Annotated in this window: 43 protein-coding genes (2 of these 43 cut by a window edge); 16 read left to right on the top strand and 27 right to left on the bottom strand. The window is 74.0% G+C overall.

What is annotated here, in order from left to right:
- Window positions 1-2,466 carry the 5' portion of a nidogen-like domain-containing protein gene (locus ACQEVZ_RS56505; RefSeq protein ID WP_433384479.1) on the bottom strand. 1,266 nt of this gene lie to the left of the window's left edge, so 2,466 of the gene's 3,732 nt are visible here — the first part of the coding sequence; the start codon lies at window positions 2,464-2,466; its stop codon lies off the left edge, out of view.
- 278 nt (window positions 2,467-2,744) lie between these two features.
- Here ACQEVZ_RS56505 and ACQEVZ_RS56500 point away from each other — a divergent pair, with 278 nt between their 5' ends.
- Both ACQEVZ_RS56500 and ACQEVZ_RS56495 read left to right on the top strand, forming a co-directional pair.
- Window positions 2,745-3,866 carry a serine hydrolase domain-containing protein gene (locus tag ACQEVZ_RS56500; RefSeq protein ID WP_433384476.1) on the top strand — a complete coding sequence of 374 codons (1,122 nt, stop codon included), beginning with the start codon at window positions 2,745-2,747 and terminating at the stop codon, window positions 3,864-3,866.
- 211 nt (window positions 3,867-4,077) lie between these two features.
- Window positions 4,078-4,326, top strand: a complete 249-nt coding sequence (locus tag ACQEVZ_RS56495; protein ID WP_433384473.1) for a hypothetical protein — start codon at window positions 4,078-4,080, stop codon at window positions 4,324-4,326.
- Here the strand turns inward: ACQEVZ_RS56495 and ACQEVZ_RS56490 are convergent.
- Window positions 4,321-5,157: a helix-turn-helix transcriptional regulator gene (locus tag ACQEVZ_RS56490; RefSeq protein ID WP_433384470.1), complete on the bottom strand. Its 837-nt coding sequence runs from the start codon at window positions 5,155-5,157 to the stop codon at window positions 4,321-4,323. The genes ACQEVZ_RS56495 and ACQEVZ_RS56490 overlap by 6 nt on opposite strands.
- Window positions 5,158-5,206: 49 nt before the next feature.
- Here ACQEVZ_RS56490 and ACQEVZ_RS56485 point away from each other — a divergent pair, with 49 nt between their 5' ends.
- The gene (locus tag ACQEVZ_RS56485) at window positions 5,207-5,917 is read left to right on the top strand and encodes an alpha/beta fold hydrolase (protein ID WP_433384467.1); all 711 of its coding nucleotides are present in this window, start codon (window positions 5,207-5,209) and stop codon (window positions 5,915-5,917) included.
- A gap of 21 nt (window positions 5,918-5,938) precedes the next feature.
- On the opposite strand, the gene ACQEVZ_RS56480 is transcribed toward ACQEVZ_RS56485, so the two are convergent.
- The 11 genes from ACQEVZ_RS56480 to ACQEVZ_RS56430 all read right to left on the bottom strand — a co-directional run bounded on the left by ACQEVZ_RS56480 (window position 5,939) and on the right by ACQEVZ_RS56430 (window position 21,369).
- Window positions 5,939-7,579 (bottom strand): PucR family transcriptional regulator, encoded by a 1,641-nt coding sequence (locus ACQEVZ_RS56480; protein WP_433384464.1) that lies wholly within the window; start codon window positions 7,577-7,579, stop codon window positions 5,939-5,941.
- A gap of 10 nt (window positions 7,580-7,589) precedes the next feature.
- Complete coding sequence (gene menC, locus ACQEVZ_RS56475) at window positions 7,590-8,696, bottom strand: o-succinylbenzoate synthase (RefSeq protein ID WP_344502000.1); 1,107 nt, start codon at window positions 8,694-8,696, stop codon at window positions 7,590-7,592.
- Complete coding sequence (locus ACQEVZ_RS56470; protein ID WP_433384460.1) at window positions 8,693-9,628, bottom strand: GNAT family N-acetyltransferase; 936 nt, start codon at window positions 9,626-9,628, stop codon at window positions 8,693-8,695. The genes menC and ACQEVZ_RS56470 overlap by 4 nt, the downstream gene beginning before the upstream one ends.
- Entirely contained in the window at window positions 9,628-10,782 is a 1,155-nt protein-coding gene (locus ACQEVZ_RS56465) for a M20 family metallopeptidase (RefSeq protein WP_433384457.1), read from the bottom strand. Before ACQEVZ_RS56465 ends, ACQEVZ_RS56470 begins: the two co-directional genes overlap by 1 nt.
- On the bottom strand, window positions 10,772-14,143 hold the full coding sequence (locus tag ACQEVZ_RS56460; protein WP_433384454.1) for a serine hydrolase: 3,372 nt from the start codon (window positions 14,141-14,143) through the stop codon (window positions 10,772-10,774). The genes ACQEVZ_RS56465 and ACQEVZ_RS56460 overlap by 11 nt, the downstream gene beginning before the upstream one ends.
- Complete coding sequence (locus ACQEVZ_RS56455) at window positions 14,140-15,150, bottom strand: ABC transporter ATP-binding protein (RefSeq protein ID WP_433384451.1); 1,011 nt, start codon at window positions 15,148-15,150, stop codon at window positions 14,140-14,142. The genes ACQEVZ_RS56460 and ACQEVZ_RS56455 overlap by 4 nt, the downstream gene beginning before the upstream one ends.
- Window positions 15,147-16,988, bottom strand: coding sequence for a dipeptide/oligopeptide/nickel ABC transporter permease/ATP-binding protein (locus ACQEVZ_RS56450; protein WP_433384448.1), 1,842 nt, complete (start codon window positions 16,986-16,988; stop codon window positions 15,147-15,149). Before ACQEVZ_RS56450 ends, ACQEVZ_RS56455 begins: the two co-directional genes overlap by 4 nt.
- A gap of 3 nt (window positions 16,989-16,991) precedes the next feature.
- Window positions 16,992-17,978, bottom strand: coding sequence for an ABC transporter permease (locus ACQEVZ_RS56445; RefSeq protein ID WP_433384445.1), 987 nt, complete (start codon window positions 17,976-17,978; stop codon window positions 16,992-16,994).
- A 13-nt stretch (window positions 17,979-17,991) separates the two neighbouring features.
- Window positions 17,992-19,221: an ABC transporter substrate-binding protein gene (locus ACQEVZ_RS56440; protein WP_433384442.1), complete on the bottom strand. Its 1,230-nt coding sequence runs from the start codon at window positions 19,219-19,221 to the stop codon at window positions 17,992-17,994.
- 893 nt (window positions 19,222-20,114) lie between these two features.
- The gene (locus ACQEVZ_RS56435; protein ID WP_433384439.1) at window positions 20,115-20,858 is read right to left on the bottom strand and encodes a serine hydrolase domain-containing protein; all 744 of its coding nucleotides are present in this window, start codon (window positions 20,856-20,858) and stop codon (window positions 20,115-20,117) included.
- Between the two features lie 136 nt (window positions 20,859-20,994).
- Window positions 20,995-21,369, bottom strand: coding sequence for a VOC family protein (locus ACQEVZ_RS56430; RefSeq protein WP_433384436.1), 375 nt, complete (start codon window positions 21,367-21,369; stop codon window positions 20,995-20,997).
- Window positions 21,370-21,587: 218 nt separating this feature from the next.
- Here ACQEVZ_RS56430 and ACQEVZ_RS56425 point away from each other — a divergent pair, with 218 nt between their 5' ends.
- Window positions 21,588-22,397, top strand: coding sequence for an SDR family NAD(P)-dependent oxidoreductase (locus ACQEVZ_RS56425; protein WP_433384433.1), 810 nt, complete (start codon window positions 21,588-21,590; stop codon window positions 22,395-22,397).
- Between the two features lie 55 nt (window positions 22,398-22,452).
- On the opposite strand, the gene ACQEVZ_RS56420 is transcribed toward ACQEVZ_RS56425, so the two are convergent.
- From ACQEVZ_RS56420 to ACQEVZ_RS56410, 3 genes are all read right to left on the bottom strand, one after another.
- A complete protein-coding gene (locus ACQEVZ_RS56420) occupies window positions 22,453-23,769 on the bottom strand; it encodes a hypothetical protein (protein ID WP_433384430.1) in 1,317 nt (438 codons plus the stop codon).
- A 10-nt stretch (window positions 23,770-23,779) separates the two neighbouring features.
- A complete protein-coding gene (locus ACQEVZ_RS56415; RefSeq protein WP_433384427.1) occupies window positions 23,780-25,366 on the bottom strand; it encodes a hypothetical protein in 1,587 nt (528 codons plus the stop codon).
- Window positions 25,367-25,547: 181 nt separating this feature from the next.
- Window positions 25,548-27,272 (bottom strand): hypothetical protein, encoded by a 1,725-nt coding sequence (locus tag ACQEVZ_RS56410; RefSeq protein WP_433384424.1) that lies wholly within the window; start codon window positions 27,270-27,272, stop codon window positions 25,548-25,550.
- Between the two features lie 287 nt (window positions 27,273-27,559).
- Here ACQEVZ_RS56410 and ACQEVZ_RS56405 point away from each other — a divergent pair, with 287 nt between their 5' ends.
- The 9 genes from ACQEVZ_RS56405 (at window position 27,560) to ACQEVZ_RS56365 (ending at window position 38,415) form a co-directional block, all read left to right on the top strand.
- Entirely contained in the window at window positions 27,560-29,365 is a 1,806-nt protein-coding gene (locus ACQEVZ_RS56405) for an endonuclease/exonuclease/phosphatase family protein (protein WP_433384421.1), read from the top strand.
- Window positions 29,366-29,680: 315 nt separating this feature from the next.
- Window positions 29,681-30,478: an AfsA-related hotdog domain-containing protein gene (locus tag ACQEVZ_RS56400; RefSeq protein ID WP_433384418.1), complete on the top strand. Its 798-nt coding sequence runs from the start codon at window positions 29,681-29,683 to the stop codon at window positions 30,476-30,478.
- Window positions 30,475-31,536, top strand: a complete 1,062-nt coding sequence (locus ACQEVZ_RS56395; RefSeq protein WP_363411053.1) for a ketoacyl-ACP synthase III family protein — start codon at window positions 30,475-30,477, stop codon at window positions 31,534-31,536. The genes ACQEVZ_RS56400 and ACQEVZ_RS56395 overlap by 4 nt, the downstream gene beginning before the upstream one ends.
- Entirely contained in the window at window positions 31,533-32,129 is a 597-nt protein-coding gene (locus ACQEVZ_RS56390) for a methyltransferase family protein (protein WP_344502017.1), read from the top strand. The genes ACQEVZ_RS56395 and ACQEVZ_RS56390 overlap by 4 nt, the downstream gene beginning before the upstream one ends.
- A gap of 23 nt (window positions 32,130-32,152) precedes the next feature.
- Window positions 32,153-32,800 carry a nitroreductase family protein gene (locus ACQEVZ_RS56385; RefSeq protein WP_433384413.1) on the top strand — a complete coding sequence of 216 codons (648 nt, stop codon included), beginning with the start codon at window positions 32,153-32,155 and terminating at the stop codon, window positions 32,798-32,800.
- A complete protein-coding gene (locus ACQEVZ_RS56380) occupies window positions 32,797-35,436 on the top strand; it encodes a PEP/pyruvate-binding domain-containing protein (RefSeq protein WP_433384410.1) in 2,640 nt (879 codons plus the stop codon). Before ACQEVZ_RS56385 ends, ACQEVZ_RS56380 begins: the two co-directional genes overlap by 4 nt.
- Entirely contained in the window at window positions 35,433-36,581 is a 1,149-nt protein-coding gene (locus ACQEVZ_RS56375) for a cytochrome P450 (RefSeq protein ID WP_433384407.1), read from the top strand. The genes ACQEVZ_RS56380 and ACQEVZ_RS56375 overlap by 4 nt, the downstream gene beginning before the upstream one ends.
- Entirely contained in the window at window positions 36,578-37,426 is an 849-nt protein-coding gene (locus ACQEVZ_RS56370) for a hypothetical protein (RefSeq protein WP_354891112.1), read from the top strand. Before ACQEVZ_RS56375 ends, ACQEVZ_RS56370 begins: the two co-directional genes overlap by 4 nt.
- Window positions 37,423-38,415 (top strand): polyprenyl synthetase family protein, encoded by a 993-nt coding sequence (locus ACQEVZ_RS56365; protein ID WP_433384402.1) that lies wholly within the window; start codon window positions 37,423-37,425, stop codon window positions 38,413-38,415. The genes ACQEVZ_RS56370 and ACQEVZ_RS56365 overlap by 4 nt, the downstream gene beginning before the upstream one ends.
- 7 nt (window positions 38,416-38,422) lie before the next feature.
- Here ACQEVZ_RS56365 and ACQEVZ_RS56360 read toward each other — a convergent pair whose 3' ends face one another.
- From ACQEVZ_RS56360 to ACQEVZ_RS56340, 5 genes are all read right to left on the bottom strand, one after another.
- Window positions 38,423-39,910: an FG-GAP-like repeat-containing protein gene (locus ACQEVZ_RS56360; protein WP_433384399.1), complete on the bottom strand. Its 1,488-nt coding sequence runs from the start codon at window positions 39,908-39,910 to the stop codon at window positions 38,423-38,425.
- 116 nt (window positions 39,911-40,026) lie between these two features.
- Entirely contained in the window at window positions 40,027-40,773 is a 747-nt protein-coding gene (locus ACQEVZ_RS56355) for a Fic family protein (RefSeq protein ID WP_433384396.1), read from the bottom strand.
- Window positions 40,766-41,461 (bottom strand): hypothetical protein, encoded by a 696-nt coding sequence (locus ACQEVZ_RS56350; protein ID WP_344502025.1) that lies wholly within the window; start codon window positions 41,459-41,461, stop codon window positions 40,766-40,768. Before ACQEVZ_RS56350 ends, ACQEVZ_RS56355 begins: the two co-directional genes overlap by 8 nt.
- A gap of 44 nt (window positions 41,462-41,505) precedes the next feature.
- Window positions 41,506-42,270 (bottom strand): TetR/AcrR family transcriptional regulator C-terminal domain-containing protein, encoded by a 765-nt coding sequence (locus ACQEVZ_RS56345; protein ID WP_433384393.1) that lies wholly within the window; start codon window positions 42,268-42,270, stop codon window positions 41,506-41,508.
- Between the two features lie 70 nt (window positions 42,271-42,340).
- Complete coding sequence (locus ACQEVZ_RS56340) at window positions 42,341-44,482, bottom strand: M28 family peptidase (protein ID WP_433384390.1); 2,142 nt, start codon at window positions 44,480-44,482, stop codon at window positions 42,341-42,343.
- A gap of 183 nt (window positions 44,483-44,665) precedes the next feature.
- Here ACQEVZ_RS56340 and ACQEVZ_RS56335 point away from each other — a divergent pair, with 183 nt between their 5' ends.
- The gene (locus tag ACQEVZ_RS56335; protein ID WP_433386190.1) at window positions 44,666-45,025 is read left to right on the top strand and encodes an ArsR/SmtB family transcription factor; all 360 of its coding nucleotides are present in this window, start codon (window positions 44,666-44,668) and stop codon (window positions 45,023-45,025) included.
- 106 nt (window positions 45,026-45,131) lie between these two features.
- Here the strand turns inward: ACQEVZ_RS56335 and ACQEVZ_RS56330 are convergent, their stop codons facing one another.
- Window positions 45,132-45,638: a DUF1269 domain-containing protein gene (locus tag ACQEVZ_RS56330; protein WP_354891116.1), complete on the bottom strand. Its 507-nt coding sequence runs from the start codon at window positions 45,636-45,638 to the stop codon at window positions 45,132-45,134.
- A 192-nt stretch (window positions 45,639-45,830) separates the two neighbouring features.
- On the opposite strand from ACQEVZ_RS56330, the gene ACQEVZ_RS56325 reads away from it, so the two are divergent.
- Window positions 45,831-47,186, top strand: coding sequence for a diacylglycerol/lipid kinase family protein (locus ACQEVZ_RS56325; RefSeq protein WP_433384386.1), 1,356 nt, complete (start codon window positions 45,831-45,833; stop codon window positions 47,184-47,186).
- Window positions 47,183-47,962: a metallophosphoesterase family protein gene (locus ACQEVZ_RS56320; protein WP_433384383.1), complete on the top strand. Its 780-nt coding sequence runs from the start codon at window positions 47,183-47,185 to the stop codon at window positions 47,960-47,962. Before ACQEVZ_RS56325 ends, ACQEVZ_RS56320 begins: the two co-directional genes overlap by 4 nt.
- Here the strand turns inward: ACQEVZ_RS56320 and ACQEVZ_RS56315 are convergent, their stop codons facing one another.
- The 5 genes from ACQEVZ_RS56315 to kdpA form a co-directional block, all read right to left on the bottom strand.
- Window positions 47,963-50,722 (bottom strand): cation-translocating P-type ATPase, encoded by a 2,760-nt coding sequence (locus ACQEVZ_RS56315; RefSeq protein WP_433384380.1) that lies wholly within the window; start codon window positions 50,720-50,722, stop codon window positions 47,963-47,965. It lies immediately after the preceding gene.
- A gap of 107 nt (window positions 50,723-50,829) precedes the next feature.
- On the bottom strand, window positions 50,830-53,481 hold the full coding sequence (locus ACQEVZ_RS56310; RefSeq protein WP_433384377.1) for an ATP-binding protein: 2,652 nt from the start codon (window positions 53,479-53,481) through the stop codon (window positions 50,830-50,832).
- Between the two features lie 77 nt (window positions 53,482-53,558).
- Window positions 53,559-54,428: a potassium-transporting ATPase subunit C gene (locus tag ACQEVZ_RS56305; RefSeq protein WP_433384374.1), complete on the bottom strand. Its 870-nt coding sequence runs from the start codon at window positions 54,426-54,428 to the stop codon at window positions 53,559-53,561.
- Window positions 54,428-56,506: a potassium-transporting ATPase subunit KdpB gene (kdpB, locus tag ACQEVZ_RS56300; RefSeq protein WP_344502036.1), complete on the bottom strand. Its 2,079-nt coding sequence runs from the start codon at window positions 56,504-56,506 to the stop codon at window positions 54,428-54,430. Before kdpB ends, ACQEVZ_RS56305 begins: the two co-directional genes overlap by 1 nt.
- On the bottom strand, window positions 56,503-57,671 hold the 3' portion of the coding sequence (kdpA, locus tag ACQEVZ_RS56295) for a potassium-transporting ATPase subunit KdpA (RefSeq protein ID WP_433384370.1). Its footprint extends 493 nt past the window's final position; only the last 1,169 of its 1,662 coding nucleotides appear in the window; its start codon lies off the right edge, out of view; it ends in the stop codon at window positions 56,503-56,505. The genes kdpB and kdpA overlap by 4 nt, the downstream gene beginning before the upstream one ends.

Below are 57,671 nucleotides of genomic sequence, written 5' to 3'. Positions count from 1 at the left end.
GAGCGTGCCGTCGCGGGCGGTGAGGTCGTCGCGCGGGTTGCCGTCGGCGTCGCCGAGCACGCCGCGGACCTTCCCGTAGCGGGACTCGGCGAGGGTGACGAACATGTTGTCGCCGGTCCACCGCCCGGCGGCGAGTCTCGTGCCGTCGGGCCAGGTGACGACGGCGCCGCCGGCGGTGGTGAACGTGAGCGCCGCGCCGCCGGGCAGCGTGGTGCGCATGCCGGGGGTGAGCGGGACCGGTTGCCCGTCGAGGGTCGCGACGAGCGGGTCGAAGCGTTCGCCGGTCGCGGTGTCGCCGAACGCGATGACCGAGGTGCCGACGCGGGCGGCGACGGCCCGGTTGAGGCTGATCGCCGTGGTGCCGGGCCGGCGCACGAACCGGCCGTGGACCGCGAAGTCGTCCACTGTGGACTCGGCGAGGACGTAGTCGCCGGCGGCGTGGAAGCCGAACGAGCCGCCGTCGAAGCTCACCAGGTGCGGGTCGCCGTAGGAGCCGCCGGTGCCGCGGCCGCCGCCCTCGCCGGTGTCGCCGGTGGTGCCGCCGTCCCCGCCGGGCGGGGGTTCGGTGCCGCCGGGCGGGAGCCCGCCGTCGCCCGGGTCCGGGTCGTCGGGCTCGTCACAGGCGTCGCCGGCCCCGTCCCCGTCGGCGTCGGCCTGGGTGGGGTTCGCGACCGCCGGGCAGTTGTCGAGGGTGAAGGCGGCGCCGTTCCACGGCTGCGCGTCGGGGACGCCGTCGCCGTCCTTGTCGTTCGTCGGGTACAGCGCGGTGATGTCGCGCCGCTTCGGCTGGAGCAGGTCGTCCTTCAGCGGGACGGCGGCCTCGAAGAGGATCGGCCTTGCATAGGTACCGGCATAGGTGCCGGTGCCGGACGGCAGCGGCGTCGCCTCGAGGCGGCTGAGCGGGATCGTGGCGTTGGTCTCCAGCCAGGCGCCGGGGTCGCCGTCGCACAGGTCGATCGAGTCCTGCACGGTCATGGTGAGGTCGGCGACGAGCTCGACCTTCGTCCGGACGCCCTTGGCGTCGGCGGCCGGCACGAAGCGCAGGTCGCCGGTGAATGTGCGGTCGTCGCGGACGTAGCCGGACGGCAGCTGGACCCCGCCGACCGCGCCGGCGATGTTGCCCGGCACGTCGTAGGGCCAGCTGAAGTTGACGTCGACCCCGCGGCCGATCGGCGGGTAGTCCGACACCTGCTTGGTGGTCGGGGTGGCCGGCGCGGCGAGCTGCGGCGGGGTGCCGAGCGCGGCGACGAGCTGGTCGACGACCTTGTCGCGGGCGTCGATGGTCGGGGCGTTCCAGCGGAACTGGCGGATCGTGTCGGCGTCGGTGATCGTCTCGCGGGCCGTGGTCGGCACGCCGCCGAGCAGGTACTTGGTCCACAGGTCGCGCGACGTCGCGCCGATGACCGCGCCGAGGAACGGCAGCAGCGTCGCGCGCAGGTAGGCGACGGCCCGGTCGGCGTCGGCGGAGGTGGCGAAGGGCGTGCAGTACGCGGCCGGCCCGCCCCACTGGTTGAGGACGCCGGGCTCGGGCTCGGTGCGGATCTCCTCGCCGTCGAGCACCGACAGCTGGACGACCCGCTCCCGCCCGACGACCCGCGACGGGATGACCGTGGCGGTCGGGCCGCCCGGGTTCACGCCGACGATCCTGGCGGTCGCCGGCTCCAGGCCGAGGACGGACGGGTCGACGGCGACGGTGATCGGCTTGGCGAAGCGCAGCCCGTCGGGTGACAGGTCGACGATCGGCGCGCCGAACACGTCCTTGGCGCCGCTGTAGCCGAGCGGCGTGATGTGCAGGTCGGTCGGCCGGCTGACGGCGCCGCGGGGGACCACGACCCGCCAGCCGGGGCCGGTGAACACGCCGCCGTCGGGGCTCAGCCGCACCGGCGCCGCGAGCGCCTGCACGGTCAGGTCCGGCGCGGTCCCGGCGGCCTTGTCGACGCGGGCGACGCTCAGGCCGCCGAGCCGGCCGGCCTTCTTCGCGACCAGGGCGATCCCGCCGTCGGGCAGGCCGCGCAGGACGTAGCCGCCGTCGGCGCCGGTGGTGGCGGTCCGGCCGCCGTACGAGACGACCGCGGCGGCGACGGGCAGCTTCGTGACCGGGTCGACGACCCGGCCGGCGACCTGGCCGGCGGCGGTGGCCGCGATCCGCTGCCGCACCTGGGCGCGGGCCGTGCCGGTGCGGCCGCCCGACGGGTCCCAGGCGCGCACGTCGAGGCCGTTGGCGCGCTGCGGATGCAGCAGCACCTCGACGGCGAACTTCCCGTCCGGCCCGGCGAACGTGGTCGCCGGGAGGACCCCGCCGTCGACGCGGACGGCGCCGCGGGCGAAGGTCCGGCCGGCGACGACGACGCTGCCGCGGTCGGTGTCCGCCGGGACGGTGAGCTTGACGGCGTCCTGATGGGGCCCGCCGGGCCCGCCGTCCGGCGTACAGGCGCCCATGAGCGCCAGGACGGCGCAGAGCACCACCGTCCGGGTTCTCCGCTTTCGGTCCATCATCACCTCGCGGTCGTCGGTGGGGCACGCAGCGTGCCCGGGCACCGACAGCCTTCCAACACATCGCAACTGGTCGATGCGGACAGAAGCGGCAAGTCACCCTTCCCCGCGGCGGCCACGTGAACTGCCCGTGAACGCCCCGTCAACATCGACGCGTATCTGTCGACTAGTCGACCGTCCGGCCGATGAAACGTTCAGCCCGGGCCGGTATATCGGTTGGGGCGGGGCGCGGGCGGCGTTACGGTCGGCCCGTGACCGGCGTTCGGGGGTTCGTGCGGCAGGACCTGGCGGCCGTCCACGCCGCGTTCGAGCGGAACTTCGCCGACGGCGCCGAGGCGGGGGCGTCCTTCTGCGCCACCGTCGACGGTGAGATCGTCGCCGACCTGTGGGGCGGGCACGCCGACGCGGCCGGGGCCCGGCCCTGGGAGCGGGACACGATCGTCAACGTCTACTCGATCACCAAGACGATGGCGGCGCTGACGGCGCTGCTGGTCGCCGACCGGGGCGAGCTGGACTTCCACGCGCCGGTCGCCCGGTACTGGCCGCAGTTCGCGGCCGGCGGCAAGGGTGACGTCACCGTCGCGCAGGTGATGAGCCACTCCGCCGGGCTGTCCGGCTGGCGCGAGCCCCTCGCACCCGCGGACCTGTACGACTGGGAGAAGGTGACCGCCCTGCTGGCGGCGCAGGAGCCGTTCTGGCCGCCCGGCACCGCCTCCGGCTACCACGTTGTCACGCAGGGGTTCCTGATCGGCGAGATCGTCCGGCGGATCACCGGGCGGACGCTGGGCACCGTGTTCCGGCAGGAGCTCGCGGAGCCGCTCGGCGCTGACTTCCACATCGGGCTGCCGGAGTCCGAGGAGCCCCGGGTCGCCGACCTGGTCCCGCCGGACGAGGAGCCGTTCGCCGGCGGCCTGACCGAGCTGCAGGACAACGCGGCGCACAACCCGCGGCTGGACACGGCGGTGGCCGGCTCGCGGGCGTGGCGGGCCGCGGAGATCCCCGCCGGCGGCGGCACCGGCAACGCGCGGTCCGTCGCCCTGGTGCACACGGTCCTCGCCTGCGGCGGCGTCGCCCAGGGCCGCCGCCTCCTGTCCGAGGCGACCTGCCGCAGCGCCCTGGAGGTCCAGGTCGAGGGCACCGACCTCGTCCTCGGCATGCCGGTGCGCTTCGGGCTCGGCTTCGCGGTCGGCGGGCCGTTCATGCCCGGCCCGGACACGCTGTACTGGGGCGGCGCCGGCGGCTCCCTGGCCGTCATCGACCTCGGCGCCCGGGCGACCTACGCCTACGCCATGAACAGGATGGGCGGCCCGGGCGACCTGCGCGGCTTCGCCCCGGTCTCCGCCGCCTGGACCGCCCTCGCGGCATCGACCTGATTCCTGCCGAATGCGTGGCGTGCAAGCGGAAAAGGCGCATTCACCAGGGGGTCGAACGGCCTATTGCATACACGATTGTGAATTGCAATCTTACCGCCACGACTTTGAAGCGCATCGCTCGACGGCAGCGCGGACCCCACCAACTGCCTCGTCGACGGCAACCCGTGCTCCTACAGCGTGCTCACCGACACCGAGGCGCCGACCACGCCGCGTGGCGCTGTTCGTCTCCACCGAACGGGTCCCGACCGGCGCCACGATCCGGCTGCGCGCCACCCGCCCCTCCTACGGCGGGACGAGCGGGTTCGACTACCCGTACATGGTCCCGCCCCAGGTCTTCAGCGTCTTCGGCAACGTCCTGGGCACCGGCCGGGGCTGCGTCGCGGTGTCGGTCGAGATCACCGCCCCGCAGACCGCCGCCCCGCTCGCCACCGCCGAGACCCCCTGCCTCCAGCCGTCATAGCCGGCGGTCCCCGATCGCCGCACGGGTGCGGTCGTCCGCGGGCACCAGGATCCGCAGGCGCAGCCACGGCGCGTGGGCGGGGCGGCTCTGGGCCGACAGGAACGCGAGGTCGCCGAGCACCGGGTGCGGGATCCGCTTGCGGGACGGCTCCAGGACCCGCACGTCGTGCCCGGCCCACCAGTCCCGGAACGCCGGGCTGCGCGCGCTGAGCTCCTCGACCAGCGCCACGAAGGCGGGGTCGCCGGGGTGCCGGGCGTATTCGCTGCGGAAGTCGAGCAGGTTCGCGTGGGCGGTCCGCTGCCACGCCGGCGACCCGGTGTCCCAGGCCGGCGGGTCGAACAGCCACAGCAGCAGGTTGCGCCGGCCGCCCGCCGGGGGCGCGACCAGGCCCGACATGATGATCTCGGCGGCCCGGTTGTGCGCGACCACGTCGAACCGCGGGTCCAGCACGAACGCGACGTGCGGCAGCAGCGCGTCGACGAACGCGGCCGTCTCCTCGTCGACCGGACCGTCCCCGGGCTGCGGCGGGGCCACGGCGGCGAGCAGGAACAGGTGGTCGCGCTCCGACGGGGTGAGCGCGAGGGCGCGGCTCAGCGCGAGCAGCACCTGCGCGGACGGCGCGACGTCGCGGCCCTGCTCGAGCCACGTGTACCAGGACAGGCCCACGCCGGACAGCTGCGCGACCTCCTCGCGGCGCAGGCCGGGCGTGCGGCGGCGGCCCGGGCCGGGGTCCAGGCCGGCGTCCTGCGGGCGCCGCGCCGCGCGGCGGGTCCGGAGGAAGTCCGCCAGGGCGGCGCGACGGGCGGCGCTGGGTGTTGGTGCGGGTCCCACGATGGACCATCCTCTCCCGCCGCCCGCTCCGGGACCGAATCCTGGGCCGGTGACCGATGACGACGTGACCTACCTCGAGCTCGGCGCGGGCGCCGAGCCGTTCCTGCTCCTGCACGGCGGTGCCGGCCCGCGCTCGATGCTGCCCTTCGCCGGGCTGCTCGCCGCGTCCCGGGACGCGCGGGTGATCGTGCCGACGCACCCCGGCTTCGCGGGCACTCCCCGGCCCGCGGGCCTCACCACCGTCGCGGGGCTCGCCGCGCTGTACGCCGGCCTGCTCGACCGCCTGGACGTCCGGGCCGTGACGGTGCTCGGCAACTCGATCGGCGGCTGGGTCGCCGCCGAGCTGGCGCTGCTGCGCAGCCCGCGGGTCGGCCGGGTCGTGCTGGTGAACGCGGTCGGCCTCGACGTGCCGGAGCACCCGGTCACCGACGTGTCCGGCCTGACCCCGGCCGGGCTGGCCGCGCTGTCGTTCCACGACCCGGCGCGCTTCCCGCCGGACCCGGACCGCCCGAAGCCCGACCTGGCGGCGCTCGCCGCGTACACCCGGATGTCGATGACCGACCCGGGCCTGCGGGACCGGCTCGCCGCGGTCGACCTGCCGGTGCACGTGGTGTGGGGTGAGTCCGACGGCATCGCCCCGCCCGGCTACGGCCGCGCCTACGCCGAGGCCATCCCCGGCGCCCGGTTCACACTGCTGCCGGGCGCAGGGCACCTGCCGCAGCTGGAGGCCCCGGACCGCCTGCTCGCCGCCGTCGCCTGACCTGGCGCCGGCCTCGACGGGTCACTCGGTCGGGCGGGCGGCGAGGCGCAGCTCCAGCATCGCGGCGAAGCGGGCGTCGGGGTCGCGCAGGTCGAGCGGGCCGACCTCGGCCACCCGGCGCAGCCGGTACCGGAAGGTGTTCGGGTGCACGTACATGGCCGCGGCGGCGGCGACCGCGTCGCCGAAGGCGTCCAGCCAGGCCCGCAGCGTGTCGACGAGGTTGGTGTTGTGCTTGGCGTCGTAGGCGAGCAGGTTCGCCACCGCGCCGCTGGGCCGGTCGCCGCGGGCCGACACGACGTCGGCGAGGTCCAGCAGCAGCGCCTCCACGTGCACGTCGGCGAGCCGGGCGACCCGGCGCCCGGCGGTGTTGCCGGTGCGCAGGACCCGCAGCGCCCGGTCCGCCTCCGCCCTCGCCGCGGCGAGCCCCGCCAGGTCCTGCGCGACCGGGCCGATGCCGGCGACCGCGGGGGTGCGCTCGCCGACCCGGTCGAGGAAGTCGGTGGCGATGCGGACGGCACCGTCGGCGCGGCCGCGGGCGACCGGGACGAGCCCGTAGACGACGTCGCCGACGAGGGCCGCCGCCGAGCGCGGGTGCACCGCGCCGATGTGCATGGCGAGCGCGTCGGCCAGCCGCTGCCGCTCGGTGGCGAGGCCCGCGTCGGCGGTGACGCCGGACGGGTCGTCGGGGCGGGGGAGGAGCGCGAGCCCGAGCACGGCGACCGGCCGGTCGGCGAGCCCGAGGCGGGTCAGCGCGTCCAGCGCCCCCGGCCCGCCCTCCAGGGCGGTGCTGAGCAGGTCGGTGCGCAGCCGGCGCTCGACGTCGGCGCCGGCCCGGATGCGCAGCATGTGCAGCGCGACGACCCGGGCCGCGTCCCGCAGCGCCTGCATCCGGTCGAGGTTCGGGGGCCCCTGCACGGCCGCCCAGATCGAGCCGAGGATCTCGTCGCCGGCCCGGACCGCGACCGCGACCCGGGGCAGCAGGAAGAAGTCGTCGCCGCCGGGCTCGACGTAGACGGGTTGGTCGCTGCGGTACAGGTCGCGGAAGATGCCCCGGTCGGTGAGCTGGCGCGAGTACCGCTCGGGCACCTGCCGGCCGAGGATCGTCTCGATGCGGGACCGGTCGGCCTCGTCCTGCCGGCCCGAGTAGGCCAGGACGCGGGAGCTGCGGTCCTCGATGGTGACCGGCGCGTCGAGCAGCGCCGCGATCGCGTTGGCGAGCGCGAACAGGTCGCCGGCCAGCACCCCGCCGAGGGTCTGCGGCTCGGCGTCGCCGACGTCGCCCTCGGCCAGCAGCGAGCGCAGCAGCGCGGCGAGCTGCGCCCACGACGCGCCGCGGGTCAGCCCGAGCAGCGCCACCCCGGACTCCGCCGCGGCGGCGGCCAGGTCGGGGTCGGCCGGCACCGGCGCCCGCACGACCAGCGCGACGGCCTCCTGCCGGCCGAGCGTGCGCAGCAGCCGGGCGGTCTCCGCGGCGTCGCCGACGCCGACCCCGAGGACCAGCGCGTGCTGGGGGAGCACCGGCTCGTCGAGGGGGTCGTGGATGACCACGCCGCCGATCGCGGCGGCCTGCCGCGGGTGGAGGTCCGGGTCGCCGTGGACCAGCTCGAGCAGGGTCGCGCCGAGGTCGTCCAGGACGCGCCCGAGGCTGGCCTGTGGTCGCACACCAGGAATTCTAGATCCGGATCCAGGTCGTCTCGGTGGTGATCCCGGCGAGGACGTCCGGCAGCGGCTCGACGCCGAGCCCCGGCCCGGCCGGCACGGCCAGGTGGCCGTCGTCGAGCACGAACGGCGCCGTGACGTCGGTGCGGTAGTAGCGGCCGGAGGCGGACGTGTCGCCGGGCAGGGTGAAACCGGGCAGCGCGGCGAGCGCCACGTTCGCGGCCCGCCCGATGCCGGTCTCCAGCATCCCGCCGCACCAGACCGGCACGCCGTGCGCCACACAGACGTCGTGGATCCGGCGCGCCTCCAGGTAGCCGCCGACCCGGCCGGGCTTCACGTTCACGATCTCGCAGGCGCCGAGCGTGATCGCCGCGGCCGCGCTGCGGGCCGACGTGATCGACTCGTCGAGGCAGACCGGGGTGCGGATGAGCTTCGCCAGGGCGGCGTGGCCGAGCAGGTCCTCCTCGTCGAGGGGCTGCTCGATGAGCAGCAGGTCGAACGGGTCGAGCCGGCTCAGGTGCCGGGCGTCGGCGAGGGTGTAGGCGGTGTTGGCGTCGACCTGCAGCAGCAGCGCGTCGCCGAAGCGCTCGCGGACCGCCCGGACGGGCTCGACGTCCCAGCCGGGCTCGATCTTCAGCTTGATCCGCACGTACCCGTCGGCGACGTACCCGGCGACCGCGTCGAGCAGCTCGCCGATCGAGTCCATGATCCCGACGGAGACCCCGCACGGCACGCGGTCGTGGACCGCGCCGAGCTCCCGGGCGAAGGACCGGCCGGCGGCGCGCAGCTCCGCGTCGAGGACGGCCATCTCCAGGGCCGCCTTCGCCATCCGGTGTCCCTTGTACGGCGCGAGCACCGGCCCGACCGCGTTGGCGTCGAGCCGCGGGGCCGCCCCGAGCGCCGGCACGAGGAACCGGGTGAGCACGTCGATGGCGGCCTCGACGTACTCCGAGGAGTACAGCGGGTCGGCCATCGCCACGCACTCGCCCCAGCCCTCGGCGTCGGGGGTGACCGCCCGCAGCAGCAGCAGGTCCCGGTCGGTGCTGGTGCCGAAGGAGGTGCGGAAGGGCGCCACCAGCGGCATCTTGACGCGCCGCAGCTCGACCCCGGTGAGTTTCATGATGTCCCGTCGTTCCCTTCGGTGAGCACGTACCAGCCGGCCCGGTCGAAGCCGGTCACCCGCCGGTCGTTGGCCATGAGCGTGCCGAGCGTCTCGCGGACCGCGATCCGCCAGGCGTGGGCGGCGTCCGGATCGGTCCGCCGCAGCGTCTCGATGTCCGGCGGCACCGCCACCAGGATCGCCCGCCCGTCTGTGTCCTTGTCGAGGTCACCGGGTGCGGGGCGGCCGTCCGCGGAGCGTCCCAGGCCGACCACCGCGCCCCGGTGCAGTTCGTGTTCGACGGTACGGGTAGCCGGCCGCCCGCCGCACGCCGCCTCCACGGCCGGCGCGGCCAGGTCCCAGCTGACCAGCAGCCGGTCGCTGTCGTCGGCGCCGTTGAGCCCGTCGTTCATGCCGCCGTAGAAGTTGGTCAGGTACTCCGCCGGGGTCGCGGCCAGCTTCGCCAGGTTGAAGTAGGAGTTGCGGGCGACGAGGGGGTCGTAGGTCCACGAGATGGTCCGCAGCCCGCGGCGCACGGCCCAGCCGCGCTGGTGCGTCTTGAGCGCGAACCCGACCGCCCGCCGCCCGCCACCGGCCGCGACGCCGGTGATGTGGCTGTGCATGGTCGCGTGCGCCGGCGGGCCGAAGAACGCGACGCACGCGCCGACGAGCTCGTCCCCGTCGTACGCGCCGGCGACGTAGTTGTCGGCCTTGCTGAACGCCCGCAGCAGCACGGCGGTGACCGGCTGGTTGGCCGGGTCGGGCCGCCAGATCCGGTCGAACAGCCGGTGCATCGCCTGGAAGCCGTCGTCGCCGGTGATCTCGCGGACGGTCACCCCGGCCGCGTCCGCGGCGGCCCGCGCCTGCGCGTCGGCGGCGTCGGCGGCGACGGTCGCGTCCCCGGTGGCGCCGGCGGCGGTGGCAGCGGTAGCGGCGGTTTCAAGGGTCGCCATCACGCACCTCCCGCGGCGGCCAGGACGTCCAGCACCAGGGCCGCGACGAGGGCGGTGCGTCCGGGCAGCGCGTCGACGAGGACGTGCTCGTCGTCGGCGTGCGCGCCGCCACCGACCGCACCGAGCCCGTCGAGCGTCGGCGTGCCGACGCCGGCGGTGAAGTTGCCGTCGGACGCCCCGCCCACGGCGGCCCCGGCCAGCGGCGGCAGGCCCAGCCCGGCGGCGAGCGCGGCGGCGCGGGCGAAGAGCCCGGCGGACGCGGCGGCGGTCAGCGGCGGGCGGTTGCCGCCGCCCTCGACCTCGAGGGTCGCGCCGTCGAGCACGGGGCGCAGCCCGGCGAGGGCGGCGGCGACCCGGTGCTGCTCGGCCTCGTCGCGGACGCGGACGTCCACGGCGAGCTCGGCGGCGGCCGGCACGGTGTTGGTGGTGGTGCCGGCCGACACCGCGGTCGGCGTGACGGTGGTGCCGAGGGCGGGGTCGCCGAGCCGGTGCACGGCGAGGACCTGGTGGGCCAGCTCGACGCCGGCGTTGATCCCGCGCTCCGGCTCGAGCCCGGCGTGGGCGGCCCGGCCGGCGATCCGGATCCGGTAGAACCCGGCGCCCTTGCGGGCGGTCTTGAGCGCGCCGCCGTCCGCGGACGGTTCGAGGACGAGCGCGGCGCGGGCGCCGGCCGCCTCCTGCTCGACGAGCGCCTGGGAGCTCGGCGAGCCGATCTCCTCGTCGCCGGTGATGAGCACGGTCACGGCGGCGCCCCGCCCGGCCGCGGCGGCGGCCGCGTGCAGCGCCATCACGACCCCGGCCTTCATGTCGAAGCAGCCGGGGCCGCGCAGCCGCCCGCCGGTCGTGGCGAACGGGTGCGTGGCGAGGGTGCCGACCGGCCACACCGTGTCGTGGTGGCCGAGCAGCAGGACCCGGTCCGGTCCGGCGCCGAGCCGCCAGCGCAGGTGGGTGCGGCCGTCGACGACGATCCGGTCCGGCGCGACGCCGAGGCGCCGGGCGCCGACGCCGGCGAGCACGTCGGCGCTGCGGGCGACGGCGGCGAGGTCGGTGGACGGCGACTCGGCCCGCACGAGCGTCTCGATCTCCGCGAGCAGCGCCGGCAGCGCCGCCCGCATCGACCGCAGCAGGGAAACGGTGTCCAGCTCAGTGTCCATTGCGGACCTTCGGCGTCGCCCGCACCCCGAAGTGCAGGTACGGCTCGCCGGTCGGCAGCGCGTAGAACGTGACCGGCGCCCAGTTCTGCGCCGACGGCTCCTTGACCAGGAACAGGTTCTCCTCGACCGGGACCATCGCGTATTCGCTCACCGGGTCCGGGATCAGCTCGGCGATCGGGCCGGTGACGGTGCTGCGCATGACCGGCCCGCCGTCGCGCTCGAAGACCTCGATGCGGACGCTGGCCCGCTCGTAGGTGCCGAGGTACCGCTGGAAGTCGACCTGGACCGGCTCGGCGGGCGGCGCGATCGGGCGCGGCATCGCGACGCCGGCCGCCTCGGCGAAGATCTCCCGGTAGAGCTCGTCGTAGAGGTCGCGGCCGTTGCCGCCGTTGGTGAGCAGGGTGACGGCGAGGCCCTGCTCGGGCAGCAGGCGCAGGAACGCGGACTGGCCGATGGTGTTGCCGTCGTGCCCGATGAGCCGGTGGCCGTCCCAGCCGAACCGGATCCAGCCGAGCCCCCACGAGTCGCCGAGGGAGTACTTGTCGGGCAGCTCGGCGTGCTCGGCGGCCATCGCGGCGGCGCTCGCCTCGCTCAGCACCCGGGTGCCGTCGGTGGCGAGCCCGCCGGTGAGGTGCAGCCGGGCGAACGCGAGCACGTCGGCGGCGGTGGCGTTGATCAGGCCGGCCGGCCCGAGCGAGCGGGGCAGCGCCCACGCCGGCGCGACCTTCAGGTCGTCGGGGTCCTCACCGACGTGGCCGATCGCGGTCCGGTGGGCGAGGGCCTCCTCCGGCAGCGTGCCGGTGCGGCGCAGCCCGAGCGGGCCGGACAGCCTGGCCCGTAGCGCGGCGTCCCAGGTGCCGCCGGTCAGCTTCTCGATGACCCGGCCGGCGAGGGAGAAACCGGCGTTGCAGTACGACCAGGTGACGCCGAGCGGGTGGTTCTGGGTCTGCTCGGCGAGCAGCGCCACGTACCGCTCGAGACAGTCGTCGCCGCGCCCGGTGTCGGTGAACACGTCGCCGTCGATGCCGCTGGTGTGGGTGAGCAGGTGCCGCATGGTGACCTGCTTGGTGACCTCCGGGTCGGCGAGGCGGAACTCGGGCAGCACGTCGGCGACCGGCGCGTCCAGGTCGAGCAGGCCCTCGTCGACGAGCTGCAGGACCACGGTCGCGGTCCACACCTTCGAGATCGACCCGATCTGGAACACCGAGTCGGTGGTGGTGGCGACGCCGGTGTCCTTGTTGACGACGCCGTACGCCGCCTCCACCAGCTCGTCGCCACCGCTGTCGGCTCCAGTGTTGACTCCAGGGCGCAGGCGCAGGATGCCGAGCGTCGCGCCGGGCACCTTGTGCCGCTGGGCGAGGGCGGTCAGCCGGCGCTGCCAGTGCGCCGCGTCCAGGGCGGGCCGGCGGGGCTCGCGGTCGGCGGCGAACCACTCGACCCAGTCGACGATCCGGCGGTTGAAGTCGATCCGGTGCGACGGCCGGCCCTGGAGGATGAACAGGTGCGAGGCGTCCGGGTAGAGGACGAGACGGGTCGGCACGTCCCGCACGCGCAGCGCGGTGTGCCACTGCTGCGCCTGCCCGGCGGGGCACCGCACGTCGGCGGCGCCGTGCAGGATCAGGGTCGGGGTGCGGACCTGGTCCACCCGGGTGATGGGGGACATGTCGGCGACCGAGCCGCCGGCGAGCTCGAAGGCGTTGAGGAAGTGGCCCGCGTCGGCGGTGCCGGACTCGCTGGTCAGGTCGCTGACGACGCCGCCGGCGACGGCCGCGGCGAACCGGTCGGTGACACCGGTCAGGTAGCAGGTCATGTAGCCGCCGTAGCTGTAGCCGGCGACGGCGAGCCGGGCCGGGTCGGCGACCCCTTCCGCGACGAGGGTGTCGACGGGCTCCAGGAAGTCCTTGGCGTCGGCGACGCCCCAGGCGCCCACCGCGGCGGTGTAGAAGGCCTCGCCGTAGCCGTCGCTGCCGCGCGGGTTGAGCAGCAGCACGGTCCAGCCGCGCGCGGCGAGCTCCTGGTGGTACAGGTGGACGTCGTCGGCGGCGGCGTTCCACGCGTTGTGCGGGCCGCCGTGGATGTCCAGCAGCAGCGGGCCGGGCCCGGTCGCCGCCGGGTCGCGGACCAGCCAGCCGTGCACGACGGTGCCGTCGGAGATGGTGAACTCCCGCTCCAGCCGCGGGAACAGGTCGGCCTCGGCGTCCCGCTCGACCAGCACCGTCTCGTCGCCGGTGGCCAGGTCGAGGGCGACGAGCGAGCCGAGGGAGGTCGGGGTGAGCAGCAGGACGACCGCGGTGCCGCCGGCGACGGACAGGCCGGCGACGGAGCGTCCGGCGCCGGCGAGGACCGGTCGCGGGTCGCCGCCGCCGGCCGGGACGGTGTAGAGGTGGGTGTCGCCGCGGTCGCGGGCGCAGAACAGCACCGACCGTCCACTGTCGACGGTCACCGGGAGCGCGCCAGGGTAGCCCGGCCCGCCCGGCATGACGTTGCGGTCCAGCGGGGCGGACAGGCTGGTGACGGGCCCGCCGTCCAGCGGCACGCGCAGCAGGTGCGCGTGGCCGGTGAGCGGGCCGGGGAACCCGGTGACCAGCAGCGTCCCGCCGTCCGCGGCCCAGGTGACCGGGCCGCCGGTGCCGTCGGCGAGCCCGGCGAGCCGTGGCGGCGCCGCCGGGTCGGTGGCGGAGCGCACGTACACCGGGCAGTGCATCGTCCGGTCCGCGTCGGGCGCGGTGGCCGCCGCGTAGGCGAGCCGCGTGCCGTCCGGCGACCAGGCGGGGTCGCCCGCGTGCCAGTCGCCGTCGGTGAACCGGCGGCACGCCTTGGTGGCCACGTCCACGACGTGCACGTGGCTGCGCATGGTGCGCAGGTAGCCGGCGCCGTCGGCGAGGTAGTCGAGCCGGTCCGCGACGATCGGCGCGGCGCCGCGCCGCTGCCGGGCCGCGTCGTCCTCGCCGTCGGCGGCGTGCAGGTCGACCGGCGCGGCGAACGCGATGGCCGTGCCGTCCGGGCTCCACACCGGCCGGCCGGCGCCCAGCGGCAGCGTCGTCAGCTGCTCGGGCTCGCCGCCGCCGGCGGGCAGCAGCCACACCTGCGCCGCGCCCCCTGTGGTGCCGCCGCCGGCCCGCAGGAACGCGATCCGCGTGCCGTCCGGCGACCACGCCGGCGCCGTGTCGGCGCCGCCCCGGGTGAGCTGCTCCGGCCCGCCCGAGCGGGTGCCGGCCCACCAGAGGTTGTGCAGGGTGCGGTCCGCCCCGGCGTCCACGGTGCGGAGCACATAGACGACCCGTGAGCCGTCCGGCGCGACCGCCGGCTGCTCCGGCGCGGCGAGGGTGGGCAGGTCGTCGATGCGCTGGCGTCGGGTCACGACAGACTCCTCGTGGGAAGCGGGGCTTGCTTTTCAAGGCCGGGTCGCGGCGCGGCGAAGTGGCAGGCGGCCAGGTGCCGGTGGGCGGCGCCGTCCGGTTCGGTGTCGCGGCAGACGTCGCGCTGGAGCACGAGCGGGCCGACCGGGCAGCGGGGGTGGAACCGGCAGCCGGCCGGCGGGTGGTGCGGGTCCGTGGGCTCCGCGGCGTCCAGGACGGCCTTGGTGCCGGTCAGCGTGCCGAGCAGCGCCGGCCGGGGGCCGCCGGGCTGCGGCGCCGAGGCGAGCAGCTGCCGGGTGTACGGGTGCTGCGGGTCGCCGAGCACGTCGTCGACCGGCCCGCACTCGACGATCCGGCCGAGGTACATGACGGCGAGGACGTCGCTGACGTAGCGGACGACCGCCAGGTTGTGCGAGATGAACAGCATCGACAGGCCCAGCCGGCGCTGCAGGTCGCGCACCAGGTTCAGCACGGTGCCCTGGATGGACACGTCCAGCGCGGAGGTGATCTCGTCGGCGACGATCACGTCGGGGCGGGCGGCGAGGGCGCGGGCGAGGGCGACCCGCTGCCGCTGCCCGCCGGACAGCTGCGCCGGGTACTGCCGGGCCCGCTCCGGCGCCAGCTCGACCAGGTCGAGGAGCCGGGCGACCTCGGCGCGGCGGGCGGCGGCGGCCGTGCCGCGCGGCACCGCCTCGGCGATGGAGGCGCCGATCGTCATCCGCGGGTCGAGCGACGAGTACGGGTCCTGGAACACCATCTGCACGCGGCGCCCGGCGTCGGTGCCGGGGGTGCGCGGCAGCCGCCGCCCGTCCAGCAGGATCTCCCCGCCGGACAGCGGGGCGAGGCCGACCGCCGCGCGGGCGAGGGTCGACTTGCCGGAGCCGGACTCGCCGACGAGCCCCACGACGCTGCCGGCGGGGACGGTGAGGTCGACGCGGTCGACGGCGGTGACGCCGCGCCGCCGCCCGCCGAAGCGGACCGACACGTCCCGGAAGCGCAGCTCGTTCACCGGACCTCACCCACGTGCCAGCAGGCGACCCGCGCCCCGGTGGCGTCGGTCTCCAACGGTGGCTCCTCGCGCCGGCACTGCTCGTCGGCGTACCCGCAGCGGGGCGCGAACGCGCAGCCGGTGGGCACCTCGCCGGGCTCGACCGGCCGGCCCGGGATGACGGTCAGCGGCAGGTCCCGGTCGGTGCCGAGGTGCGGCACCGCCGCGAGCAGCGCCCGGGTGTACGGGTGCCGCGCCCCGCCGGGCAGCGCCGCGGCGGCCACGTCCTCCACGACGCGCCCCGCGTACATCACCAGCACCCGCTGGCAGACCTGGCCGACGACGGTGATGTCGTGGCTGATCAGCAGCAGCGCGACCGAGTCGGCGGCCCGGATGTCCTCCAGCAGCGCCAGCACCTGCCGCTGCACGGTCACGTCCAGCGCGGTCGTCGGCTCGTCGGCGACGATGAGCGCCGGGGTGCCCATCAGGCCCATCCCGATCATCGCCCGCTGCCGCATGCCGCCGGAGAACTCGTGCGGGAACTGGTGCGCGCGCCGCTCGGGCGCGGGCAGCCGGACGGCGCGCAGCCGGTCGACGGCCCGCGCGAGCGCCTCCCGGCGGCTGAGGCCCTGGTGCTGGACGGCGGGCTCGGCGAGCTGCCGGCCGATGCGCTGGGTCGGGTTGAACGACGACATCGGGTCCTGGAACACCATCGCGAACGAGGTGCCGAGCAGGCGCCGCTGGGCCCGGCTCGGCCCGTGCCGCAGGTCCTCCCCGGCGAACTCCAGCCGGTCGGCGCGCACCTCGCCGGGCGCCTCGATCAGCTGGGCGACCGCCAGGGCGGTGAGGCTCTTGCCGGAGCCGGACTCGCCGACCACGCCGACCGCCTCGCCGCGGCGGATCGTGAAGCTCAGCCCGCGGACCGGCGTCAGCTCGCCGAACGAGACGCGGAGGTTCTCCACGGCGAGCACGGTGTCGCCGTCCTTGTCCACTGTGGACGGAGCGGCCGGCTCCTGCCGGGGCGCGCGGCGCACGGCGGTGAACAGCGGCGTGCTCTGGCCGATCTGCCGGGCGACCGCCTCGCCGGTGAGGTTGAACGCCAGCCCGGCGAGCACCACCGCGGCGCCCGGGACCAGGGCCGCGAGCGGGTGGACGTACAGGCTGTTGAGGCCCTCGCCGAGCAGCCGCCCCCAGTCGTACGACGGTGCCTGCACGCCGAGGCCGAGGTAGGACAGGCCGGCGAAGGCGAGCAGCGAGCCGCCGGCCGCGACGGTCGCGTTGACGACGAGCGGCTCGCCGATGTTGGGCAGGACGTGCCGGACCAGGACGCGGAGCCGGCCCACCCCCGCGATCCGGGCGGCGGCGACGAAGTCCCGCTCGGCGACCGAGGCGACCAGCGTGCCGGTCAGCCGCGCGAAGGCGGGCGCGACCGCGAAGCCGATCGCGAGGACGGAACCCTTGGTGCCCACCCCGAAGATGACCGCGAAGCTCAGCGCGAGCAGCAGCCCGGGGAACGCGACCGCGACGTTCACGCCGGCGGTCACGAGGCGGCCGAGGCGCGCGCCGATCAGCTGCGGCGCGGCGCCGAGCAGCAGCCCGATGACGACGCCCAGGCCGGTCGACAGCAGCGCCAGCACCACCGAGAGCCGGGTGGCGACCAGGACCCGGAAGAAGATGTCCCGGCCGAGCCCGTCGGTGCCGGCCCAGTGTGCCGCCGACGGGCCCTGCAGGATGTTCGCGGTGTCCACGGCGTCGGCCAGCCCGCGCAGGAGCAGAGGCGCCAGGACCGCCAGGGCCAGCACCGCCGTGAGCAGGACCGCCGCGGTCACGCCGAGCGGGGTACGCAGTCGCTTCGGCACGGTTCAGCTCTCCCGGATCGTCGAGCGCGGGTCGAGCAGCGCGAGGCCGACGTCGACCACGAGGTTGACCAGGAGCACGCCGAGGCCGTAGATCAGCACGATGCCCTGCACCACCGGGTAGTCCTTGGCCAGGATCGACTGGACGATGGTGCTGCCCAGGCCCGGCCACGCGAACACGTTCTCCACCAGGACGGTCGCCGCGACCAGCCCGCCCAGCAGCAGCCCGGCGATGGTGACCGTGGCCGTCACCGAGTTGGGCAGCGCGTGCCGCAGGTACAGCCGCCGGTCCGGCAGCCGCTTCGCGCGGGCGGTGCGGATGTAGTCGGCGTCCAGCACCGCCAGGGTCTCCACCCGCATGATCCGGGCGAGCACCGCGGCCGGGCCGAGGGCCAGGGCGAGGACCGGCAGCACGTAGGAGTCCGGCCCGGCCCGCCCGGCGATCGGCACCAGCCCGAGCTGGACCCCGAACAGGTACACCAGCCCGGCGCCTACCAGGAACTCCGGCACCGCGCCGAAGAACACGCTGGTCGAGGTGAAGCCGAGCTCCAGCCGCCGGCGCCGGCCGCCCCGGGTCAGCACCGCCATGGTCAGCCCGAGCGGGACCGAGAGCGCGACGGCGACCAGGAACGCGTACACGGCGAGCTCCAGCGTCGCCGGGTAGCGCTCCGCGATGACCTGGGAGACCGGCAGGCCGGAGACCGTCGAGGTGCCGAACCGTCCGGCGGACAGGTCGCCCAGGTAGTCCAGGTACTGCCGCCACAGCGGGTCGTCCAGGCCCAGCTGCTCCCGGCGCGCGGCGACCAGCTCGGCCGGTGCGGCGACGCCGAGCGCCGCCCGCACCGGGTCACCCGGGATCAGGTGGATCATGCCGAACGCCGCGGTCAGCAGCACCCAGACCGACAGCAGCAGCCTGCGCGACCGGCGTGCGGCGAACCGCACCCACGCGTTGTCCGTGAGTTTCTCCGTCAGTTTTTCCGTCCTGGCCCGCACGCCGGTCACCTCCTTACACCAGCATCCGGATGGACTGCGGGATCATCGCGCCGTCGCCGATCTCGAACCGCGCGCCCTGACCGAAGATCGGCACCGTCGAGTTGACGAACGGCACCACGTCGACGTGCTTGAAGATGGCCTTCTCGGCGGCGGCCCACTGCTCGCAGCCGGCCGTGCCGGCGACCGCCGACGCCTCCGTGACCGCCTTGGTGTACTCGGCGTTGTCGATGCTGGAGAAGTTGACGCCGTTCGGCGCGGACGGCCCGGACACGTAGGGCACGACCTGGCTGGGCAGTGGCGTGTTGAGCGGCAGGAACGCCGCCTCCCAGGCGAGCTGCCCGCCGAGGAGGCCGGTGCCGATCTCGGCGTCGGTCACCGGCTTCACGGTGACCTCCGCGCCGACGCTCGTCCAGACCTTCTGCGTGAGCTCGGCGCCGGCCTGCGAGCCGGTGCCCAGGCTGGCCGGGTACGCGATCGCGATGGTGAGCTTCTGCCCGCCCTTCGCGCGCACGCCGCCCGCGCCGGCCGTCCAGCCGGCGGCGTCCAGCGCGGCCTTCGCCGCGTCCAGGTCGTGCCCGGGCAGGTTCCCCTCGACCGTGTTCTGCTTGCACGGCGCGCCGCCCGACGAGACGAGGCCGGTCGGCGGCTTGCCGTTGCCGCTGCTGACGACCTTGCCCAGCTCGGTGAGGTCCAGCGCCTGGACCAGCGCCTTGCGCACCTGCTCGTCGGCGCCGGGCAGCCCGCTCTTGTGGTTGAACCACAGCTCGCCGAGCGTCGCCTCGATCTGCCGCTGGTGCAGGTTCGCCGCCTGCACCCGCTGCCGGTCCGGACCGACCAGCTGCGCGGCGTTCGCCTGCTTGGACATCAGCAGGTTGGCCGCGGTCGACTCGTTGGTGACGACCTTGAGGACCGCCGTGTCGGGCAGGCCGCGCTGGTCGGCCTTCCAGTCGCCGGGGCCCCAGGCGTAGTCCTTGCGCCGGGTGAACGTGTAGTGGTCGTTCGCCACCGCCTCGGTCAGCGTGAACATGCCGGTGCCGTCGCCGCCCTGCTTGAGCAGGTTGCGGTCGCCTCGGTACTCGTCGCCCCGTCCGGCGTTTTCGCCATCCAGGCGAGGAAACCAGACCGTGGCGTTGTTGAAGCCGAATGCGGTGCGGACATAATCCAGCCCTTCACCGTTGGCTTGGCGGTTTGAAGTAGCTCTTTGAGGCCTATGGTGTAAACGTCTTCGTATAAAAGTAGTCATTCTCGTGGCAATCATTCTCCGCTTTGTGTGTGTGTGTGTGTGCGTTCATCTATGTAGTCTGTCACAGCACTTGAAACACTCTTCTTTTCTGCATCTGGAAGTGGTATTCTAGCATTCTACAACAAGCAAATACCTTTAAACAAAAACTAGAAGCATTCTGAGATGTGTTTTTGTGTGTGTGTGTATGATGTCTACTCAGCGTTTCAAATGTGTGTGTCTGTGTGCCCCCCCCCCCCCCCCCATTATACTTGTGATACTACAAACTAACACACACACAGTAAATCTCTGAACATCTCTGTTAGATATCACACAACGCTTGTGTGTGAATCTGTCTAGCACCTTATAAATCCCGTTTCAAAGACTTCAAATCGCTATCACTTTAAAAAGTATGGCAGAGTGTCTCCAACGATGCTAGCAATTGTGTGTGTTCACAGCTGAGGACTTGAACTCTGTTGCAGTTCCAATCATTCTACAAACTTGATTCAGAGTGTTTCAAACTGCTCAAAACCAACCACTCTGTCATCTACTCTGTGTCAATCACAAACATGCATCCTTCATTGCTTCACTCTAGTATAGTATGAAACATCCATTTCTCACGAAGGCCTGCTTGCTGCAGTACTGTATCACTCTGTGCTTGTAAAGTCTGGATATTTGGAATGGTTTAATGCTAGAAACGGGAATTCTTCGTTGTCTTCGTATAAAATCTAGACACACTCTCAGAAGCAATCTGTGATGATGTGTGTCCTATCAACTAACATTCCTTTCATAGTTTGAATCATTCTCCTTTTGATGTCCATTTGTATCTAGCCCTTGAGGCCTTCGTATGGTAAACGGGATAACTTCCCCTCTACACATAGTCATTCTCAGCCTTCGTTTGTGTCCATTCAACTCATTCAGAAAAGCCATTTCCTGTGTCCCAGAAGATTCCTGAAGAGATGGACGTCGAGGGCGTTGGAGCGGGCCAGGGCCCAGACGGGCGCCGCCACCGGGTCGGCGTCCGGCGCCGGCTGGATGTGGCCGACCGCGGCCCGGAACAGGATCGCCTCGTCGGCGCCGTTGGCGGCGTGGGTCAGCCCGAGCGGCCCGAACAGGTGCTCCCGGACGCAGGCGTCGAACGGCTTGCCGCGCAGCACCTCGACGACCCGGCCGAGCACGCAGTACCCGGCGTTGTTGTACGAGAACATCGCGCCGGGCGCGAACAGCTGCGGCGTGTCGCCGAGCGTCGCGACGTACTTCTCGACGCAGTCGTCGCCCTTGCCGGTGTCGGTGAACACGTCACCCTCGAACCCGGCCGTGTGGCTCAGGAGCTGCCGCACCGTGATCGCGGCGGCCGCGTCCCCGTCGGCGATGACGAACTCCGGCACGTACCGCCGGACGGGCGCGTCGAGGTCGAGCTTCCCCTCGTCGGCCAGCTGCATCACCAGCGTGGCCGTCCACACCTTGGTGATCGAGCCGATCTGGAACACCGAGTCGGTGGTGGCCTCCACCCCCGTTGCCCGGCTCAGGACGCCGGCGGCGACGTCGATGACGTCACCCCCGACCGAGACCGCCACCGCGGCGGCCGGCACCTTGTGTTCGACGAGCAGCGCGGGCAGACGCTCACGCAACCAGTGATGGATGTCACCCAGTTCCGACATGCGGCAACCCTAGGGCGGCACTTCCGGCTCATGTTCGTATGGGACGACAACTCCACCCCCACGAGTTCGTACCGCCGGACAAACCCGGGCCGCGGTCCCGGCGCGTCACCGGGACCACGGCGTTGGGGTGGCGCCGTTACAGGTACGGGCGGGTGATGAGCTCGATCGCGTGGCCGGCTGGGTCCTTGAAGTAGACGCCACGGCCGCCGTGCTCGTGGTTGATCTCGCCCGGCCGCCGCATCTGCGGGTCGGCCCAGTGCTCGACGCCCCGCTCGGTGAGCCGCGCGTACGCCCGGTCGAAGCGCTCGTCGTCGAGCAGGAACGCGTAGTGCTGCATCTGGATCTCGACCGGCGGCTCGGCGAACTGCAGCAGGATGCCGCCGTCGAGCTGGACGTTGGTGAACGGGCCCCACGAGGGCGCGGCCGGCACCTCGAGCAGCTCCCGGTAGAACCGCGCGGACTCGGCGCGGTCCTTCGACGCGATGATGGTGTGGTTGAACGTCGCCGTCATCCGGCATGACCTCACTTCAGGTTTCGGCGTGGACTGGGACCTTCTCGAGCGTCGATCGCTGGGAGGTCCGCGCGCCGAACCGCGGCGGGTCAGTCGTCCACCGGGTCGCCGATCCGTGCATGGCGTCTCGCCGGTCCGGTGTTCACGCGGCCGACGCTACCAGATCCGGTGCGCGTGGCGGCCGTGCGAATCCCGGGCGCGGCGTGGAGACTGCATCGATGGATCGAACTGTGGTGATCACTGGCGCGAGCTCCGGTGTCGGGTTGGCGGCGGCGGAGCAGTTCGCCGCCCAGGGCGACCGGGTGGTCGTCGTCGGCCGCGACGAGGGGCGCCTCGAGGCGGCGGTCGCGCGGGTGCGGGCCGCGGGCGGCGGCCGCGAGCCGGGGCGCTTCCGGGCCGACTTCGAGCGGCTCGCGGAGGTGCGGGACCTCGCCGCGTACCTGCTCGACACGTGCCCGTCGATCGACGTCCTCGCCAACAACGCGGGCGGGATGGTCGGCGGCTACCGGCGGACGGCGGACGGCTACGAGGCGACGATCCAGGGCAACCACCTGGCCCCGTTCCTGCTGACGAGCCTGCTGCGGGAGCGGCTCACCGGGGTGCGGCTGGTGGCGACCGCGTCGCGGGTGCACACGCAGGGCCGCCCGGACCCGGCCGACTTCACCGGCGACGCCGGCACGTACCGCTGGGGCCGCGCGTACGGCGCCGCGAAGTCCGCGAACATCCTCTTCGCCGCCGAGGCCGCGCGCCGCTGGCCGGACGTCACCAGCGTGTCCTTCCACCCGGGCGTCGTGCGCTCCAACTTCGGCGAGGGCCCGGTCCGGCTCGTGTACCGGTTCGCGCCGTTCCTGACCACCCCGGAGAAGGCCGGTGCGCTGCTGGTGTGGCTGGCCACCACGCCCGCGGCCGGGCTGACGGACGGCGGCTACTACGTCGGGCACAAGCTCACCACGCCGGCGGCGCACGCGAGCGACCCCGCGGCGGCCGCGAAACTCTGGGACGCGAGCGCCGCCGCGGTAGCGTTGTAGGACGCCCCGGAGCCCAGCGTGCCAGGGCTCCGGGGCGCTCGTTCGAAGGGGTCCGTCACGGGACCTGGGAGATGTGGTCGCAGCCGAAGAACGCCGTGCCGGCGCCCGCGCCGAACCGGCCGCGGACGCAGATCTCGACCGTGCCCGGCTGGATGCCGAGCTGGTCCCGGCGGGCGTGGATCACGCCGTCCTTGTCACCGTCGCGGGTGTGCTCGTCGAGCTCGTACGAGTCCTCCAGGTGGACCTTGCCGTGGTCCTCCGGCGCGCCGGCGCCGGTGGCGATCAGCGGGCCGCGCACGCCCATGCGCACCGTGGCCGGCTGGATCGTCGCGGCGTTGAAGGCCAGGGGGTTGCCGTACTGGCCGGCGGTCGTGGTGAGCACCGCGGCCGGGAGCACCCCGGGGTTGACGTTGACCGGGTTGGTGAGGCTGCCCGGCATGATGTTCAGCGTCACCGGCACGGCGCAGTCGACGGCGAAGGTGGCCGTGCGGCTGTTGTTGCCGGCGACGGCGTCGACGACCTTCGCCTTCGCGGGCGCGACCGTCGTGGTGACCGTGACCGTCTGGGCGCCCGGCGCGGTACAGGTGACGTCGTAGGCGCCGTCCAGGGTGGCCGGGGCGCCGACCGCGAGCCCGCCGGCGCCGGACGTGCGGCTCGCCGGGGTGACCGTGACGCCCGGCGACCCGGTCGCGGTCTGGGTCACGACGGCGTCGACGGGCCCGTCCGGGCCGAGGTTCGCCACGACCGTCCGCACCTGGACGGTGCTCGGCAGCCCGATGACGGCGAGCGGGTCACCGGTCACGGTCGCCGCGGTGACGGCCAGGTCGGCCTCGACGCAGTCGGGGTCACCCGGGTGCGCCACGCAGAACTCGTGCACCGCGGGCCGCAGGTCCACGGTCACCAGGTCCGTCCCGGCGTTCACGTCGCGCACCACCATCGTCGCGGTGTCGGCGTCGAACGGCACCGTCAGCGTCCCCGGGCCGTCGCGCACGACGAGCCGCTCGCCGCCGTCGTCGGTCTGGTCGAAGTACCAGCGGGGATCCCAGGCGTTGAACGCGCCGGCCGGTGCCCCGTCCTCGTCCGTCAGCGTGAGCCGCAGCAGCGGCGGGTCGCCGAGGTGGGAGACGGACCGCTGCTCGCCGACGGTGGCGCCGGCGAGCGTCGCGGACGGGCCGGCGAAGTTCAGGTCGACCAGGAACGACCTGGCCGTGTCCGCGTAGTCGTACTGCGGCTGCGGCGCGGTCCCCGGGTCGACCGGGTCGCCGGGCGCGGCGGCGGACCCGGCCACCGTGACGGCGACCGTGACCGCGACCGCGACGAGGGCGGTCGCCGATGCGGTGACCAGCGCGAGCGCGCGTCGGTTGAGTCTCATGGCGTCCTCCTCAGCACTTTCCGGCGGCGCAGTTGTCGAAGTACCAGTTCATGCGTCTGATGTCGGCGGCCTGCGGTGGCCGCCGGTCGGCGTTCATGAGGTCGTTCGGCGTCGGCTCGGACAGGAACCAGCTCTTCGCCGGGGTCGGCCGGACGTCGGTGACGGTCCGGCAGTCGCTCGCGGGCCGGCCCAGCGTCGGGGCGTCCGCCTGGCACTTGGCGAGGGTGTCGAACATGTTCGGGTTCGGCAGCGCCTCGAAGTAGCCGCCGTCGCAGCAGTACTCGTCGGCGAGGCCGAACGGCGCGTGCCCGGTCTCGTGCAGCACCGTGCCCAGCGACGTCGGCTCGGTGGAGAAGACACCCCCGTTGGCGCAGTCCCGGAAGGTGTCGCGGTGCAGGATGACGCCGGTGTCGGCCCAGCTGTAGTCCTTCGACCAGTTCGGCGGCCGGGTCAGCACGCAGTTGGTGTTGGCCGGGTTCGCCGGCGTCGGTGCGGCGACCCGGTCGGCGTCGCCGCGCTGGTCCGCCAGCCAGAAGTTGAACCGCTGCTGGTTGGCGAGGAAGAAGTCCTGGCCGTAGTAGGCGCCCTTGATGACGTCGGTCGCGTCGGCGAGGAACGCCGGGTCGGTCGCCGCGGTGTAGCTGTCGCTGTCGGCGATGAAGACGACGTCGACCCGGTCGGTGCGGGCGCCGGTGAAGCTGACCGGGATCGCGGTGCTCTCGGCGGGCGCGCCGACCCTGGTCCGCCGCCAGCCGGTGAAGACCCGGTCGGCGCCGGCGTGGGCGGTGCAGCCGTACACGAGGTCACCGGCGGGCACGTCGGTGATGACGTAGCTGTCGGTGGTCTTGCCGGTGACGTGCAGGTCGGGTCCGGTCGGTTCGTTGACCCACACCTCCAGGTCGTCGGCGATCTTCTTGTGGTCGACCAGCGCGGGCCCCGGCGCGCCGGAGGACAGGTCGGCCATCGTGTCGCCCACCTGGACCGTGCCGTCGAGCGACTCGACGGTGATGGTCACGGTGTCGCCGGGCTGCGGCCACAGCGGGGTGTGGGTGCACCGCACGGCCAGCCCCGGCGTCGCCGCGGGCAGGTCGACCTCGATCCGGAACCGGATGTCGGCGTCGCCGTTGCCGGCGGAGGTGATCGGCCCGGCGCACACGCCGCTGACGTCGCCGGTGACGGCGCACGGCACCAGGTTGACCGTGAGGTCGAGCTCCGAACCGTTGGGCGAGATGTCGCAGACGTCGTCCTCGAAATTGAGGAAACCGTCCGACTCCGCCAGGGTGATCACCACCGGAACGGTGGCCGCCGTGTCGACGTCGACCGCCTTTTCCGCGGTCCAGTCCGGTGATATCTCGTCCTCACCGTCGATCGGACCGAAATTGAAGTCCTGCCCGCCGATCGTGATCTTCGAATAGAAGTCCGAACCGGACAGGTTGTCGGTGCACCCCTGTTCCAGGACGTGTTCGATGACCACCCGCACCGTGACGGTGCTGGCCGCGCTCGCCGGTCTGGCCAGCATGAACTGCGTGCCGAGCACCATCGCCACACACGAGACGGCGGCGATGAATATCCGTCGTGGCGATCTGACATTGCCCATTCGTAGCCCCTTTCCTGCAACGACTCCGGCATGTGCGCGAAGCGTAGCCAGGGCATTACGGGGGCGATGTCCAGGAAATGACGGTATCTGGGCACGGCCGACGGAGTCCGCGCGCGTCACACGAACGTGTCGCGCGGAATAAAATGCGTCCGAATTCAGCGGTGCATCGTGCCGGCCGGGGTCAGGCCGTCTTGCTGGTCCAGACGGCCTTCTTGGCCGCGGTGTAGAGCACGGCCGACCCGTCGTCCTGGACCAGCAGGTAGCTGGCGTCCTTGCCGTAGGTCTTGGTGCTCCACAGCGCCTTGCCCGCGGTGTCGTAGACGACGAGGTTGCCGTCGGGCTGCATCCGCGTCGACGCGCCGGGGTGGCCGCTGGTGCCGCTGCGCCACACCACGGTCTTGGCCGAGTTGCGCAGCACGAGGTTGCCGTCGGGCTGCTGCAGCAGCTCGTAGCCGCCCTTCGCCGCCGAGCGGGACTGCCCGGCGAGGAGGCGCTGGCCGGTGGTCAGCTTGCTGACGCCGTCGGTCGTCGTGGCCCAGAGGACCTTGCCGCCCGAGATGAGGACGAGGTTGCCGTCGGCGTTGAGCGTGGCCGTCACCGCGGTGGCGCCGTACGTGCCCGACGACCAGAGCGGCTGCTTGTCGGCGCCGTACACGACGAGGTTGCCGTCGTTCTGCATCTGCGTCGACCCGCCCGAGCGGCCGCCCGTCTGCGCGCTCCAGACGACCTTCTTGTCGGCGCCCGCGACCACGAGGTTGCCGTCGGGCTGCTGGGTGAGCGTGAACCGGCCGTCGGGGGAGCGGCGCTGCTGCCCGGAGATCAGCGCCTGGCCCGGGTAGAGCCGCCCCCGCTCGCCCTGGCTGGACCACAGCTCCTGCCTCCCGGCCTGCGACACCACGGCGTTGCCGTCGTCGCGCACCTCGAGCAGGGCGCCCTTCCCGCCGGTGGCGGTGTGCCACAGGACGCCGCCGCTCTTGCCGTAGACGACGAGGTCGCCGTCGCGGTTGAAGCTGGCGTACGCGCCCGGGTTCGACGGCGTCTGCGACGACCACTGCACCCGCTTCGCCTCGTCGGCGAGGACGAGGTTGCCGTCGGGCTGCTGGGTGAGCGTGAACCTGCCGTTGGGTGAGCGCAGCCCCTGCCCCGCGGCCAGCCTGAAGCCGGGCTTCAGCTGCGCGGGCGGCACCGAGGCGCTCGGCGCCAGCGGCACCCGCTCACCGTCGGGCGTCCCCGACGCCGTGCCGGCCTGGCTGCCCGCCCTGGACGGGTCCCCTTCCTGCGCCACGACCACCGGCGCGCCACCGCCACCGCCGGACCCCGACAGTTTGACCGCGGCGACGGTGCCGACCGCGACGACCAGCGTGAGCCCGGCGGCGGCGAGGACCAGCCCGGTGCGCCCCCTTCCGCGCGGCGCCACCTCCCCGGCGAAGGCTTCCGGCGGCCCCTGTACCGGCGGTGCCCCCATCCCCACGAGCGGCGGCCCGGCCTGCTGGACCGGTGGCGCCACGGCGGGCGGCAGGAGCGGCGGCCCGGCCTGCTGTACGGACGGCGGCACGGCCTGCTGTGCCGGTGGGGGAGCGGTGAACGGCACCTGCGGCCGTGGTGGTGCCGGGACCGGCGGCGGCGTGACCAGCGGCAGCTCCGTCGTCGCGTCCTGCGCCACCGTGGCCTGCGCCACCGGCGGTGGCATCGGCGGCCCGGACACCGGCAGCGGCGCGGCCTGGGGCATCGGCGGCACCGGCGGCACCGGCGGCCCGGACACCCGAGGAGCCGCGGACATCGGCAGCGGCGCGGCCTGCGCCATCGCCGGCGGGCCGGGCGGCACCACGATCGGACGTTCGGCGGTGCCCTCATCGGGATCCGTCAGGCTCCACACGTCGCCCGGCACCGGATCGCTCCCCGCCATGCCACCGTCCTCCCGATCCAGCACGGGCCGGGGCCGCACCCGGTGAGCCGCCCCCGCAACACGCCACCGATCGAGAACCGTAACGCTTCGCCACCGCCCGCTCCACCCCGGACCGCCCCGGGCCATCCCGCTGCCACTGCGGACCTGGCAGAACCCGCGCCGATGAACGGTGTCCTGCGGCGGTCGCGGCGATTTCTTGGGCCGCGGTTCGGCGGGATGTGGCTACGATGTCACATCGGCGTCAGATGATCCCTCACAATAGTTGAGTGTCGATATTTAGAGCTTCAGTGCGCAGAGTTGTCCTTGTGGTGCTGGCGATGCTGGCGGTGCTGATCGGGCCGGTTCCGGAGGCGAGGGCGGCGGCCGACGGGTCCCTCGCCGTCAGCTCCGCGACGGTGGCGGTCGGGTCCGATGTGCGGTTCCAGTACGCGACGCCGCGGCCCCAGGCGAAGAACTGGGTCGGGCTGTACGCGGACCCCGGCAACGGGCCGGTGGGCGAGACGTATGTCGGGCCGTCGCTGAAGTGGGTGTACACGCCGGACGGCAGCGGGTCGGGGGTCCTCGCGACGGGCGGGCTCACGCCGGGCAACTACGTCCTGTACTACCTCTACGACGACGGGTATACATGGCTCGCGCAGCCGGTCAAGCTCAAGCTGACCGCCGCGCTCCCGGGGACGCTCACCGTCGCCAACCCCACCGTCGCCGCGGGCTCGCCGGTGCAGGTGTCGTACACGACGACCAGCGCCAACGCGAAGAACTGGGTCGGGCTGTACCGCAACCCCGGTGACGGCCCGGTGAACCAGGTCTACGTGGGGCCGTCGCTGGCGTGGGCGTACACCCCGAACGCGAGCGGGTCCGCGACGCTGCCGACGACCGGGCTGACGCCGGGCGACTACATCGTCTACTACCTGTACAACGACGGGTACACGTGGCTGGCGCAGCCGTTCCCGGTCCGGGTCACCGGCACCGGCGCGCCGCGGTTCCCGTCGAGCGCGTTCGCGCTGCGCAACGCGAAGGTCGGCGTCGCCTACACGGCGGCGGTCGGCGGTCTCGTCCAGGGCGGCACCGCCGGCCTGACCCTGACCAAGACCAGCGGCCCCGCGTGGGCGAGCGTCTCCGCGTCCGGTGTCGTCAGCGGTACGCCGACCGCGGCCGGCACGGTCACGATCGGCGTCCGGGCGACGTCGTCGACCGGCACCGCGGACGCCACGGTGACGGTCCGGGTGCAGTCCGGCGTGCTGGTGCCGCAGCTGCGCGCGCTGAGCTGGAACCTGTGGCACGGCGGCAGCTCCGTCACCGGCGGGTTCGAGAAGGAGCTCAAGTTCCTGCTCGACAGCGACGCCGACGTGGTCGGCCTCCAGGAGAACGACGGGGCCGCGCAGCGGCTCGCCGGCGCGCTGGGCTGGTCGTTCCACCAGGACGGCTCCGTCGCGGTGGTCAGCCGCTACCCGATCACCGCCACGGGCACGGCCATCGCGGGCAGGGCGGTCGCGGCGCGGATCGATCTCGGCGCGCGGTCGGTGCGGCTGTGGAGCGCGCACCTCGGGTACACGCCGTACGGCCCGTACGACGCCTGCTTCGGCCGGATGGGCGTCCAGCAGCTGCTGAACCAGGAGGCGGCGGCCGGGCGGACGGGCCAGATCAACACGATCGTCTCGGCGATGGGCCCCGACCTGGCGGCCGCGTCGAGCACGCCGGTGCTGCTGGTCGGCGACTTCAACGCCCCGTCGCACCTGGACTGGACGGCGTCGAACTCGCGCTGCGGCTACGGCGCGGTGCCCTGGCCGACGTCGACCGCCCCCGCGAACGCGGGCCTGACCGACTCCTACCGGCAGGCGCACCCGAACCCGGCGGCGTTCCCGGGCACGACCTGGTCACCGGTGTTCAAGACGTTCACCGGCGGTTACGGGTACGACTCCCACGCCGGCGAGGCGGAGCCGCAGGATCGCATCGACTTCATTCACTACAAAGGCCCGCTGGCCGTCGTCTCCTCCGACGCACTCTGGGTCGGCGCCCCGTTGCAGTCCAATCCGTCGGCGAACGCCTGGCCGTCGGATCACGCCGCGGTCCTGACGGTCTTCCAGGTCGGTTGAGCGAGTTCCTGACACCGAAAGTGCACATTTCTGTGCGCCGATACATCTGACGTTTCAGCAGTTCATTACCGCATTGTTTCGCATTCGTGGACAACTGGTGCGCAGTGGTCAGTTGAACGCCATCAGTATGAATGAGGTTCATCCGAAAGTATGACGGTGAGGTGAATACAAGCCGATTTCGCGGTATTGACGGCCGCAAGTTTCGACACCATACTTCGATGCTTCACACCGCGTCATGGACGTGAATGGGGGGCATTGATGCGGACAGTTCAATTACCCGTGGATCGACATCATCCGTTCTTTTTTGACCACCCGGTGGATCATCTACCAGGCAATCTGCTCGTCGCCGGCCTGCTCGGGCTGGCCGGCGACGTCACCGGCGGCGGGCTGCGGCGGGCCGGCCGCCGGCTGCGGCTCGAATTCGCGTTCCCGGCGTTCGGCGAGCTCGAAGGGGGCGTCGACCTGCACTGCGGCGGGGCCGGTGACACGCTCGAGCTCACCGCCACCCAGTCGGTCGGCGGCACCACCCGGGACATCTGCCGCGGCACCGTCACCGTGCTGCCGGAGCCGGCCCTGCCCGAGGCCACGCCGCCGCTGCCCCTGCCTGCGGCCGGGCCGGCCGGCGGGTCCGGCCGCGGCGGGACGGCGACCCTCACGGCACCCGCCGAGCGGACGCTCGCCACCCCCGCCGACCCGAGGCTCGTGCACCGGGCCGACCTGAGCACCGTCATGCTGGGCGCGCCCACCGAGACACCGGACGGCGGGTTCACCTGCGCCGTGCTGCAATGCCCGAGCCTCGCCCCGCCCGGCGACCTGCGGGACCCGATCGAGGTGATCGAGGCGGCCCGCCAGCTCGTGCTCATGCTCGGCCACATCGCCAACGGTCACGCGTTCGACACCCACGTCGTCTGGATCGACCTGGCCGCCGACATCCCGGCCGCCCCGCCCGCCGGCCTGCCGCTGCACGTGAGCTGGCGCCGGCCGCCGGGGAAGCCCCGGCCGCGGACCGCGTTCGACATGGGCCTGCACGCCGGGACGGCCGACCTCGGCACCATCCGGCTCGTCACCCACACGATGTCGCCCGCGGCCTACCGGAAGGTGCGGGCCGCGTGAGGTTCGACGAGCTGTGGCTGGCGAGCGTCGGCACCTACCTCCCGCCCGTCCTCACGGTCGCCGAGGCGGCCCGGCAGGGCTGGTGCGGCGCCGAGCAGGACGGCTGGACCGGGGTCGCGGTCGCGGGCGACATCGCGCCCGCCGACCTGGCCGTGCGGGCCGCCCGCACCGCGATGGACCGCTCCGGCATCGACCCGGCCCTGGTGGGTCTGCTGCTGCACGTGACGTCGGCGCCGCAGGGTCCCAACGGCTGGTGCCCGCAGCACTACATCGAGCACCGCGTCGTCGGCCACGGCGCGCCCGCGATCGAGCTGCGGCAGGGCAGCGCCGGCATGCTCAACGCGTTCGACCTCGCCGCCGGGCACCTGGCCCGTCCGGGGCCGGGCGCGGTGCTGGTCACCAACGGCGACAACTTCGGGGTCGAGCCGGCCACCGGGTACGACCCGGCGGTGCGCTGGCGGTACGCGACGAACGCCGGCACCAACCGCGGCTCGATCCTCGGCGACGCCGGCACCGCCGCGGTGCTGAGCAACCGGGGCGGGTTCGCGCGGGTGCGCAGCATCGTCAACCGCTCGCTGTCGGACCTGGAGGAGATGTACCGCGGCGACGAGCGCATCTTCCCGCCGCCGGTCGCCGCCGACGGTCCGGTCCGGCTCGGCAACCGGTTCGCCGCGTACGACGCGAAGAGCCCGGGCCGGCTCGCGACCGCGCTGCGCCGGCTCCGCGACGCCCGGACCGGGACCGCGGAGGAGGCCCTCGCCGACGCCGGCGTCACCGCCGCCGACGTGACCCGCGTGCTGCACGTGTTCGCCGGCGACGAGCGGTACGTCAAGCACGTGCTCAAGCCGCTGGGCATCGACCACACCCGCGGCGTGCTGGAGTTCGGCCGCAACCTCGGGCACCTCGGCTCCGGCGACCAGGTCGCCGCCCTGGAGCACCTGGTGCTCACCGGCCAGCTGGAGCCCGGCGACCGGGTCCTGGTCATGGCCAACGGCACCGGCATCGCGGTCGGCGCCGCCGTCCTGGAGATCCTGCACCGACCGGAGTGGACCGCATGAGAGCCGCACCCTGGATCATCTTCGTCACCGCCTTCGGGCTGCTCGCCGGCGGCGTGTACACGCACCGCGACGACCCGGCCGCGCTCGTCGTCGCCGGCCTGTACGCGCTGTGGCTGCTCGTCGAGGCCCCGATCGCGCTGCGGGCCACCAGCGCGCCGCAGGACGCGTGGACGATCGTGCCGTACGGTGCGGCCCGGCTCGCCACCATCGGCTGCTGCCTGCTGGTGCCGGGGGAGCGCCCGGCCTGGTTCTGGGCGTCGGCCGCGCTGTTCGTCGTCGGCGTCGTCCTGCGCGAGACCGCGATCCGCACCCTGGGCCGGTTCTACTCCCACCACGTGGTGCGCCGCAGCGACCAGGTCGCCGTCACCCACGGGCCGTACCGCCTGGTGCGGCACCCCGCGTACGCCGGCATGATCCTGGCCCACCTCGGGCTCGTCGGCTGCTTCCCGGGCCCCGCCGGGGTCGTGGCGCTCTGCGCGCTCGTCGCGTCGATCGTTTGGCGGCTACGGGTCGAGGAGCAGGTGCTGTGGGACATGCCCGGCTACCGCGACTACGCCGTGGGCCGCAAGCGTCTCGTCCCGGGCGTCTGGTGATGGACCCTGTGATGGACCCTGTGATGGGCCCTGTGATGGGCACGGCCGGCACCACCGGGATGAGCGCGGCCGAGGTGCTCACCACCACCCGGTCGGTGCGGCACCGGCTCGACCTGACCCGCCCCGTCGACCTCGCCGACGTCCGCGCCTGCCTGGAGGTGGCCCTGCAGGCGCCGACCGGAGCGGGCCGCCAGCACTGGCGGTGGCTGGTCGTCACCGACCCGGTGCTGCGTTCCTCGATCGGCAAGGTGTACCGGGCGGCCTTCGAGCAGCGGTACCCGCCGGACGCCACCGACACGGGCGTCCCGCCCCGGACCCTCGCCAGCGCCCGGCACCTCGCCGAGCACCTCGGGCAGGTCCCCGTCCTGGTCGTGCCGTGCCTGGAGGTGCGCCGCGGGCTCGGCGCCGGCAACCAGGCCGGGATCTGGGGGTCGCTGCTGCCGGCCGCGTGGAGCTACATGCTCGCCGCCCGCGCCCGCGGCCTCGCCACCGCCTGGACCACCACCCACCTGGACCGGGAGGAGGAGGTCGCCGCGCTGCTGCGGCTGCCCGGCCACGTCCGGCAGGGCGCGCTGATCCCGACCGCGCACCCGATCGGCGGCGGCTTCCGCCCGGCCCGGCGCGCCCCGCTGGACAGCGTCATCCACATCGACGGCTGGAACGAGACATGACGATCACCACCGGCGCGGACGTCGCCGACCCGGCGCTCGTCGGGCACAAGTTCGCCCGCCTGCACCGGATGCGGGCCGCCGGGTTCCCGGTGCCGGACCTGGTCACCGTCCCGGCGACCGCGTTCGACGCGGCGTGGCAGTCCGTTCAGGACGGCGCCGGCGCTGCAGGAGACCCAGAGGGGGACCCCGAGGACCCGCAGCGGTGGACGCGGGCGGCCGCCGCCCTGCGCGCCGCCCCGGTCCCGGACGGCATCCTCGCCGAGGTCCGCGACCGGTTCGGCCCGGACGCGCTGTTCGCCGTCCGGGCCTGCGCCGTCGCGTCCACAGTGGACGGTGAGGACGGCGAGGACGGCGCCGACCCGTTCGCGGGGATGAGCGACAGCTTCCTCTACGTGCCCGCCGACCGGGTCGCGGACCGGATCGCGGCCTGCTGGGCGTCGGCGTTCACCGCCCGGGCCGTCGCTTACCGGCGGCACCGCGGCCTCGACCCGGCCAGGACCCGGATCGCGGTCGGCGTGCAGCTGATGGTGCCCGGCACCCGCTCGTTCGTGGCGTTCACCCGCGACCCCCGCGACGGCGCCCGGCGCACCGTCATCGCCGCCGCGCACGGCATCGGCGAGGGCGTCGTGCAGGAGAAGGCCGACGTCGACCACTTCCACGTCACCGGCGCGACCGTGACCGCCGACCTGGTCCGCAAGGAGCGCATGGTCGGCCCGCCGGACGGCACCGGCGAGCTCGCGCTGCTGCCCGTGCCGGCGGACCTCGCCGACGCGCCGGTGCTCGACGACCGCACCGCCCGCGCCGTCGCGGCCCTCGCCGCCCGGGCCGAGGCGTTCTTCGGCGGCCCGCAGGACGTCGAGGGCACCATCACCGCCGACGGCACCCTGCACCTGGTGCAGGCCCGGCCGATGGTGATGCCCGCGGGGCCACCGGTGTACTGGGCCAACCACAACATCACCGAGAGCTACCCGGGCGTCTCCGGCGCGCTCACCTTCTCGCAGGCGCAGGAGTTCTACCGGCGCGCGTTCGGCGACCTGTACCACCGCATGGGCGTGCCGACCCGCACCGTGGCGGCGAACCGGCACCACCTGGAGCAGCTCGTCGCGCACCTGGAGGGGCGGGTCTACTACCGCCTCGGCGCCTGGCACACCCTGCACGGCCAGATGCCGGTGTTCGACCTCGTCCGCGACGTGTGGCAGGACGGCATGGGGGTCACCGGCGAGGCGCGCCCGGCCGTCACCCGCCCCCGCCGGCGGGCGTGGCTCGCGCTGCCCGGCACGCTCCTGCGGGCCACCCGCCACCCCCGCCAGGCCAGGGAGTTCCTGCGCTGGTGGGACGGCGTGATGGCGGATGCCGGCGACCTGTCCGGGCGCACCCCGCACCAGCTCGTCGCCGCCTACCGGGAGCTGTGGGCGGCGATGAGCGTCCGCTGGGGCGTCACGCTCACCAACTCCATCTACGGGCTGCTCGCCGTGAAGGCCCTGATGCGCCTGCTCGACCGGTGGGCCGGCGGCGCGAAGGGCCTGCTCACCGGCCTGCTGACCGGCGGCCCCGCGAACCGGTCGCTGCGGTCGGTCCGCGCCGCCGTCGCACTCGCCGAGCTCGTCGCCGCCGATCCGGACCTGCGCGCGGCCGTCGAGTCCGGGGAGCGCCCCCGCGAGGTGTGGCGCGCCATCAGCACCGGCGGGCACGGCACGCCCCTCGCCGAGGCGGCCGCCGACTACCTGCGCCGCTACGGGGACCGCGCGCTGCACGACCTCAAGCTCGAGCAGCCGACCCCGCGCCAGCAGCCGTGGACGCTGCTGGAGGTGCTCCGCCCGTACATCAGCCAGAACCGCACGGTCGAGGGCCTGATCCAGGCGGAGGAGCGGGCCACCCGCCAGGCCGCCGAGGAGCTCGCCGCGCGCTGCCCGGGCCGGCTGCGCCGCACCGTCCTGCGCACCCTGGCGCGCTACGTGCGCTACACCGCCCGGGTCCGCGAGGACACCCGGTTCTGCCGCACGCAGCTGTACGGGCTGTCCCGCGACATCCTGTGGCGGCTCGGCGCCGACCTGCACGCCACCGGCCACCTCGACGACCCGCTCGACATCCGCGACCTCACCGTCGCCGAGGTCCTCGGCGCCTACGACGGCACGCTGCCGTGCGCCGCGCTGCGCGACCTCGCCGCCGCCCGCCGCCGCGCACGGCTCCTCGCCGAGGCCCGCCCCGGCCGGCCCGGCCTCCTGCGCACCCCGGCCACCGGCCCCCTCGCCGACGTGCTGCCGGGCGCCGTGGAGGTGACCGCCGCGCCGGCCGCCGGCGACACCGGGGTCCTGACCGGGCTCGGCTCCGCGCCCGGCGTCGTGCGCGCCCCGGCCCGCCTCGTCCTCGACCCGTCCGTGCCGCCGGAGACGTGCCGCGACGCGATCCTCGTCGCCCGCGAGACCGACCCCGGCTGGCTGTTCCTGATGATGGCGGCGAAGGGGCTCGTCGTGGAGCGCGGCACGCTGCTGTCGCACACCGCGATCACCGGGCGGCTGCTCGGCGTGCCGACGGTCGTCGCCGTGCCGGGCGCCACCGGCCGCATCCCCGACGGCGCGCTGATCGAGCTCGACGGCACCGCCGGGACCGTCCGGATCATCGCCGAGGCGTCATGACGCGGTTCCCCTTCGAGAGCCGCCCCGGCGTCGCCCTCGACCCCGAGCAGGCGGCGCTCTTCCGCCGCGCCGCCCTCGTGCCGGTCCGCATCCGCGGCAACCATCCGGCGCTGCTCGTCACCGGCCACGCCGACGTGCGCACGGTGCTGTCGGACCCGCGGTTCAGCCGGCAGCAGTGGCACGGCGGCACCATGTTCGCCCGCAGCCCCGACACCCTCGCCCTGGCCACCACCGACCCGCCGCTGCACACCCGCCGCCGCCGGACCGTGCAGGCGGCGTTCACCCACCGGGCCGCGGAGGCCGACCGGCCGTGGATCGAGCGGCTCGCCGAGGACCTGCTCGACGAGGCCGCCGCGAAGCCCGGACCGGTCGACCTGGTCGCCGCGTACCTGCGGCCGCTGCCCTACCTGGTGATCGCCCGCATCATGGGCACGCCGGCCGGCGACGTCGACCAGCTGGTCGCGTGGACCGACGTGATGATGTCCGCGGGCCGCTGCGAGCCGGACGAGGTCACCGCCGCGACGGCCGCCATGCACGGCTACTTCCGGGAGCGGCTGGGCACCGGGTTCTTGAGTTCGCTCGCGCCCGCGCTCAGCGAGCAGGAGATCGTCGTCATGGCGGCCGGGCTCGTCATGGCCGGCGGGGACGCCACCGCGAGCCACCTGAGCAGCTGCGTACACCACCTGCTGCACGACGACGAGCTCCGCGGCACGCTGGTCGAGCGGCCCGAGCTGATCCCCGCGGCGGTGGAGGAGCTGCTGCGCTGGGTGTGGTTCGCCGGCACCGGCGGGCAGCCGCACGTCCTGCTCGCCGACGCGGAGCTCGCGGGGGTGCCGCTGCCCGCCGGGCAGGTCGTCGTCCCGCTCACCGACGCGGCCAACCGCGACCCGGCGGTCTTCCCGGACCCGGACGAGTTCCGCCTCGACCGGCCCGCCAACCCGCACCTGGGCTTCGGCCACGGCCGGCACATGTGCGTCGGCGCCCCGCACGCCAGGGTCCAACTGCGCACCGCGATCGGCGCGCTGCTGCGCCGCTTCCCGGACCTGCGCCCCGCCTCCGGAGGCGCCGACGAGTGGCGGGACAAGATGTTCCTGCGCGGCCTGTGGCGCCTGCCGGTGCACCTGGGCTCGCCGGTGCGACCGTGAGGGCGTTCATCCGCGGCAGCTACCCGCCGGTGCCGTCGATCCTGTTCGCGGTCTGCTGGGCCTACGGCGTCACCGGCCTCTTCGCCCTCACCGGCCCGCCCGCCGGCCCCTGGCGGCCGGGGCTCGGCACCGCCGTCGCGGCGCTCACCATCGCCGTCGACATGCTGCTCATGCGCATCGTCGACGACATCCGCGACCTGCCCTACGACCGCGTGCACAACCCGGACCGCCCGCTCGCCGCCGGCGTCGTCACCCGGTCGTCGTTGCTGCGCTGGTACGGCGTGATCGGCGCGCTCCTGGTGCTGGTGAACCTGTTCGACCGCTGGGCGGCGCTCGTCATCGCGGTCCAGCTGGCCTACGCGCTGCTGTTGCTGCTCCCCGGCCCCGACCCGGGGCGGCTGGTGCTGACGCTGCTGCTGAGCAGCCCCGTGCAGCTGCTGCTGCACCTGTACCTGTACACCCTCCACCTCCGCACGACGGGCGGCGGCTTCGGCCCGTCGTTCTGGCCGGCGCTCGCCGTGGTCGTCCTGGCGACGCTGCACCTGGAGGTGGCCAAGAAGATCACCCGGTCGCCGCGCCCCGGCGAACGCACGTACGTGACCACGTTCGGCCTGCCCGCGACGGTCGCGGTCGCCGTGCTGAGCCCGGTGGCCGCCACCGTCGTCCTGGTGCTGGCGGCACCGTCCGCGTGGGTGCTCCTGACGCTGCCGCCGCTGGCCCTGCCGGCCCTCGCGTGGTGGCGGTTCCGCCGCGCGGACCGCTGGGACGCCCGCCTCGCCTTCTTCTATCTGCTGGCCTCGTTCGTCTCGTGGGCCGTGACCGCTGCTGCAGGGGGTACATCATGACGACGGACGTCACCGAGGTGGTCGGCGCGGTGCACGAGGACCTGGCCGCGCTGCTGGCGCGACTGCGGGCCGGCGGCGACGTCGCCGACGAGGCCATGGCCGGGTTCCTCGGCGGCTTCCTGGGCCGGCTGGCCGCGCGCGGCTCGACCGGCGCGGTGGACGTGATGATCCGGCTACCGCTGCTCGTCCACGCCGCCGAGACCGGCGACCCGGCCGGTGGCAGGCCGGCGGCGGTCGTCCACGTGCTCTGGTGGGCCGCCGCCCGCTACCTCGACGACCTCGCCGACGGGGGACCCTTCGACCCGGCGCGGTGCAACGCGGACATCCTGGCCGCGCTGGGCGTCGGCAGTCACCTGCCGGCCAGGCTGCTGCGGGAGGCCCGCGTGCCGGACGCCACGAAGGTCGCGGCGCAGGCCGAGCTGTCCCGCGGCTGGCTCGACGGCATCAGCGGCCAGCTGCTGGACCTCGCCGCCCGGCCGGCCACCGCCACGACCGCGTCGGTCCTCGCCAGCTACGAGGGCAAGACCGGCGCGCCCTACGCCATGGCCACCGCGACGGCGGCCTGCCTGGCCGGCGCCGACCCGGGCCGGGTCGACCGCTGGCGCGACGTCGGCCGCCGGTTCGGGGTCCTCCGCCAGCTCACCAACGACCAGCGCGACCTGGTCACCGGCCGGGACGAGGACCTCCGCAACGGCGCCGCCACCTTCCTCGTGATGCTGCTGCTGGACGGCGTGCCGGCGGCGCAGCGCCCCGCCCTGCTGGCCCTGCACGCGGCGGCGGCGACGTCGGCGGACGCCCGGGCCGAGTTCAAGGCGCTGCTGACCGGCCCGGAGCACCTGCGCGCCTACCACGGCCGGGTCGACGCGATGGTCGCCGAGGTGCACGGGGCGCTGCACGCCCTCGGCGGCACGCCACCGCACACCTCGGCCCTGCACACCCTCGTCGACGACGCGATGCTGGCGTTCCCGCTGCCGGTCCCCGTCGCCTAGCCGCCACTCACAGCGTGGTCTCGCCGGTGAGGCCGAAGAAGTCGTGCCACTTGACGCCGCCGGCGAACGACGTGCCGGTGGACAGGCCCACGTAGACGTCGTTCGTGGTGCCCTTCGTGAACACGATGATGTCGTCCAGCTCGTCCCCGTTGAAGTCGCCCAGGTACGGGAACTCGCCGGGCAGGCAGAAGAAGTCGTTCCACTTGACGGTCGTGCCGGCGAAGCTCGTGCCGGTGGAGACCGCGGCGTAGACGTCGGCGTCGGCGTTGCAGGTGAAGGTGACGATGTCGGCCTTGCCGTCGCCGTTGATGTCACCGACGCGGGGCAGCTCGGCGCCGACGGCGAAGAGGTCGTGCCACTTCTGCGGCGCGCCGAACGACGTGCCGTCGGACAGCGCCACGATCACGTCCGAGGCGCTCGCGGGGCCCTGCGTGAAGGTGATGATGTCGGCCTTGCCGTCGCCGTCGACGTCGCCCACGGCCGGGTGCTCGCCGGGGATCGAGAAGTACTCGTGCCACTTCACGCCCGGCCCGAAGCCGGTGCCGGTCGACAGGGCCACGTACACGTCGCCGGCCGCGTCGTGCGTGAACGTGACGATGTCGTCCTTCCCGTCGCCGTTGACGTCGCCCACCGCCGGCACCTCGGCGTTCGGCGCGAACCAGTCGTGCCACTTCGCCGCGCCCGCGAAGGCCGTGCCGGTGGACAGCGCCACGTACACGTCGCCGAGCGAGCCGCCGGTGAAGGTGACGACGTCGTCCTTGCCGTCGCCGTTGAAGTCGCCGGTCAGCAGCGTCTCGCCGGTGAGGCCGAAGAAGTCGTTCCACTTCACCGACGTACCGGTGAAGGATGTGCCGGTCGAGGTCGCGGCGTACACGTCGTTGAGCGTGCCCCGGGTGAACGTGACGATGTCGTCCTTCCCGTCGCCGTTGAAGTCGGTCGGCGACCCGGCCAGGTAGCGGTCGCCCGGACCCGAGCCCTGCCCGCAGTTGTCGCTGACCAGGAACTTCTGGTTGTACTGCCCCGGGTACGGCGCGAGCGAGGCACCGTTGATCGAGATGACCTGCCCGACGCCGTTGAACAGCTGCTCGTAGTGCAGGTGCGGGCCGGACGAGTTGCCGGTGCTGCCGGTGATGCCGATCTGCTGGCCCTGCTGCACGTACGCGCCGTCGGGCACCGAGTAGGCGCTCAGGTGGAAGTGGTACGTCGTCCAGCCGCCGCCGTGGTCGATGGAGATGTAGTTGCCGGCGCCGCCGGGCTGCGACAGCCGGTGCGCGACCCCGGCCGCCGTCGCGACCTGCGGCGTGCCGTTGGTGGTGCCGTCGGTGCGCACGAAGTCGAGCGCCTGGCGCACCTCGGCGCTGTGGTGGTCGTAGGTCCAGCGCTGACCGCAGGGGAACGGCGCCTTGAACAGCGGCGCCGCCGACGCCGGTGAGGCATCGACCAGCACGAAGGTGAGCAGGGCGGCGGCGAGCGCGGCTCGCTGGACACGGGACATACGGGGTCTCCTGACGGCCGGTCCGGCATCGGTTGATGTCAATAGCTTGCCAGGCGTGGGGAATTCCCGTAAAGAACTTGCAGCAATCGATTTCTCGGATGCGCGGCCCGGTCGGCTCAGGTGCGGTGTCCGGGTGCGGCGCCCGCGGCGCGCCGGTGGGTGGCGGCGATCAGGACGTCGACCAGCCGCACCAGGTCCGCGGCGCCGGCCGGGTCGTCGGCGCGGCGGGTGATCCGCAGCAGCGGTGCGGCCAGGTCCAGCGTGACCTGTCCGCGGTGGAGGATGTGGTACAGGCAGAGCATGGCCGCTCTGGCGTTGCCGTCCTCGAACGGGTGGAAGAACGCCACGTCGAGGTAGACGCGGGCGGCGCGGGCCGACAGCGGCACCGACGGGTCCGTCGCGTCGGCGAGGCAGGCCCGGAAGCGGGGTTCGGTGTCGGCGTGCAGCCCGTAGCGGTCCCGGCCCCGCTTCGCGTGGGCGGTGCCCGTCCGGAAGCGGGCTGTGCCCGTCCGGCGGTCCGTCCTGCTGCCTGCCCCGCGGTCCGTCCTGCTGCCTGCCCCGCTGTCCGTCCTGCTGTCCGTCCTGCTGTCCGTCCTGCTGTCCGTCCTGCTGTTCGTTCCGCCGAGGACCACGGCCTGCCAGTCGGCGAGGACCTCGAGGGGCAGGTCGGTAGCGGTCCGGGCCCGGTGCAGCGCGTCGAGCAGGCGCCGTGCCCGGTGCGGGTCGCGGTGCGCCACGGTCGTGCGGACATGGTCGGCGACGCCGTCGCGGGCGCCCCGGACGGGGCCGGGGAACGGCCGTGCCACCTCGGCCCAGCGCACCTCCTCGCGGACGCGGATCCAGTCCAGCAGGTGGTCACGCATCGCCGCGGCCGACGACCCCGGCGGCGAGCCGCCCGGCGACGTCCGTGACCAGGTCGTCCGCCGGCTCGCACCAGCTTTCGAACCGGCCGTCGATCGCCTCGCCGACGAGCGTCCCGCGCAGCGCCTCCGGTACCCCGGCGGCCGCCAGGAACCAGTGCAGCACCTGGCCGCAGAGCTCATACCACGCGTCCTCGGCGCCGGTGCTGTCCACCACGACCGTCACCAGCTGCGCCACCGCCCGCTCCCACGCCGCGAGGGCCGCCTCCCGGCCGGCGGGCAGCGGCAGGAACCCGTCGAAACGCGCGGCGAGGTCCTCCAGCCAGGCCCGCCACTCCAGCAGCGCCGCCGCGACCACGGCCAGGGTGGCGTCCGGGGTGGTCATCGAGTCGCGCGGGCAGCACCACGCGTGCACCGGCCCGCCGCCGTAGTCGCCCTCGCCGGAGGACCACCGCCAGCCGGACGCCCACGGCCCGTAGTGCTCGACGAGGGCGGTGCTCATCGCGTCGCACCACAGCCGCCCCTCCCCGTGCCCCCAGCCGATGACGGCGGGGTCGGCGGCGTGCCCCGCCCGGCGGGACGGCACCGCGGCGGCGGGCGGCAGCCCCCGGATCACCGCGGGCGCCGCCTCCCGGTCGAACGGGTGCCGGGCAGGGTCGACCTCCGGCCACGACAACGTCCACGGATACACGCGTCCAGTATGGTGCCGCCTCTTGCGGCGGCCGTGGCCGGCCGTTACGGGAACAGCGGCGCGAGTCCGTCCAGGAGGCGTTGGAGGCCGAACTCGAACAGCTCGGTGTCGTCGGGGTCCTGATCGGCGTCCATCGCGATCCCGCGCACGACGTCGGCGGCGGTCGCGGCGACCCGCGACGCGGTCTCCGCCAGCAGGCCCTGGCCCGTCATCGCGTGCGCCGCCCACTCGATGTGCGCGACCACGTGCTCGCTGAGCGGCGACGGCTCGAACGACACGATCCTCGCGAGCCAGGGGTGGCGGCGGTACATCTGCCACTGCGTGCGGCACACCAGCTCGAGCTGCGCCCGCCAGTCGCCGGCGGGCGGCTGCGGCAGCGGGTGCCCGGCGAAGATCGCGTCGGCCATCATGGTCTCGAGGCGGGCCCGGCTGCCGACGTGCTTGTGCGGCGTCATGGTGGTCACGCCGAGCCGCTCCCCGATGCGCCGCATGGAGGCGGCCGCGAGGCCGTCGGCGTCGGCCAGCTCGATCGCGGTGCGGACCACCCGCGCACGGGCCTCCGTCCCCGGTGGCGGTGGGGGCTGCCACGCCGCCGCGATGCCCGCGGCGGGCTCGGTCACCAACAGCCCGTGGATGCCGGGCACCTTCTCGACGAGGCGCTCGTCCCGCATCTGCCGCAGCGCCTTGAAGGCGATGTGCATCGAGACGTCCCACTCGCTCATGAGGTCCTTGAACGACACCACCGTGTGCGGCGGCAGCTCGCCCGTGGCGATCCGCTGGCGCAACAGCGCGGCGATGTCCGTCGCCATCAGCGCCACTGCCGCCTCCCGCCGTGTGTTGTGGCCCAACTCTAGCCGCGCCTTCGTTTCCCGTCGTCGCCTATGGCACCAGGCGCGCGAAGCCGTCGAGCAGCCGCTCCAGGCCGAACTCGAACAGCGCGGTGCCCCGCTCCACGTCCGCTGCGGGCTCCCCGTGCCGCGGCTTTCCGTGCTGCGGTTCTTCGTGCGGCGGTTCTTCGTGTTGCAGCTCGTCGTGGCGCTGCTCCTGGGCCAGGCGCATCGCGTGGCCGCGCACGAAGCTCGCGGTGGTCACGGCGACGCGCCGCGCGGTGTCCGGCGCCGCCCCCGCACCGGCCAGCGCGCGCACCGCCCACTCGGTGTGCTCGGCCACATGCGGACTGAGCAGCGGCTTCCTGAAGGACACGGCCTCGGCGAGCCACGGGTGGCGGCGGTACATCAGCAGCTGCGCGCGGCACAGCGCCTCCAGCTGCGCCCGCCAGTCCCCGCTGGGCGCCGGCGGCTCGTGCCCGGCGAAGATCGCGTCGGCCATCAGGACCTCCAGCTGGGCCCGGTCGCCGACGTGCTTGCGCACCGTCGCGAAGTCCGTGTCGAGCTCGACGGCGATGCGCCGGACGGACGTGACGGCGAGCCCGTCCGCGTCGGCCGACTCGATCGCCGTGCGCACCGCCAGCGCCAGGAACTCCGCACCCGCGGGCGAGGAACGCCGCCGCCGGGCGGGCGGCCGCCAGCCGGACGCGATCCCGGGAGCCTGCTCGGTGATCACCGGGCCCGCCCCGCCGGCGTCCTCGACGAGACCGCCCTGCCGCATCATCGCCAGCGCGCGGGCGGCGGCGCTCACCGGGAGGTCCAGCTCGCGTGCGACGCCCCGGGTCGACGGCACGGTCTCACCCGGCCGCAGCTCGCCCGCGGCGATGCGCCGGCACAGCTCAGCGACGATGCCTGCCGCCGCCTGCGCCACGCCCACCTCCCAGCCTGTACCCGGTGCGCAGAGTCTATCCCGGCGGCCGGTACGTCGTCCGCGTCCGGCGCCGGGCCTGGGTGGCGATGCCGTCAGCGCACGTCGGTGGGCAGCTCGGCGAGCAGTTGCTCGACGCGGGCCCTGATGGCGTCGCGGATCGGGCGGACGGCGTCGAGGTCCTGCCCGGCGGGGTCGTCGAGCTGCCAGTCGAGGTAGCGCTTGCCGGGGAACTGTAGTGTCCGCGGCGCCGGCGAGCCACCCCGTGGCCACGACGAGCCGCGCCACCGCGGTGAGTGTGGCCGTCTCGACGCGGTCGGCGGTGTCGGCCGGGCTGTGGTAGCCGGCCATCCCGGCGCCGACACCGACGGCGGCGAGCCCGGCGGCGGCGTAGCGGCGGTTGTCCGAGGCGACCGGCCCGGCCGCGAGGGGCAGCCCGGTGCGCCGTCCGGCCTGGTCGAGCGCCGCCAGGAGCCCGTGCACGGGGCCGCCGGCCTCGACCGCCGCCGCCCGGTCGAGGTGGCCGGCGCCGTCCACGTTGACGACGAGGGGCGCCGCCCCGGCCCGGCGCAGCCGCGCGGCGTGGCAGGCGGAGCCGAGCGCGCCGGCCTCCTCGCCGTCCAGCAGCGCCACCGACAGCCCGGCCCCGTCCGGCAGTGCCCCGGCCCCGGCGAGGACCCGGGCGGACTCCAGGACGACGGCGACGCCGCTGCCGTTGCCGGCCGCGCCCGGCTGCCGCAGCCCCGGATGGTCGCCGACCCCGTCGTAGTGCGCGGTCAGCGGCAGGTCCGGTCGCCCGGGCCCGGCGGTGCGCCAGCGGGCATGGACGTTGGCCGCCGCGGCGTCCCGGCGGCGGACCGGCGTGTTCGCCGCGAACCAGCCGCCGGGCCGGACCGCCGCGTGCGTGGCGGTGTCCAGGGTGGGGACCGGCAGCGGACCGGGGTCCGGCCCCGCGAGCATCGTGTACTGCCAGCCCTCGGCGTCCACGCGCCGGCCGACCAGCAGCCCGAGCGCGCCGTGGGCGTGACCGTAGGCGTCGGACAGGGGCATCCCCGCCAGGACCAGCAGCCGCCGGCCGGTCGGGTCGCCCGCTCCGGCGACGGCCAGGTCGCCACGCCGGGCGAGGGGCTGGTCGGCCGACGCGAGGTGCACCGCCACCTCGCGGCCGAAGCCGAGCCGGTGGTGCGCGGTGCCGTCGTGCCACTCGACGGCCGGCGCGGCGTACACCTCGGGGACGCGCGGGGCGGTGAACGGCTCGACCGTCACCGCGGCGCCGAGGTCGCGCAGGTGCCGGTCGAGCCAGGCGCGGACGGCGGCGCCACCGGCCGTGCCGACCCGCCGGCCGGTGAACGGCCTGCCGGCCAGGGTGACGACGGCCTGCCGGCCATCCGCGCGCCGGACACCGCGTCGAGGAGCGCGCCGAGCCCGTGGGCGGGCACCGGCAGGCCGGTGGTGCTCACCCTCACGGACCTCAACGCCGTCGACGCGCCGTGCTGCCCGCCGATCGCCCAGGACCGGATCCCGGCGGAGACCGCGGCCGTCCTCGCGCCCGCGTTCAAGGCCCTCGGCGACCCGGTCCGGCTGCAGCTGATGTCGATGATCGCCTCCGCCGACGGCGGGGAGATCTGCGTCTGCGACCTCACCCCGGCGTTCGACCTGTCCGGTCCGACGATCTCCCACCACCTGCGCACCCTGCGCGAGGCCGGCCTCGTCTCCGCCGACCGCCGCGGCACCTGGGTCTACTACCGCGCCCGGCCCGGCATCATGCGCCGGCTCGCCGCGCTGCTGACCGTCACCGACCCGGCCTGACACCGACCCGGCCTGACACCGACCCGGCCGGCGGCCCGGGCCGGGAGCGGGCATGCGACGGCCCGGGACGGCGGCGGACCGCCGCACGCCCCGGGCCGGTCGCGCCTCAGACGTGCGCGAGGCGGGCGGCGTCGACGGCGTCGTTCAGGCGCTGCTCCGCGTCGCGGCTCAGCGAGCTGCGCAGCATGCGGCCGCCGAGCTGGAGCGGTGCCATCTCCTGGACGACCTTGTCGACGGTGATCTGGTCGACCAGGAGGAACAGCACCGCCGAGCCCGGCTGCAGCGTGCCGGCGAGGTCCTTCATGAACGTGTCGTCCACGCCGACGTCGGCGCTCTTCCCGGCGAGCGCCCCGGCTCCCGCGCCGATCGCCATGCCGAGGAAGGGGGCGAAGAACAGCAGCCCGATCAGGCCGCCCCACATCGCGCCGCCGGCCGCGCCGATGCCGGTCGCGGACGCCGCCTGGTGCACCTTGACCTTGCCACCGGCGTTGACCTCCACCACCGCGGCGTCGCGCAGGGTGATGAGCCCCTGCCGCTGCAGGTCGATCATCTTCTCCCGGGCGGTCTTCGCGGTGGGGATGTCGCTGTACTCGATCGCGATGATCTCGCTCATGGTGGCTCCTCTCACCTGTTGTCGTGGTGTCACCTGCAACGCTCGCCACGCCGGTGCCGAACCGCCTCGCCTGCGTCGAGTGACCGGACGCGGCGTGGGCCGCCCCGCACGTCACCCGCGCCTGATGACGGCGCCCGCCCGCGCCGGGGGGAGCGTCAGACGCGAGGCGGGACGGGCTCGGGAGGTTGGTCGATGCCGGCGGACGGCAAGGGGAACAGGCCGGGGAGCGACGGCGCCGCGCGGTGGCTGGCCCGCCTGGCGCTGGTGTCGGCCGTCGCCGCGGCCGGGCTGCTCGTCGCCGCCGGCGGGCTCCGCGGCGTCGTACTGGTGGCGGTCGCGGTCGCCGGTGCGGGGGCCGGGCTCGCGGGCGTGTGGGCGGCCCTCGCGTACCGCGGCGCCCGCCGGGTGCTCGCCGGCCTGGTCGCGGTCGCGGCCCCGGTGACGGTCGTGGTCCTGTACGCCCACGCCGGGCTGCTGCTGGTGGCGCTGGTCTGCGCCGGCCTCTGGGCGCTGGCGGTCACGGCGGCCGGGGCGGCGCTGCCACGCCCGGGCACGGCCGAGCACGCCGTCGCCGCGCCGCCCCGCCACCCGTTCCTGATCATGAACCCGCGCTCGGGCGGCGGGAAGGTGGAGCGGCACGACCTCGCCGGCAAGGCCCGCGCGCTCGGGGCCGAGGTGGTGCTGCTGGAGGGGCCGCGGGAGGTCGACGTCGCGGCGCTGGCCCGGCAGGCCGTGCGGTCCGGCGCCGACCTGCTCGGTGTCGCGGGAGGCGACGGCACGCAGGCGGCGGTGGCCCGGGTGGCGGTGGAGCACGACCTGCCGTTCGTCGTGGTCGCCGCCGGCACGCGCAACCACTTCGCGATGGACCTCGGCCTCGACCGCAGGGACCCGGCCCGGTGCCTGGACGCCCTGACCGACGGGGTCGAGCTCCGGGTCGACGTGGGCTGGGCCGGGGACCGGATGTTCGTCAACAACGCCTCCTTCGGCGCCTACGCGGAGGTGGTGCAGAGCCCCGGCTACCGGCAGGACAAGGCGGCGACGGCGCTGGACATGCTGCCGGACCTGCTCGCCGGCCGCGACGGCGTCGCCCTGCGGCTGTCCACCGGCGGGACGAAGGTCACCGGCGCCCAGGCCGTCCTGGTGAGCAACAACCCGTACGCGAGCAACGACCTCGTGGGGCTGGGCCGCCGGGAGCGGCTCGACGGCGGGGCGCTCGGCGTGCTGGCGGTCACCGTCAACAACGCCGCCGACGCGGCCATGCTCGTGCGCGGCACCCGGTCGGAGCGGCTCACCCAGCTCACCGCCGGCGCGGCGGTCGTCGAGGCGGACGCGCCGTCGGTCCCGGTCGGCATCGACGGCGAGTCGGTCCTGCTGCCCACGCCGGTGCGGTGCCGCATCCAGCCCGGTGCGCTGCGGGTCCGGGTGCCGCGGTCCAGGCCGGTCCGCCGCCCCCGCCAGCGGGTCGACTGGCGCCGGCTGTGGCGGCTGGCGTTCACCACCGGCGGGGACCGGACGGCGCCCACCGCCGGCGAGGACCGGCGGTCGTGAACGGCGGGCCGCGGCGCCCGCCGCTGGTCGTCGCGCACCTGTCGGACCTGCACTTCGGGCGGCACGCGCCGGCGGTCGTGGACCCGCTCGTCGACGACGTCGCCGCGGTCGCGCCGGACCTGGTGGTCGTCACCGGCGACTGCACGATGCGGGCCCGGGACGCCGAGTTCGTCCAGGCCCGGACCTTTCTCGACCGGCTCCCGGCACCGCTGCTCGTGGTGGCCGGCAACCACGACGTGCCGCTGCTGCGCCCCAGCCGGCTCGTCGCGCCGTACGACCGGTACCGCGCCCGGCTCGAACCCGAGCTCGACCCGCGGCTGGACCTGCCGGGCATCCGGGCGCTCGGCCTGCAGTCGATGCCCCGCTGGCGGTGGAAGAGCGGCCGGGTGTCGCGCCGGCAGTCGGCGACGGTCGCCACCTTCCTCGGCGCCGCCCCCGCCGGCGCGGTCCGGCTGCTGGCGCTGCATCATCCGCCGTTCACGCGCGGCCCGGCCCGCATCGCCGGGCGGGCGGCGCTCCTGCGCGCCACCACCGCCGCCCGCGTCGATCTCGTGCTGGCCGGGCACACGCACGTGCCCGCCAGCCGCCGCCGTGACCGGCCCGCCGGCCGCGGACCGGTCGAGGTGGTGGCCGGCACGGCGACGAGCCTGCGGCTGCGGGGCGCGCCCCGCTCGTGGACCGTCATCCGGATCGACGACCGGCGGATCCACGTCGAGCACCGCGTCGAGGTCGCGGGTTCGTGGCGCACCGGCCGCACCGCCGCCTACGAGCGCTGATCAGCCGGCCGCCGCGGTGTCCGTGGCCTCGATCGTGGCACCGGCCGGCGCCGGGTGCCGGTGCCGCAGCACCAGCTTGCGGACCTCCGTGACCACGATCACCGACAGGGCGGCGACGACGCACACCAGCCACTGGGTCAGGTTGAGGCTGACGGTGTGGAGCATCCGCTGCAGCAGGCCGAGCTCGGTGGCGATGATGGTCGCGATGACCGACATGCCGCTGGTGACCAGGAACCGGCGATCGTCGAAGGTCTCCAGGGTGAACACCGAGCGCACGTCGCTGCGGACGGTGAACGACAGCGCCAGGTTGAGCAGCGAGAACGTCGTCAGGCCCATGGTGCGGGCGACGCCGGTCCCGTACGCGGGCCCGGCCCAGGCGATGACGGCCAGGGTGACCACGCCCAGCACCAGCCCGAGGAAGGCGAGCCAGAGCAGGGTGCGGTTGGGCAGCAGCGGTTCGCCGGAGCGGCGGGGCGGCCGGCGCATGAGGTCCGCGTCCTGCTTGCCGTAGCCGAGGCCGATCGCCTGGAACACCTGGGTGGTGAAGTTCACCCACAGCGTCTGCAGCGGCAGGAACGGCACGCCGGCGGCGATGTTGAAGATGCTGGCGCCGAGGAACGTGGCGATGAAGCCGATGAGGGCGCCCATCTGGAACTGGACGTAGCGCTTGAGGTTGTCGTACAGCGCCCGGCCGATCTCCACCGCCTTGACGATGGTCGCGAAGTCGTCGTCGGTGAGGATCATCGCGGCGGCCTCCTTGGAGACCTCGGTGCCGGTGATGCCCATCGCGATGCCGATGTCGGCGCGCTTCAGGGCGGGCGCGTCGTTGACGCCGTCGCCGGTCATCGCGACGATGTGGCCCTTGCGCTGCAGGATCTCCACGAGGCGGACCTTGTGCTCCGGGGTCACCCGGGCGATCACCCCGATGTCGTCGATGTCGCGGCTCAGCTGGTCGTCGCTCATCGCGCCGAACTCGGCGCCGGTGATCGCGCGGCCGTCGATGCCGAGCTGCCCGGCGATGGCGGCGGCGGTGACGGCGTGGTCGCCGGTGATCATGCGGACCCGCATGCCGGCGGCCTTCGCCGTGGCGATCGCGGCCTTCGCCTGCGGGCGGGGCGGGTCGACGATGCCGACGAGGGCGAGCAGGGTCAGCTCGTCGAGGGTCTCCAGCAGCGCGGCCTGCGGGTCGAAGCCGGCCGCGGGGAAGTCCTTGCGGGCCGTGGCCATGACCCGCAGGCCCTGCGCGGCGAGCCGCTCGTTCTCGGCCAGGTAACGCCCGCGCAGCTCGTCGTCCAGCGGGCTGGGCGTCAGGCCGGGCCAGAGCACCGTGGCCGCCCGGGCCAGCAGCTGGTCCGGGGCGCCCTTCACGTAGGCGCGCACCACGTCGGTGCCGGCGTCGTCGGTCATCCGGTGGAACGTCGCCATCAGCTTGTACGCGGCGTCGAACGGCACCTCCGCCAGGCGCGGGTACCGCTGCCGCGTCGACACCACGTCGACGTGGCCCTTCTCGGCGAGCACGACCAGCGCACCCTCGGTGGGATCGCCGATCAGCTCGCCGTCACGCACCACGGCGTCGCCGGCGAGGGCCATCGGCAGCAGGAACGGCTCCAGCGGCACGTCCGGCTGGCCGGCGGTGTGCCGGATGTCGCCCTCGATGCCGTAGCCGCTGCCCGACACGGCGTACCGGCGGCCGGGGATCGTCAGTTCGACGGCGGTCATCTGGTTCAGCGTCAGCGTGCCGGTCTTGTCGGAGTTGACGGCGGAGGTCGACCCGAGGGTCTCGGTGGACCGCAGCCGCTTGACGATCGCGTTGGACCGGGCGAGCAGCTGGGTCCCCATCGACAGGATCGTGGTGACGACCGCGGGGAGGCCGGTCGGGATGGCCGAGACGGCGAAGGCGACGGCGGCGAGGAACACCACGTCGAACGCGTTGCCGCGGGACAGGTTCAGCGCGATCGACAGCGCCAGCGCGACGCCGGCGACGATGAGGATCTGGTTGGTCAGCCGCGACAGCTGGCGGGTCAGCGGGGTCTCGGCGTCCTGGGCCGTCTGCAGCATCCCGGAGATGTGCCCGACCTCGGTCGCCATCCCGGTCGCGGTGACCACGAACTCGGCGGTGCCGCGGGTGACGTTCGTGTTCATGTACACCATGTCGACCCGGTCGCCCAGCGCCGCCTCGGTCCCGGCCACGGACTCGGCGTCCTTGGCGACCGGGACGCTCTCACCGGTCAGCGCGGACTCGTCGATCTCAAGGCCGGCGGACCTGACCAGGCGCCCGTCGGCCGGCACGAGGTCACCGGCCTCGACCAGCACCACGTCGCCCGGCACCAGGTCCTCCGCGGCGACCTCGGTCAGCTGCGCGTCGCGGCGGACCTTCGCCTTGACGATCATCATCTTCTGCAGCGCGCTGACCGCCGCCGCGGCCTTGCCCTCCTGCCGCAGCCCGAGGGCCGCGTTGAACAGGGTGAGCAGCAGCAGGAGCAGCCCCGTGCCGAGCTGCCGCAGCGGGTACAGGCTGCCGATCCCGGCGCACAGCAGGACGATCTGCATCGGGTCGGCGTACTGCCGGCCGAACGCGCGCCACCACGACTCCTTGCGCGACCCGGCCAGCCGGTTCGGACCGTAGGTGGCACGACGCGCCGCCACCTCGCCGTCCGACAGGCCGGAGCGCGGTTCGACGTGCTCCACCGCGAGGGTGTCCGTGACTGACAGCGCGTGGAAGGCCGGCGCTTCCGCCTCCCTGGTCGGCATCGTGACCATGAACGTGTCGCCTCCTGAGGTCCGCGTGACGATCCGGCGGGGGAGGCCCTGAATACCCATTCGGCGGCCGTTGATCCCTGAAGGACGAGGACGGTGCCGAGATCCGGTCAGCGCGCGGATCCGGGGTCCGACGGCGATCCGGTGCGGTGGTCGTGGGTGTACGCGTCGAGCCGGTCGAGCAGCGCGGGGTCGGCCCGTTCGTCGGGGGTCGCGGACCGGCGGCGCGCGTCGAGCTCGGCGGTGCGCAGGGTGAGGGTGATGGTGAGCCCGCCGCCGGGGGTGTTCTCGGGTTCGAGGCTGCCGCCCATGGCCTCGGCGAGGCCGCGGGACAGGGCGAGGCCGAGGCCGACGCCGGTGGTGTTGTCGCGGTCGCCGAGCCGCTGGAACGGCTGGAAGATCCGGTCCCGGTCGGCGGCGGGCACGCCGGGCCCGTGGTCGACGACGCGGACCTCGACCAGGCCGGCGTGCTCGCTGACGGTGATCAGCGGCGGCCGGTCGGCGGGGCTGTGGCGCAGGGCGTTGGCGAGGACGTTGACGAGGATGCGCTCCAGCAGCGCCGGGTCGGCGTGGATCTCGGGCAGCTCGTCGGGGACGATGACCCGGACGCCGGCGGCGGCGTCGCCGAGGTCGTCGATGCCGCGGGGGATCGCCTCACCCACGCTGATCGCCCGCGGGTGCATGCCGAGCGCCCCGGCCTGCAGCCGGCTCATGTCGAGGAGGTTCTCGACCAGGCGGTTGAGCTTGTCCAGGGACTCCTCGGCGGTGGCGAGCAGCTCCTCGCGGTCCTCGGCGGAGAACTCGACGTCGGGGCTGCGGAGGCTGCCGACGGCGGCCTTGGCGGCGGCGAGCGGGGTGCGCAGGTCGTGGCTGACCGCGGACAGCAGCGCGGTGCGCAGCCGGTCGACCTCGGCGAGGTTCCCGGCCGCGGCGGCCTGCTCCGCCAGCCGCTGCTGGCGCAGCGCGATGGCGGCGTGCGCGGCGAACGCCTCGACCAGGCGCCGGTCCGCCGCGGCGAGGATGGGGCCGCGCAGCACCAGCGACAGGTCCTCGTCGATCGGCACCTCGGACTGCCCGTCGGCCGGCGACGTGCACGGCTGCCCGCCGACGGTGGCGGCGATCTGCCACGCGCCCTTGTCGCCGCGCGGCTCGGGCCCGGCGTCCTCGCCGGTGCGGCGCTGCAGCAGGGTGACGCTGGTGAGGCCGAACGCCTCACGGACCCGTTCGAGCAGCGCCGGCAGCGGCCGGTCGCCGTGCAGGACGCCGCCGGCGAGCGTGGACAGGGTCTGTGCCTCGGCGCGGGCCTGCGCCGCCTCCCTGGTGCGCCTGGCGGCGAGGTCGACGACGGTGGAGACGGCGGCGGCGACGAGGACGAACGCGAGCAGCGCGAACAGGTTCTCGCGCTCGGCGACGGTGAACCGGTGCAGCGGCGGCGTGAAGTAGTAGTTGAGCAGCAGGAAGCTGCCGACGGCGGCGAGCAGCGCCGGCCACAGGCCGCCGACGAGGGCGACGGCGACGGTCAGGATGAGGAACGCGAGGATGTCGCTGGGCAGCGAGATGTCCGCCTGGACCGCGGTGAGGCCCACGGTCAGCAGCGGCAGGCCGAGCCCGGCGAGCGCGACGCCGGCCAGGCGCCGCCGCAGGGTGAGCCCGCCGGGACCGCCGTGGCGGAGCCGGCCGCGCCGCGCCTGCTCGTGGGTGACGAGGTGGACGTCGATCGAGCCCGACCCGGCGGTGGTGGTCACGCCGACGCCGGGGGAGAGCACCTGGGCGAAGCGGTTGCGCCGGCTGGCGCCGAGGACGAGCTGGGTGGCGTTGACGCCGCGGGCGAAGTCGAGCAGCGCGGCGGGCACGTCGTTGCCGACGACCTGGTGGTAGGTGCCGCCGAGGGTCTCCACCAGGACGCGTTGCCGGGCGAGGTTCGCGGGGTCCGCCCCGGCGAGCCCGTCGCCGCGGATGACGTGGACGGCGAGGAGGTCGGCGGCCTTGGTACGGGCGGCGACCCGGGCCGCCCGCCGGATGAGGGTGTCGCCCTCCGGGCCGCCGGTGAGGGCGACGACGACCCGTTCGCGGGCCTCCCACGTGGCGTCGATGTGGTGCTCGGCCCGGTACCGGTCGAGCTGGTCGTCGACCTTGTCGGCGAGCCACAGCAGGGCCAGCTCGCGCAGGGCGGTGAGGTTGCCGACGCGGAAGTAGTTGCCCAGGGCCGCGTCGACCTTCTCCGGGCGGTAGATGTTGCCGTGCGCCATGCGGCGGCGCAGCGCCTCGGGGGTCATGTCGACGAGCTCGATCTGCTCGGCGCGGCGCACGACGGCGTCGGGGACGGTCTCGCGCTGCGGGACGCCGGTGATCTGCTGGACGACGTCGTTGAGCGACTCGAGGTGCTGGATGTTGACCGTGGTCAGCACGGTGATGCCGGCGTCGAGGAGCGTCTCGATGTCCTGGAAGCGTTTGGCGTGCCCGCCGCCCGGGACGTTGGTGTGGGCGAGCTCGTCGACGACGGCGACCTCCGGGCGGGCGGCCAGGACCGCGTCGAGGTCCATCTCGGTGAACTCGGCGCCGCGGTAGGCCACCGCCCTGCGCGGGATCACCCGCAGGCCGGTGAGCATCGCCTCGGTGAAGGGCCGGCCGTGGGTCTCGACGAACCCGACGACGACGTCGGTGCCGCGCTGCTGCCGGCGGTGGCCCTCTTCGAGCATCTTGTAGGTCTTGCCGACGCCGGGTGCGGCGCCGAGGTACACCCGCAGTTGTCCGCGCGCCATGCTCGCACCGTTCTTTCTGTAGGTGGCCTTCTGTAGGTTGCCGACCCGCCGCCGGGTGGGCGGCGGGCCGGCACGGGTCAGCCGCGGACGGGGTGCGCGGCGTCGAGCGCCAGGTTCAGTTGTAGGACGTCGACGCGGGGCTCGCCGACGAACCCGAGCACCCGCCCGGTGGTGTACCTGTCGACCAGCCGCTGCGTGTCCGCCGGCGACATGCCGCGGGCGGCCGCGACCCGGTTCACCTGGAGCCGGGCGTAGGCGACGCTGATGTGCGGGTCGAGTCCACTGCCACTGGCGGTGACCGCGTCGGCTGGCACGGCCGGGCGGTCCGGTGCGCCGCCGCGGACCGGGGTGACGACGCCCTTGCTGTAGTCCTCGCCGGGCACGGCGAGCTCGACCGCGACCCCGTCGTAGGTGGCGACGAACGGCGCGTCGGGGCCCGTCTCGTTGAGGCTGACGACGCGGGTCACCGGGCCGGTGGCGCCGTCGCGGTGGAACACGGCGAGGACCGCGCCGACCCCGCCGGGAGTGCAGTAGGGCCGGCCGCCGTCGACACCTTCGAGCTCGCCGGCGGCCTTGCTGCGGGCGCACACCTGGGTGAGCAGGCTCGGCTTGCCGCCTTCGCCGAGGGCGTCGACGACGTTCTCCGGCCCGAGGTTGCTCGCCGACGTCGACGTGGGGTCGTAGCCGTTGCCGGCCGCGGACGGCCGGGACTGGAAGTACTGCCTGAGCGGGCGGCCGTCCGCGTCGGTGTACGACTGGCCGATGAGGCGGCTGCCGACGGTCTTGCCGTCCTTGGCGACGAGCGAGCCGTCGGCCCGGCCGGACAGTCCCGGGATCCGGCCGACGCCGACCATGAGCAGCGGGTAGACGACGCCGAGCAGGACGGTGAGGACGAGCAGCGCGCGCAGGGCGGCGAGGTGCTGGCTGAGCCAGGCTGGGAGGCGCATCAGGAGATCCCCGGAATCCAGGCGATGAGCAGGTCGATGAGCTTGATGCCGATGAACGGGACGATGACGCCGCCGGCGCCGTACACGAGCAGGTTGCGGCGCAGCATCGACGCGGCGGAACCCGGCCGGTACCGCACCCCGCGCAGCGCGAGCGGGATGAGGGCGACGATGACGACGGCGTTGAAGATGACCGCGGACACGATCGCCGACGTCGGCGAGTCGAGGCGCATGATGTTGAGCCGGTCGAGGCCGGGGTAGATCGCGGCGAACATGGCCGGGATGATCGCGAAGTACTTGGCGATGTCGTTGGCGATCGAGAACGTGGTGAGGGCGCCGCGGGTGATGAGCAGCTGCTTGCCGATCTCGACGATCTCGATGAGCTTCGTCGGGTCGGAGTCGAGGTCGACCATGTTGCCGGCTTCCTTGGCGGCGCTGGTGCCGGTGTTCATGGCGACGCCGACGTCGGCCTGGGCGAGCGCCGGGGCGTCGTTGGTGCCGTCGCCGGTCATCGCGACGAGCTTGCCGCCCTCCTGCTCGCGTTTGATGAGCGCCATCTTGTCCTCGGGGGTGGCCTCGGCGAGGTAGTCGTCGACGCCGGCCTCCTCGGCGATCGCCTTGGCTGTCAGCGGGTTGTCGCCGGTGATCATGACGGTGCGGATGCCCATGCGGCGCATCGCGTCGAACCGCTCCCGCATGCCCTGCTTGACGACGTCCTTGAGGTGGATGACGCCGAGGGCGCGGGCGGGCCCGTCGCCGGTGCGTTCGGCGACGACGAGCGGCGTGCCGCCGGACGCGGAGACCGCGTCGACGATCGCGCCGACGTCGCTGGTCGGGTGCCCGCCGTTGTCCCGGACCCACCGCATGACGGCCGCGGCGGCGCCCTTGCGGATCTGCCGGTCGCCGTCGACGTCGACCCCGGACATCCGGGTCTGCGCGGTGAACGGCACCCAGACGGCGCCGCCGAGCTCCCCGGCGGTGCGTTCCCGGAGCCCGTGCGCGGTCTTGGCGTGCACCACGACGCTGCGGCCCTCGGGCGTCTCGTCGGCGAGGCTGGACAGCTGCGCGGCGTCGGCCAGCTCCTGGTCGGTGACGCCGGCGGCGGGGAGGAACGCGGCGGCCTGCCGGTTGCCGAGGGTGATGGTGCCGGTCTTGTCCAGTAGCAGCGTGTTGACGTCGCCGGCGGCCTCGACGGCGCGGCCGGACATGGCCAGGACGTTGCGTTGCACGAGCCGGTCCATGCCGGCGATGCCGATCGCGGACAGCAGCGCCCCGATCGTGGTCGGGATGAGGCAGACGAGCAGCGACACGAGGACGATGCCGGTGACGCCGTCGCCGTTCAGGGCGAGGCTGTCGGGCGCGAACGCCTGCACGCCCTTGGAGTAGATGGCGAGGGGCTGCAGGGTCGCGACGGCGAGCAGGAAGATGATGGTCAGCGAGGCGAGGAGGATGTTGAGGGCGATCTCGTTCGGGGTCTTCTGCCGGTTGGCGCCCTCGACGAGGGCGATCATCCGGTCGATGAAGCTCTCGCCCGGCTTCTGGGTGATCCGCACGACGATCCGGTCGGAGAGCACCCTGGTGCCGCCGGTGACGGCGCTGCGGTCGCCGCCGGACTCGCGGATGACGGGCGCGGACTCGCCGGTGATCGCGGACTCGTCGACGGAGGCGATGCCCTCGATGACGTCGCCGTCGCCCGGGATGATCTGGCCCGCCTCGACGACCACGACGTCACCCTGCCGCAGTTCGCTCGCGCTTCTCGTCGTGCCGTCGCGCAGGTGCGCCACGGTGTCCTGCTTCGCCCGGCGCAGCGTCTCGGCCTGCGCCTTGCCGCGGCCCTCGGCGACGGCCTCGGCGAGGTTCGCGAACACCACCGTCAGCCACAGCCAGGCGGTGATGAGCCAGGCGAAGACGCTCGGGTGCAGGACGGCGAGGACGGTGGTGAAGACCGAGCCGATCTCGACGATGAACATGACCGGGTTGCGCCACAGCGTGGCCGGGTTGAGCTTGCGCAGGGCGTCCGGGGTGGACTTCCACAGCTGCCGGGGGTCGAGCAGCCCGCCGGCGACGGTCTGGGTGGTCATCGGATGCCTTCCGCGAGCGGGCCGAGCGCGAGGGCCGGCAGGTAGGTGAGGAGCACGACGATGACCGTGACCGCGACGACCATGCCGATGAAGAGGGGTTGGTACGTCCTGAGCGTCCCGGCCGACTGCGGCACGGGGGTCTGCCGGGCGAGGGAGCCGGCGAGGCCGAGGACGAGGATGATCGGCAGGAACCGGCCGAGGAGCATGCACAGCCCGAGGGCGGTGTTGTAGAACGTGGTGTTGACGGAGATGCCGGCGAACGCGGAGCCGTTGTTGTTCGACGCGGACGTGAACGCGTAGAGCACCTCGGACAGGCCGTGGGCGCCGGGGTTGGCCATCGACGCCCGCGCGGTCGCCGAGCCCATCGCGACGGCCGTGCCGACGAGGACCAGCGCCGGCGTGGTCAGCAGGTAGAGCGACGCGAACTTGATCTCGCGGGCGCCGATCTTCTTGCCCAGGTACTCCGGGGTCCGGCCGACCATCAGCCCGGCGACGAACACGGTGACGACGGCGAGGATGAGCATGCCGTACAGGCCGGAGCCGACACCGCCTGGCGCCACCTCGCCGAGCATCATGTTGAGCATCGTCACCATGCCGCCGAGCGACGTGTACGAGTCGTGGAACGAGTTGACCGCGCCCGTCGACGTGAGCGTGGTGACGGCGGCGAAGGTCGCCGACTGCGACACCCCGAAGCGGGTCTCGGTGCCTTCCGTCGCCGCACCGACCGCGGTGGGGACCGTCCCGCCGTGCGCGAGCTGCAGGGCGTTGATCGCGATGACGCTGCCGATCGCGAGGATCGCCATGATGCCCGCGATCGCGAGTCCCTGCCGCCTGTCGCCGACCATGCGGCCGAAGGTGCGGGGGAGGCTGAACGGGATGAGCAGGATCAGGAACAGCTCGATCCAGTTCGTCCAGCCGGTCGGGTTCTCGAACGGGTGGGCGCTGTTGGCGTTGTAGAAGCCGCCGCCGTTGGTGCCGAGCTCCTTGATGACCTCCTGGCTGGCGACCGGTCCGCCGGTGATGGTCTGGCTGCCGCCGGTCAGCGTGGTGACGTCGGTGCCGCCGCTGAGGTTCTGCACCACGCCGCCGGCGATGAGCACGACCGCGGCGACCGCGGCGACCGGCAGCAGGATCCGCACGCAGATGCGGACCAGGTCGACCCAGA

It is taken from the genome of Dactylosporangium sp. CA-152071 (genome assembly GCF_050936335.1).
GTDB lineage: Bacteria > Actinomycetota > Actinomycetes > Mycobacteriales > Micromonosporaceae > Dactylosporangium > Dactylosporangium maewongense.
Note: the sequence above shows the minus strand (reverse complement) of the source record. Positions and strands in the feature narration are given on the sequence as shown.

What these genes read in the sequence shown, in the direction of transcription:
- menC (WP_344502000.1), bottom strand. Translation starts at nt 8,696, where the DNA reads ATGAAACTCACCGGGGTCGAGCTGCGGCGCGTCAAGATGCCGCTGGTG.
- ACQEVZ_RS56470 (WP_433384460.1), bottom strand. Translation starts at nt 9,628, where the DNA reads ATGGCGACCCTTGAAACCGCCGCTACCGCTGCCACCGCCGCCGGCGCC.
- ACQEVZ_RS56465 (WP_433384457.1), bottom strand. Translation starts at nt 10,782, where the DNA reads ATGGACACTGAGCTGGACACCGTTTCCCTGCTGCGGTCGATGCGGGCG.
- ACQEVZ_RS56440 (WP_433384442.1), bottom strand. Translation starts at nt 19,221, where the DNA reads ATGACTACTTTTATACGAAGACGTTTACACCATAGGCCTCAAAGAGCT.
- ACQEVZ_RS56435 (WP_433384439.1), bottom strand. Translation starts at nt 20,858, where the DNA reads ATGTCGGAACTGGGTGACATCCATCACTGGTTGCGTGAGCGTCTGCCC.
- ACQEVZ_RS56430 (WP_433384436.1), bottom strand. Translation starts at nt 21,369, where the DNA reads ATGACGGCGACGTTCAACCACACCATCATCGCGTCGAAGGACCGCGCC.
- ACQEVZ_RS56425 (WP_433384433.1), top strand. Translation starts at nt 21,588, where the DNA reads ATGGATCGAACTGTGGTGATCACTGGCGCGAGCTCCGGTGTCGGGTTG.
- ACQEVZ_RS56420 (WP_433384430.1), bottom strand. Translation starts at nt 23,769, where the DNA reads ATGAGACTCAACCGACGCGCGCTCGCGCTGGTCACCGCATCGGCGACC.
- ACQEVZ_RS56415 (WP_433384427.1), bottom strand. Translation starts at nt 25,366, where the DNA reads ATGGGCAATGTCAGATCGCCACGACGGATATTCATCGCCGCCGTCTCG.
- ACQEVZ_RS56410 (WP_433384424.1), bottom strand. Translation starts at nt 27,272, where the DNA reads ATGGCGGGGAGCGATCCGGTGCCGGGCGACGTGTGGAGCCTGACGGAT.
- ACQEVZ_RS56390 (WP_344502017.1), top strand. Translation starts at nt 31,533, where the DNA reads ATGAGAGCCGCACCCTGGATCATCTTCGTCACCGCCTTCGGGCTGCTC.
- ACQEVZ_RS56385 (WP_433384413.1), top strand. Translation starts at nt 32,153, where the DNA reads ATGGGCCCTGTGATGGGCACGGCCGGCACCACCGGGATGAGCGCGGCC.
- ACQEVZ_RS56380 (WP_433384410.1), top strand. Translation starts at nt 32,797, where the DNA reads ATGACGATCACCACCGGCGCGGACGTCGCCGACCCGGCGCTCGTCGGG.
- ACQEVZ_RS56375 (WP_433384407.1), top strand. Translation starts at nt 35,433, where the DNA reads ATGACGCGGTTCCCCTTCGAGAGCCGCCCCGGCGTCGCCCTCGACCCC.
- ACQEVZ_RS56365 (WP_433384402.1), top strand. Translation starts at nt 37,423, where the DNA reads ATGACGACGGACGTCACCGAGGTGGTCGGCGCGGTGCACGAGGACCTG.
- ACQEVZ_RS56360 (WP_433384399.1), bottom strand. Translation starts at nt 39,910, where the DNA reads ATGTCCCGTGTCCAGCGAGCCGCGCTCGCCGCCGCCCTGCTCACCTTC.
- ACQEVZ_RS56355 (WP_433384396.1), bottom strand. Translation starts at nt 40,773, where the DNA reads ATGCGTGACCACCTGCTGGACTGGATCCGCGTCCGCGAGGAGGTGCGC.
- ACQEVZ_RS56345 (WP_433384393.1), bottom strand. Translation starts at nt 42,270, where the DNA reads ATGGCGACGGACATCGCCGCGCTGTTGCGCCAGCGGATCGCCACGGGC.
- ACQEVZ_RS56330 (WP_354891116.1), bottom strand. Translation starts at nt 45,638, where the DNA reads ATGAGCGAGATCATCGCGATCGAGTACAGCGACATCCCCACCGCGAAG.
- ACQEVZ_RS56325 (WP_433384386.1), top strand. Translation starts at nt 45,831, where the DNA reads ATGCCGGCGGACGGCAAGGGGAACAGGCCGGGGAGCGACGGCGCCGCG.
- ACQEVZ_RS56315 (WP_433384380.1), bottom strand. Translation starts at nt 50,722, where the DNA reads ATGGTCACGATGCCGACCAGGGAGGCGGAAGCGCCGGCCTTCCACGCG.
- ACQEVZ_RS56310 (WP_433384377.1), bottom strand. Translation starts at nt 53,481, where the DNA reads ATGGCGCGCGGACAACTGCGGGTGTACCTCGGCGCCGCACCCGGCGTC.
- ACQEVZ_RS56305 (WP_433384374.1), bottom strand. Translation starts at nt 54,428, where the DNA reads ATGCGCCTCCCAGCCTGGCTCAGCCAGCACCTCGCCGCCCTGCGCGCG.
- kdpB (WP_344502036.1), bottom strand. Translation starts at nt 56,506, where the DNA reads ATGACCACCCAGACCGTCGCCGGCGGGCTGCTCGACCCCCGGCAGCTG.